Source organism: Mycolicibacterium sichuanense, from assembly GCF_033741125.1.
Classification (GTDB): Bacteria; Actinomycetota; Actinomycetes; order Mycobacteriales; family Mycobacteriaceae; genus Mycobacterium.
Genome location: NZ_JAWQPU010000005.1, coordinates 1 through 57,671, shown reverse-complemented (window position 1 = coordinate 57,671; position 57,671 = coordinate 1). Strand labels below are relative to the sequence as shown.

At 67.7% G+C, this 57,671-nt stretch carries 50 protein-coding genes, 1 tRNA gene and 1 pseudogene (1 of these 52 running past the window's edge); 31 read left to right on the top strand and 21 right to left on the bottom strand.

Features of this window, described 5'->3' with window-relative positions:
* The 11 genes in view from SBI80_RS16200 to SBI80_RS16150 are tightly spaced (at most 36 nt apart) and all read left to right on the top strand, a layout consistent with a single transcriptional unit that may run on beyond the window.
* On the top strand, positions 1-469 hold the end of the coding sequence (locus SBI80_RS16200) for an amidohydrolase family protein (protein ID WP_318975832.1). It extends 1,037 nt beyond the left edge of the window; the window shows 469 of its 1,506 coding nt (coding positions 1,038-1,506); its start codon lies off the left edge, out of view; the stop codon is at positions 467-469.
* Positions 466-1,380 carry a polysaccharide deacetylase family protein gene (locus SBI80_RS16195; RefSeq protein WP_318975831.1) on the top strand — a complete coding sequence of 305 codons (915 nt, stop codon included), beginning with the start codon at positions 466-468 and terminating at the stop codon, positions 1,378-1,380. Before SBI80_RS16200 ends, SBI80_RS16195 begins: the two co-directional genes overlap by 4 nt.
* Positions 1,377-2,936, top strand: a complete 1,560-nt coding sequence (locus SBI80_RS16190) for an ATP-binding cassette domain-containing protein (protein WP_318975830.1) — start codon at positions 1,377-1,379, stop codon at positions 2,934-2,936. Before SBI80_RS16195 ends, SBI80_RS16190 begins: the two co-directional genes overlap by 4 nt.
* Complete coding sequence (locus SBI80_RS16185) at positions 2,933-3,799, top strand: ABC transporter permease (RefSeq protein WP_318975829.1); 867 nt, start codon at positions 2,933-2,935, stop codon at positions 3,797-3,799. Before SBI80_RS16190 ends, SBI80_RS16185 begins: the two co-directional genes overlap by 4 nt.
* Positions 3,800-3,801: 2 nt before the next feature.
* A complete protein-coding gene (locus SBI80_RS16180; protein WP_318975828.1) occupies positions 3,802-4,794 on the top strand; it encodes an ABC transporter permease in 993 nt (330 codons plus the stop codon).
* A 29-nt stretch (positions 4,795-4,823) separates the two neighbouring features.
* The gene (locus SBI80_RS16175) at positions 4,824-6,431 is read left to right on the top strand and encodes an ABC transporter substrate-binding protein (protein ID WP_318975827.1); all 1,608 of its coding nucleotides are present in this window, start codon (positions 4,824-4,826) and stop codon (positions 6,429-6,431) included.
* Positions 6,428-7,090, top strand: a complete 663-nt coding sequence (locus SBI80_RS16170) for a GntR family transcriptional regulator (RefSeq protein ID WP_318975826.1) — start codon at positions 6,428-6,430, stop codon at positions 7,088-7,090. The genes SBI80_RS16175 and SBI80_RS16170 overlap by 4 nt, the downstream gene beginning before the upstream one ends.
* Before the next feature lie 36 nt (positions 7,091-7,126).
* Positions 7,127-8,659: an ABC transporter substrate-binding protein gene (locus SBI80_RS16165; RefSeq protein ID WP_318975825.1), complete on the top strand. Its 1,533-nt coding sequence runs from the start codon at positions 7,127-7,129 to the stop codon at positions 8,657-8,659.
* The gene (locus SBI80_RS16160; RefSeq protein WP_318975824.1) at positions 8,656-9,612 is read left to right on the top strand and encodes an ABC transporter permease; all 957 of its coding nucleotides are present in this window, start codon (positions 8,656-8,658) and stop codon (positions 9,610-9,612) included. Before SBI80_RS16165 ends, SBI80_RS16160 begins: the two co-directional genes overlap by 4 nt.
* Positions 9,609-10,499, top strand: a complete 891-nt coding sequence (locus tag SBI80_RS16155) for an ABC transporter permease (protein ID WP_318975823.1) — start codon at positions 9,609-9,611, stop codon at positions 10,497-10,499. Before SBI80_RS16160 ends, SBI80_RS16155 begins: the two co-directional genes overlap by 4 nt.
* The gene (locus tag SBI80_RS16150) at positions 10,496-12,127 is read left to right on the top strand and encodes an ABC transporter ATP-binding protein (RefSeq protein WP_318975822.1); all 1,632 of its coding nucleotides are present in this window, start codon (positions 10,496-10,498) and stop codon (positions 12,125-12,127) included. The genes SBI80_RS16155 and SBI80_RS16150 overlap by 4 nt, the downstream gene beginning before the upstream one ends.
* Positions 12,128-12,487: 360 nt before the next feature.
* Here the strand turns inward: SBI80_RS16150 and SBI80_RS16145 are convergent, their stop codons facing one another.
* Positions 12,488-12,670, bottom strand: coding sequence for a hypothetical protein (locus SBI80_RS16145; protein ID WP_318975821.1), 183 nt, complete (start codon positions 12,668-12,670; stop codon positions 12,488-12,490).
* 60 nt (positions 12,671-12,730) lie between these two features.
* Positions 12,731-13,009: a hypothetical protein gene (locus SBI80_RS16140; protein WP_318975820.1), complete on the bottom strand. Its 279-nt coding sequence runs from the start codon at positions 13,007-13,009 to the stop codon at positions 12,731-12,733.
* Between the two features lie 7 nt (positions 13,010-13,016).
* Between SBI80_RS16140 and SBI80_RS16135 the strand changes: the two genes are divergently transcribed.
* Both SBI80_RS16135 and SBI80_RS16130 read left to right on the top strand, forming a co-directional pair.
* Positions 13,017-13,943, top strand: coding sequence for a hypothetical protein (locus tag SBI80_RS16135; RefSeq protein ID WP_318975819.1), 927 nt, complete (start codon positions 13,017-13,019; stop codon positions 13,941-13,943).
* A gap of 110 nt (positions 13,944-14,053) precedes the next feature.
* The gene (locus SBI80_RS16130) at positions 14,054-14,914 is read left to right on the top strand and encodes a putative endonuclease domain-containing protein (protein WP_318975818.1); all 861 of its coding nucleotides are present in this window, start codon (positions 14,054-14,056) and stop codon (positions 14,912-14,914) included.
* Positions 14,915-14,957: 43 nt separating this feature from the next.
* Here the strand turns inward: SBI80_RS16130 and SBI80_RS16125 are convergent, their stop codons facing one another.
* Genes SBI80_RS16125 through SBI80_RS16115 form a run of 3 tightly spaced genes read right to left on the bottom strand, consistent with a single transcriptional unit; the run spans position 14,958 to position 18,783 of the window.
* The gene (locus tag SBI80_RS16125; RefSeq protein WP_318976226.1) at positions 14,958-15,410 is read right to left on the bottom strand and encodes a DUF5078 domain-containing protein; all 453 of its coding nucleotides are present in this window, start codon (positions 15,408-15,410) and stop codon (positions 14,958-14,960) included.
* A gap of 32 nt (positions 15,411-15,442) precedes the next feature.
* Positions 15,443-18,358 carry an MMPL/RND family transporter gene (locus SBI80_RS16120; protein WP_318975817.1) on the bottom strand — a complete coding sequence of 972 codons (2,916 nt, stop codon included), beginning with the start codon at positions 18,356-18,358 and terminating at the stop codon, positions 15,443-15,445.
* A complete protein-coding gene (locus tag SBI80_RS16115; protein WP_318975816.1) occupies positions 18,355-18,783 on the bottom strand; it encodes an MmpS family transport accessory protein in 429 nt (142 codons plus the stop codon). Before SBI80_RS16115 ends, SBI80_RS16120 begins: the two co-directional genes overlap by 4 nt.
* Positions 18,784-18,975: 192 nt before the next feature.
* Here SBI80_RS16115 and SBI80_RS16110 point away from each other — a divergent pair, with 192 nt between their 5' ends.
* Positions 18,976-19,371 carry a DUF732 domain-containing protein gene (locus SBI80_RS16110; protein WP_318975815.1) on the top strand — a complete coding sequence of 132 codons (396 nt, stop codon included), beginning with the start codon at positions 18,976-18,978 and terminating at the stop codon, positions 19,369-19,371.
* Positions 19,372-19,441: 70 nt separating this feature from the next.
* On the opposite strand, the gene SBI80_RS16105 is transcribed toward SBI80_RS16110, so the two are convergent.
* The 3 genes from SBI80_RS16105 to SBI80_RS16095 all read right to left on the bottom strand — a co-directional run bounded on the left by SBI80_RS16105 (position 19,442) and on the right by SBI80_RS16095 (position 23,110).
* Positions 19,442-19,717, bottom strand: a complete 276-nt coding sequence (locus tag SBI80_RS16105) for a hypothetical protein (RefSeq protein ID WP_318975814.1) — start codon at positions 19,715-19,717, stop codon at positions 19,442-19,444.
* Positions 19,718-19,790: 73 nt separating this feature from the next.
* A complete protein-coding gene (locus tag SBI80_RS16100; protein WP_318975813.1) occupies positions 19,791-22,280 on the bottom strand; it encodes a glycogen/starch/alpha-glucan phosphorylase in 2,490 nt (829 codons plus the stop codon).
* A gap of 89 nt (positions 22,281-22,369) precedes the next feature.
* A complete protein-coding gene (locus SBI80_RS16095) occupies positions 22,370-23,110 on the bottom strand; it encodes an SDR family NAD(P)-dependent oxidoreductase (protein ID WP_318975812.1) in 741 nt (246 codons plus the stop codon).
* A gap of 81 nt (positions 23,111-23,191) precedes the next feature.
* On the opposite strand from SBI80_RS16095, the gene SBI80_RS16090 reads away from it, so the two are divergent.
* From SBI80_RS16090 to SBI80_RS16075, 4 genes are read left to right on the top strand one after another with little or no spacing between them, the layout of a single operon-like run.
* A complete protein-coding gene (locus tag SBI80_RS16090; RefSeq protein ID WP_318975811.1) occupies positions 23,192-23,722 on the top strand; it encodes a hypothetical protein in 531 nt (176 codons plus the stop codon).
* Position 23,723: 1 nt separating this feature from the next.
* The gene (locus SBI80_RS16085; protein WP_318975810.1) at positions 23,724-24,797 is read left to right on the top strand and encodes an NAD(P)H-dependent amine dehydrogenase family protein; all 1,074 of its coding nucleotides are present in this window, start codon (positions 23,724-23,726) and stop codon (positions 24,795-24,797) included.
* A gap of 1 nt (position 24,798) precedes the next feature.
* Positions 24,799-26,544 (top strand): Hsp70 family protein, encoded by a 1,746-nt coding sequence (locus tag SBI80_RS16080; RefSeq protein ID WP_318975809.1) that lies wholly within the window; start codon positions 24,799-24,801, stop codon positions 26,542-26,544.
* A 10-nt stretch (positions 26,545-26,554) separates the two neighbouring features.
* Positions 26,555-28,318: an acyl-CoA dehydrogenase family protein gene (locus SBI80_RS16075; protein WP_318975808.1), complete on the top strand. Its 1,764-nt coding sequence runs from the start codon at positions 26,555-26,557 to the stop codon at positions 28,316-28,318.
* Between the two features lie 4 nt (positions 28,319-28,322).
* On the opposite strand, the gene SBI80_RS16070 is transcribed toward SBI80_RS16075, so the two are convergent.
* Positions 28,323-29,402 (bottom strand): class I SAM-dependent methyltransferase, encoded by a 1,080-nt coding sequence (locus SBI80_RS16070; RefSeq protein ID WP_318975807.1) that lies wholly within the window; start codon positions 29,400-29,402, stop codon positions 28,323-28,325.
* 49 nt (positions 29,403-29,451) lie between these two features.
* Between SBI80_RS16070 and SBI80_RS16065 the strand changes: the two genes are divergently transcribed.
* A complete protein-coding gene (locus SBI80_RS16065; RefSeq protein WP_318975806.1) occupies positions 29,452-30,171 on the top strand; it encodes an SHOCT domain-containing protein in 720 nt (239 codons plus the stop codon).
* Here SBI80_RS16065 and SBI80_RS16060 read toward each other — a convergent pair.
* Together SBI80_RS16060 and SBI80_RS16055 are read right to left on the bottom strand one after the other, a co-directional pair.
* Complete coding sequence (locus tag SBI80_RS16060) at positions 30,168-30,791, bottom strand: MBL fold metallo-hydrolase (RefSeq protein WP_318975805.1); 624 nt, start codon at positions 30,789-30,791, stop codon at positions 30,168-30,170. The two genes, SBI80_RS16065 and SBI80_RS16060, sit on opposite strands and share 4 nt — an antisense overlap.
* Positions 30,788-31,873 carry an S-(hydroxymethyl)mycothiol dehydrogenase gene (locus SBI80_RS16055; RefSeq protein WP_318975804.1) on the bottom strand — a complete coding sequence of 362 codons (1,086 nt, stop codon included), beginning with the start codon at positions 31,871-31,873 and terminating at the stop codon, positions 30,788-30,790. Before SBI80_RS16055 ends, SBI80_RS16060 begins: the two co-directional genes overlap by 4 nt.
* Positions 31,874-31,971: 98 nt before the next feature.
* On the opposite strand from SBI80_RS16055, the gene SBI80_RS16050 reads away from it, so the two are divergent.
* From SBI80_RS16050 to SBI80_RS16035, 4 genes are all read left to right on the top strand, one after another.
* Positions 31,972-32,871: a hypothetical protein gene (locus SBI80_RS16050; protein WP_318975803.1), complete on the top strand. Its 900-nt coding sequence runs from the start codon at positions 31,972-31,974 to the stop codon at positions 32,869-32,871.
* A 4-nt stretch (positions 32,872-32,875) separates the two neighbouring features.
* Positions 32,876-33,700, top strand: coding sequence for a serine hydrolase domain-containing protein (locus tag SBI80_RS16045; RefSeq protein ID WP_318975802.1), 825 nt, complete (start codon positions 32,876-32,878; stop codon positions 33,698-33,700).
* Between the two features lie 111 nt (positions 33,701-33,811).
* The gene (locus SBI80_RS16040; protein WP_318975801.1) at positions 33,812-34,324 is read left to right on the top strand and encodes a DUF3145 domain-containing protein; all 513 of its coding nucleotides are present in this window, start codon (positions 33,812-33,814) and stop codon (positions 34,322-34,324) included.
* Between the two features lie 92 nt (positions 34,325-34,416).
* Positions 34,417-35,304 (top strand): DUF4344 domain-containing metallopeptidase, encoded by an 888-nt coding sequence (locus SBI80_RS16035; RefSeq protein ID WP_413232744.1) that lies wholly within the window; start codon positions 34,417-34,419, stop codon positions 35,302-35,304.
* A 6-nt stretch (positions 35,305-35,310) separates the two neighbouring features.
* Here SBI80_RS16035 and SBI80_RS16030 read toward each other — a convergent pair whose 3' ends face one another.
* Together SBI80_RS16030 and SBI80_RS16025 are read right to left on the bottom strand one after the other, a co-directional pair.
* Positions 35,311-36,219: a diacylglycerol kinase gene (locus tag SBI80_RS16030; RefSeq protein WP_318975800.1), complete on the bottom strand. Its 909-nt coding sequence runs from the start codon at positions 36,217-36,219 to the stop codon at positions 35,311-35,313.
* Positions 36,216-37,796, bottom strand: a complete 1,581-nt coding sequence (locus SBI80_RS16025; protein WP_318976224.1) for an FAD-binding oxidoreductase — start codon at positions 37,794-37,796, stop codon at positions 36,216-36,218. The genes SBI80_RS16030 and SBI80_RS16025 overlap by 4 nt, the downstream gene beginning before the upstream one ends.
* A gap of 50 nt (positions 37,797-37,846) precedes the next feature.
* On the opposite strand from SBI80_RS16025, the gene SBI80_RS16020 reads away from it, so the two are divergent.
* Positions 37,847-38,431 carry a TetR/AcrR family transcriptional regulator gene (locus tag SBI80_RS16020; protein WP_318976223.1) on the top strand — a complete coding sequence of 195 codons (585 nt, stop codon included), beginning with the start codon at positions 37,847-37,849 and terminating at the stop codon, positions 38,429-38,431.
* Positions 38,428-39,963 carry a glycerol-3-phosphate dehydrogenase/oxidase gene (locus SBI80_RS16015; RefSeq protein WP_318975799.1) on the top strand — a complete coding sequence of 512 codons (1,536 nt, stop codon included), beginning with the start codon at positions 38,428-38,430 and terminating at the stop codon, positions 39,961-39,963. The genes SBI80_RS16020 and SBI80_RS16015 overlap by 4 nt, the downstream gene beginning before the upstream one ends.
* A 4-nt stretch (positions 39,964-39,967) precedes the next feature.
* On the opposite strand, the gene SBI80_RS16010 is transcribed toward SBI80_RS16015, so the two are convergent.
* The 7 genes from SBI80_RS16010 to aceE all read right to left on the bottom strand — a co-directional run bounded on the left by SBI80_RS16010 (position 39,968) and on the right by aceE (position 49,488).
* Entirely contained in the window at positions 39,968-41,389 is a 1,422-nt protein-coding gene (locus SBI80_RS16010; protein ID WP_318975798.1) for an acyl-CoA carboxylase subunit beta, read from the bottom strand.
* A gap of 16 nt (positions 41,390-41,405) precedes the next feature.
* On the bottom strand, positions 41,406-42,668 hold the full coding sequence (kasB, locus tag SBI80_RS16005) for a 3-oxoacyl-ACP synthase KasB (protein WP_318975797.1): 1,263 nt from the start codon (positions 42,666-42,668) through the stop codon (positions 41,406-41,408).
* Positions 42,669-42,686: 18 nt separating this feature from the next.
* On the bottom strand, positions 42,687-43,937 hold the full coding sequence (gene kasA / locus SBI80_RS16000) for a 3-oxoacyl-ACP synthase KasA (RefSeq protein ID WP_318975796.1): 1,251 nt from the start codon (positions 43,935-43,937) through the stop codon (positions 42,687-42,689).
* The gene (acpM, locus tag SBI80_RS15995; RefSeq protein ID WP_163739594.1) at positions 43,934-44,227 is read right to left on the bottom strand and encodes a meromycolate extension acyl carrier protein AcpM; all 294 of its coding nucleotides are present in this window, start codon (positions 44,225-44,227) and stop codon (positions 43,934-43,936) included. Before acpM ends, kasA begins: the two co-directional genes overlap by 4 nt.
* Positions 44,228-44,306: 79 nt before the next feature.
* Positions 44,307-45,215 (bottom strand): ACP S-malonyltransferase, encoded by a 909-nt coding sequence (locus tag SBI80_RS15990; RefSeq protein WP_318976222.1) that lies wholly within the window; start codon positions 45,213-45,215, stop codon positions 44,307-44,309.
* A 142-nt stretch (positions 45,216-45,357) separates the two neighbouring features.
* Positions 45,358-46,647 carry a PucR family transcriptional regulator gene (locus SBI80_RS15985; protein WP_318975795.1) on the bottom strand — a complete coding sequence of 430 codons (1,290 nt, stop codon included), beginning with the start codon at positions 46,645-46,647 and terminating at the stop codon, positions 45,358-45,360.
* 48 nt (positions 46,648-46,695) lie between these two features.
* On the bottom strand, positions 46,696-49,488 hold the full coding sequence (gene aceE, locus SBI80_RS15980; protein WP_318975794.1) for a pyruvate dehydrogenase (acetyl-transferring), homodimeric type: 2,793 nt from the start codon (positions 49,486-49,488) through the stop codon (positions 46,696-46,698).
* Positions 49,489-49,664: 176 nt separating this feature from the next.
* On the opposite strand from aceE, the gene SBI80_RS15975 reads away from it, so the two are divergent.
* The 4 genes from SBI80_RS15975 (at position 49,665) to SBI80_RS15960 (ending at position 51,314) form a co-directional block, all read left to right on the top strand.
* Entirely contained in the window at positions 49,665-50,216 is a 552-nt protein-coding gene (locus tag SBI80_RS15975) for an Rv2240c family protein (RefSeq protein ID WP_318975793.1), read from the top strand.
* Positions 50,217-50,243: 27 nt separating this feature from the next.
* Positions 50,244-50,723 (top strand): DUF3052 domain-containing protein, encoded by a 480-nt coding sequence (locus tag SBI80_RS15970; protein WP_413232734.1) that lies wholly within the window; start codon positions 50,244-50,246, stop codon positions 50,721-50,723.
* Between the two features lie 5 nt (positions 50,724-50,728).
* Positions 50,729-51,193, top strand: a complete 465-nt coding sequence (locus tag SBI80_RS15965; protein WP_318975791.1) for a peroxiredoxin — start codon at positions 50,729-50,731, stop codon at positions 51,191-51,193.
* Positions 51,194-51,239: 46 nt separating this feature from the next.
* Positions 51,240-51,314: transfer RNA gene (locus tag SBI80_RS15960), tRNA-Val, on the top strand.
* Between the two features lie 978 nt (positions 51,315-52,292).
* Here SBI80_RS15960 and SBI80_RS15955 read toward each other — a convergent pair.
* On the bottom strand, positions 52,293-54,059 hold the full coding sequence (locus SBI80_RS15955) for an AAA family ATPase (protein ID WP_318975790.1): 1,767 nt from the start codon (positions 54,057-54,059) through the stop codon (positions 52,293-52,295).
* A gap of 360 nt (positions 54,060-54,419) precedes the next feature.
* On the opposite strand from SBI80_RS15955, the pseudogene SBI80_RS15950 reads away from it, so the two are divergent.
* Both SBI80_RS15950 and SBI80_RS15945 read left to right on the top strand, forming a co-directional pair.
* Positions 54,420-55,643, top strand: a pseudogene (locus SBI80_RS15950) (IS256 family transposase).
* A gap of 919 nt (positions 55,644-56,562) precedes the next feature.
* Positions 56,563-57,579 carry a DUF262 domain-containing protein gene (locus tag SBI80_RS15945; protein WP_318975789.1) on the top strand — a complete coding sequence of 339 codons (1,017 nt, stop codon included), beginning with the start codon at positions 56,563-56,565 and terminating at the stop codon, positions 57,577-57,579.
* The last annotated feature ends 92 nt before the right edge of the window (positions 57,580-57,671 follow it).

Sequence of the window (57,671 nt, the reverse complement as noted above, 5' to 3'; positions counted from 1 at the left end):
CGTCGCCAAGACCGCCGGGCTGATCCACAACGTCTCCGGTTTGGACAGCGACGACTGGCCCACAGCCGCCGAGGTTCTCGACGCGCTGTGGTCGGGGGGCGCCCGTGCCACCCGACGGGCCGATCTCGGTGCGGTCGCTCCGGGGATGCTGGCCGACCTGGCGTTGCTCGATCTACATGCGATCGCGTTCACGCCACTCAACGACCTACGGGAGCAACTGGTGCACTGCGAGGACGGGGGCGACGTCGTGCTGACGATGGTGGCCGGTCGGGTGGTGGCCGAACGTGGCCGCGTCATCAGCGTCGACGAGGCCGCGCTGTTGGACGAGGCCCGAGAAGTGTTCGCCGCCAAGCTTCCTGCGATCCGATCCGCCCGGCGCGGCGCCGACGGGCTGTATCCCGCCTATCGGCACGTCGTCCGCCGGGCCGCCGCGACGGACGTCGGCTTCAGCCGCTGGCTGGCACCATGACCGAGGGCATCGCCAACCCGGCCAACTACCCATACAGGCCGCTGCCGGACCGGCCGCACGGACGCTGGCCCAACGGAGCACGGCTGGCCGTCGTGGTGTGCGTCGGCGTCGAGTCCTACCGGTTCGGTGACGGACATACCGAGGACGTGCTGGCCGACGTGCCCGCCCCGGACGTGGTGAACACCGCCTGGCGCGACTACGGCAACCGGGTCGGTGCCTTCCGGCTGTTCGAACGCCTTGGCCGCCTTGGCATCCCGCCGACCGTGCTGCTGAACACCGACGTCTACGACGAGGCACCCGACGTGCTGGCCGCGGCGCGCACCGTCGCCGCCGAGATCGTCGGGCACGGCCGCTCCAACTCCGACACGCTGTCCGGGCTCACCCCCGCCGCCGAGCGCACCTATTTGAGCGACGTCGCCCAGCGCATCCGCGCCGAGGAGGGCGCGGCGCCGGGCGGCTGGTCGAGCCCATGGCTGAGCCACACCCCGAACACGTTGAGCCTGCTGGCCGCCAGTGGTTACCGCTATCTGCTCGATCTGCGCCTCGACGACCAGCCGGTGTGGCTGAGCACCGAAGCCGGCCTGCTGCTGGCGATCCCGTACGCCGCCGAGCTCAACGACTCGTCGACGATGATCGGCCGCAGCGTGTCACCGCGGGACTTTGCCGCCATGATCGACGACGAGTTCACCGAACTCAGTGCCGCGGCCGCGGACGTGCCCCTGGTGATGAGCGTCGTGCTGCACTCGTTCATCAGCGGCGCGCCCTTCCGGCTGAGGGCGGTCGGTCAGGCGCTGGAACGGATCGCCGCCAGCGAGGGCGTCTGGCTGACGACGCCCGGTGAGATCCACCGCGCCGTCGTCGACTCGCCGCACCTGTTCCCGACCGCCGAGCGTCAGGAGGTGACCCCGTGACCGAACCCGTCGCCGTCGTCGACGGCTTCTCCCTGTCGTTGGTGCGCAACGGCGTCCGCAGCCAAGTGCTCGACCACGTCGACCTCCGGATCCAACCCGGTGAGATTCTAGGTCTGGTCGGTGAATCCGGTTCCGGCAAGAGCGTTCTCGCACTGAGCCTGTTGGGACTGCTACCTCCCGAGTCGCATCCGGTCACCGCGGGCCGGGTCACCGTCGGTGGCGCCGACCTGCTGCACGCCAAGCCGGACGAGCTGCGCAGGGTGCGCCGCGAGGTGCTCGGCGCGATCTTCCAGGATCCGATGACCTCGCTCAACCCGACGATGCGGATCGGCCGGCAGATCGGTGAGGCCACCGGTGACGACGCCGAGTCGGTGCGGCTGTTGGAGACCGTCGGGGTCAGGGACGCCGAACTGCGGCTGCGGGTCTACCCGCACGAACTGTCCGGTGGCCTGCGCCAGCGCGTGATGGCGGCGATCGCGGTGGCGGGCCACCCCAAGCTGGTGGTGGCCGACGAACCGACCACCGCGCTCGACGTCACCGTGCAGGCGCAGCTGCTGGACCTGCTACGCGAGTTGCGCGACGACTTCGGGTGCTCGGTGCTGCTGATCACCCACGACCTCGGCGTCGCCGACCAGATCGCCGACCGCCTCGCGGTGATGCATCGCGGCGAGCTCGTCGAAATCGGTGTCGCCGCCGACGTCGTGCGCAATCCACGGCACGAATACACCCGGTCGCTGCTGGCGTCGCGGCTGACGCTGACGATGCCGCGCGACGAACGGTTCGCCACCGCGGCCGAGGACGACACCGCGCCCGCCGTCGCGATCCGGGACCTGCGCAAGGCATTCCACGTGCGGCGTGGACGTCGCGGCAGGCAGGAGATCGCCGCCGTCGACGGCGTCGACCTGGACGTCGCGGCGGGCGAGGCGGTGGCGATCGTCGGGGAGAGCGGTTCGGGTAAGTCGACGCTGCTGCGGATCGTGGCCGGCCTGGAACGGCCGACCAGCGGATCGGTGACGCTGGCCGGTGACGGTGGACCGCAGATGGTGTTCCAGGACGCCGGTTCGTCACTCACCCCGTGGCTCTCGATCGGCGAGACGCTGGGCGAGCGGTTGCGCCCGCTGAAGCTGTCGCGCACCGCCGTTCGTGACCGGGTCCGCGAGGCGCTGGCCGCGGTCGACCTGCCGCCCGAGGTCCTCGACGCCCGACCCGGTGAACTCTCGGGGGGACAGCGCCAGCGCGTCGGGCTGGCCCGCGCCACCATGATCCCTCCGTCGGTCCTGCTGTGCGATGAACCAACCAGCGCCCTGGACGCCTCGCTGGCCAAGAGCGTGTTGGCGCTGATCCGCGATCTGCGGGCCCGGATTGGCATGACCGTGCTGTTCGTCACCCACGACCTTGCGGTCGCGCGGCTGATGGGCGATCGCATCGCCGTCATGCAGGGCGGCCGGATCGTCGAGCTGGGTCCCGCCGAGCAGGTGGTGTCCGAGCCGCGGGCGGCCTACACGCGCGCCCTGCTCGCGGCGGTACCCGAGATAGCGGAGGGAGCCGCCTCGTGACGACGACGACGGTGATACCCCGTTGGCGACTGCGGCCCGTCAGCGCCGGGGGAGCGCACCTGAGCCGGCCGACGGCGTGGGCGCTGGTCGGCCTGCTGATCGCGGTGACGCTGGTCGCGTCGTTCGCGCGAATGTTGGCTCCCTTCGATCCGATTCAACCCGTGGGGGCGATCAATCTGCCCCCGCTGAGCCCCGGTCATCTACTGGGCACCGACGGCATCGGCCGAGATCTTTTGTCCCGCACGCTGATCGGAATTCAGGTCAGCTGGCTGAGCGCCCTGGCCATCGTGGCCAGCGGGCTGCTCATCGGCGGCACCGTCGGCCTGGTCGCCGGTGCAACCGGAGGCTGGGTCGACTCGCTGTTCCTCATGCGCATCACCGACCTGTTCCTTGCCCTGCCCGGTGCCCTGGTAGCGATCGCCGTCGTTGCTGCGCTCGGTTCCGGCCTAACCAACACGCTGATCGGCGTCGCGCTGGTGTGGTGGCCCTACTACGCACGCATCGTGCGCGGCGAGGTCAAGGCGCTCGCTGCCCGGCCCCACGTCGAGGCCGCCCGGCTGGCCAAGGCCGGGCGGTGGCGGATCCTGACCCGACATCTGCTGCCGGGCGTCGTGCCAACGGCGATCATCACCGCCAGCCTAGACATCGGAAACGTGGTGCTGCTGCTGGCCGCGCTGTCATTCCTGGGGCTCGGTCAGCAGGCGCCGGCACCCGAACTCGGCGCCGATACGGCACGGGCGCTGAGCCAGCTGCTGAGCCAGTGGTGGGTGCCCGGCGTGCCCGGCCTCGCGGTGCTGCTGCTGACGCTGGTGGCCAATCTCGGTGGCGACGCCATCCGCAATCTCATCCCGGTGCGGAGGTAGTCATGACGTCCTTCCTCGTCCGCAGGTTCTCCATCGCGGTGCTCATCCTGCTGATCCTGTCGTTCGTGATCTTCCTGCTGCAGGCGGTCTCACCCGGGGACCCGGCGCGCGCCTACGTCGGCGCCAACGCCTCCAACGAGATGGTGGCCGCCGAGCGTCACCGGCTCGGACTCGACGATCCACTCGCTCAGCAGTTCGTCCGGTTCGTAGGAGGCCTCTTCACCGGCGACCTCGGTCGGTCCCTGCGCACGAGGCAACCGGTGACCGCCGACATCGCCACCTACCTGCCCGCCACTGCCGAACTCGTCGTCGTCGCGTTCCTGCTCGCGCTGGCCCTGGCATCGCTCTACGCGCTGTCCGGTGCGCTGCGCTGGCCGGGCGCGGCGGTGGGACGCGGTGTCCTGCTGCTGCTGGCCACGGCGCCGCCGTTCCTGCTCGCGCTCGTCGGCATCATCGTGTTCTTCGGTCAGCTCGGGTGGTTGCCCGCACGCGGGGTCGGCGACTTCCAGGACCCCGGCCCGTTCGGAATGCAAGTGGTCGACACCCTGGTGCACGGGCAGGCCGACGCCTTCCTCGACGCGCTCCGGCATCTGGTGCTGCCCGCCGTGGTGTTGGCGATCGCGCCCGCGGTCGCCATCGGCCGGGTGTTCCGGTCGTCGCTGCAGGGCGTGCTCGGCGCCGACTACGTCCGGACCGCGCGCTCGAAGGGCTTGTCGGAGACCAGGATCGTGGCCCACCACGTCGTGCGCAACGCGATCGGCCCCGCGCTGTCGATGGCCGGACTACAGCTCGGGTTCATGTTCGCCGGCGTCGTGGTCGTCGAGCAGATCTTCTCCTGGCCGGGCATCGGCAACTACCTCGCGGCGTCCATCCCGGTCGCCGACTTCCCGGCCATCGCCGGGGTGACGCTGGTGCTCGGTGCCATCTACGTCGTATCGAACGCGGTGGTGGACCTGCTGCAGGCCGTCGCCGACCCCCGAATAGCCGCCGAATGAGAAGGAGTACTGCTGTGTCCAATCAAGGCATGCCCACCCAGAGGCTGCGCACCGGCCTCTTCAGTGCCTGCGCCGCAATGACTCTCGTCATCGCCGGCTGCAGTTCCGGCACACCGTCCGGAGGCGGCGGTGGCGGTGGCGGGGCCGCGCCCACCGACGGGACCTTGACCGTCGGCCTGCTCGGTGACATCGGCCAGCCACCCGACCCCGACATCTACTACGCCAACAACGGCACGGCGATCATGATCAACGCCTATGAAGGCCTGGTCCAGTACGAGAACGACACCGACACCGTCCAGATCGCGCCGCGATTGGCGGAGTCGTGGGAGGTCAACCCCACTCACGACGTGTACACCTTCCACCTGCGCAAGGGCGTCACCTTCCACGACGGGACGCCGTTCACCTCCGCTGCGGTCGACGTCGCGTTCAAGCGCCGCATCGCGGTCAAGGGCGGCGCGTCATACATGGTCGAGGCCGTCAAGGGTGTCGCGACGCCCGATGACTACACCGCGGTGATCACGCTGACCAAGCCCAACACCGCCTTCCTGAGCTATCTGGCCTCACCGTTCGGCCCCAAGATGGAATCTCCGCAGGGGCTCAAGGCCAACGCCGGTTCCGACGACGCCCAGACCTACCTGTCGTCCCACGACCTCGGCACCGGGCCCTACCAGCTGACGACGGCCCAGACCGGGGTCAAGTACGAGATGACGCAGTACGACGGCTACTGGGGGCAGAAGTCGCCCTTCAAGAAGATCGAATTGCCGGTCTACACCGATGAATCCGCGCTCGAGCTGGCGTTCGACAACGGCACCGTCGACACCATCGTCGCGGCGCTGCCGTCGTCGAGCCTGGACAAGTACTCCAAGGCGGCGGGAGTGTCGAACTACTTCCTGCCCACGCTGCAGGGTGCCCTGGTGACGGTGAACCCGAGCCACGAATTCTTCAAGACCGCCGACGCCCGCGTCGCATTCCTCAAGTCGATCGACCAGGCCGCCCTGGTGAACCAGGTGCTCGGAAAGCGTTCCGACGTGGCGACCACCATGTACGCGAAGGGCATGATCCCCGGCGGGTCCGGTGTCCAAGACAAGCAGGCGATCAGTTTCGACGCTGCGGCGCTGAAGAACTACGTCGCGGCACTGCCCGCCAATGCCCCGAAGAACCTGGTGATCGGCTACGCCAATGGCAACGTCAACGCCCAGTCGATGGCCAACATCGTCGTCGCGAACCTGCAGACCGACGGCCTGACCGCCTCGGCCCAGGGATACGACACGTCGACGGTCTTCGGTTGGATCAACAACCCGCCGACCGGACCCGACGCGTTCATCGACGGCAACAACGGCCCCGACGGTGGCGACCCGTACATGTGGGGTCACGTGTTCTGGGACGCCTCCGGTGGCATCAACTACTTCGGTTGCGAGTCAAAGGAAGTCAACGCTCTGCTGGACCAGGCGCTCGGCACGGGGGACACCGCGACGTACGTCGAGGCCGGAGATCTCTACGGCCAGACCGGATGCTTCCTGAACCTGTCCTACAACAAGGACTGGGTCGTCGCGCAGAAGTGGCTGACCGGGGTGCCGCAGAGCCAGAACATCGGCGCCAACGAGCTGAACTTCTCGTTGCTCGGTATCGCGGGGTGACCAGCGACCTCCCGCCGCAGTCGCTGTCGCGGCTGGTCTACTCCACGGTCAGGGAGCGCATCATCCTCGGCCAGTATCCGCAGGGTAGCCGACTCCCGGAGCAGCGCATCGGTGAGGAGCTGGACGTCTCTCGGGTTCCGCTGCGGGAGGCGGTGCCCTGGCTGGAACGCGACGGCTTCGTGCAGTCGCGACCGCGGCGGGGGGCGGTGGTGGCCAGCTGGACCGCCAAGGCCATCGACGAGCTGTTCGACGTGCGCTTGTCCCTGGAGGTGGGCGCGGCGCGCTACGCGGCACGCCAGGTCGGCCTCGGTGGCGGGATGGACGCGTTGGACGACGCCCTTGCCGAGGCGCAGCACACCGTGGCCGGTGGGGATGCGTACTCGATCGCCAAGACCAGCACCGCGTTTCACGAGGCCGTCATCCGCACGTCGGGCAACGAGCTGATGGTCGGGTTGATGCAGTCGATCTCGGGCCGCATCACCTGGCTGTTCTACCTCACCAGCGGATTGCCCGCCGACGAGGCATTCCACGACCACGTGCTGCTGCGGGACGCGATCGCCTCCGCCAACGAGCGGGTGGCCGAGTCGGTGGCCTACGCCCACATCGAACGAGATCGACAGCCGACGCACGAGGCCATGCGGGACAAGATGCAATCCTAGGGTGTGCAATCGCGACCTAGCGGGTAGACGTGGCTGATGCGACAACCACCGGCCGTCGTGAGCATCGTCGTGGCCGTCGCCGTGCTCCTCGCGTCGGTGTCGTGCGCTCCGGCGCAGCGCGTCGACCTGGGGGCTTCGTCGGGCAACCTGATCGCCGCGATCGCCGGTGAACCCGACCAGTTGGACCCGCAGAAGACCAGTGCCTACTTCTCGTTCGAGGTGCTGGAGAACGTCTTCGACACGCTGGTCGAACCCGACGCGAACCTCGAGATGCGTCCGGCGCTGGCTCAGACGTGGGAGGTCTCACCCGATCAGCTCACCTGGACCTTCCACCTGCGCACGGGCGTGACCTTCCACGATGGCAGTCCCTTCGGTGCCGACGACGTCGTCTACTCCTACCGTCGGATCATCGACCAGAAGCTGGCCAACGTCGACAAGTTCAGCTCCGTGACCGACGTCCGCGCGATCGGGCCGGACACCGTCGTGATTCGGGTCAAGCAGCCAACGCCCAACCTGCTGACCAACATCGGCGGATTCAAGGGCATGGCCATCGTGTCGCGCAAGAACGTCGAGAGCGGTCAGATCGCGACGCACCCGATTGGCACCGGACCGTTCGCCTTCGTCTCGCGCAAGAGTGGCGACTTGATCGTGTTGCGGGCCAACCCAACCTACTGGGGTGGCCCCCCGAAGGTTCCGGGGGTGACGTTCGAATTCATCACCGAGCCGTCGACCGCGATCTCGGCCCTGCAGGCCGGTGAGATCGACTGGACAGATTCCGTACCGACGCAGCGCATCTCGCAGCTACGGGGCGACGACTCCCTGAAACTGGCCGTCACGCCGAGCAACGACTACTGGTACTTGGCGCTCAACGAGGCGAAGGCGCCATGGAACGACCCTCGGGTGCGCCAGGCCATCGCGTACGGCATCGACCGCCAATCCATCGTGGCTGCAACGAGTTACGGTAGCGCCACCGCGAACCAGCTGGCCATCCCCGAGGGCAACCCGTGGTACACACCGTATGACCGGTACCGCTACGACACCGGGGAGGCCAAGCGGCTGCTCGACGAGGCGGGCGCGCACCCCGACCGGATGGACATGCTGGTCACCAGCGAATATCCCGAGACGGTCACCGCCGCCCAGGTGATCGCCGACAACCTGGCGCCGCTGGGGATCACCGTCGACATCCGCACCGTCGACTTCGCCACGTGGCTCGACGAACAGAACTCCGGGCACTTCGACATGCTGATGATGGGCTGGCTGGGCAACATCGACCCCGATGACTTCTACTACGCCCAGCACCACACCAACGGGACGAGCAATGCTCAGAAGTTCTCCGATCCCGAGGTCGACCGGCTGCTCGACGCCGGGCGCGTCGAGACCGATCGGCAAGCCCGCCAACAGGATTACGCCAAGGCGGCGACGATCATCGCCGATCAGGTCAGCTACGTCTACCTCTACAATCCTGCGGTCGTGCAGGCCTGGACCACCAACCTGTCCGGCTACGACGCCCGCCGCGACGGAGCGGTGCGCTTTCGGACCGCCAGCCTGAACGGGGGACAGGCCCGATGAGCCATCCCGTCCTTCGGTTCCTGGCCCGGCGCCTCGCGTATTCGGCGATCGTGCTCGTCGGCGTGCTGATCGTCGTGTTCGCGCTCGTCCAACTGGTGCCAGGTGACCCGGTGCGCATCGCGCTCGGCACCAGGTACACGCCGCAGGCCTACGACGCACTGCGCGCCGCGAGTGGTTTGGACCGGCCGCTGGTCCAACAGTTCTTCAGCTACGTCGGTTCGGCGTTGACCGGGGATCTCGGCGTCAGCTTCCGCAACGGAGATCCCGTCACCGAGATACTGCTGGACAGGCTGCCCGCCACCGTGTCGCTGGCCGGGTTCGGCATCGTCGTCGCGCTGCTAATCGCGCTGCCCGCGGGGATCTGGTCGGCACTGCACCAGGGTCGAGTCAGCGACGCGATCGTCCGGGTCACGAGCCAATTCGGCGTGTCGATTCCCGACTTCTGGATGGGCATCCTGCTGATTGCGCTGTTCGCCACGACGCTGGGCTGGCTGCCCACCTCCGGCTACCGGCCGCTGTCGCAGGACCCGGGAGGATGGCTGAGCCACCTGGTGCTGCCGGGCTTGACGGTCGGTCTGGTGGCCGCGGCCATCCTGACCCGCTACGTCCGATCCGCCGTTCTCGAGGTGGCCTCGATGGGTTACGTGCGAACCGCCCGCTCCAAGGGGCTCTCCCCGCGGGTGGTCACGTTCCGCCACACCGTGCGCAATGCGCTGGTGCCGATCCTGACCATCACCGGCATTCAGCTCGCCACCATCCTGGGCGGCGTGATCGTCGTCGAGGTGGTCTTCGCCTGGCCGGGACTCGGCCGACTGGTCTACAACTCCGTGGCCGCCCGCGACTATCCGGTGATCCAGGGGGCAGTGCTGCTGATGGCGGTGCTGTTCCTGCTGATCAACCTGATCGTGGATCTGTTGTACGCCGTCGTCGACCCGAGGATCCGGCTGTCATGACCGAGGAGACGATCGAGGCCGTCGACACCGCCAGGGTCAGCTCGTGGCGGTTGCTCGCGGGCAATCCCGTCACCGTCGTCAGCGCCGTCCTGCTGCTGGCGGTGCTGATCATCGCCGTTGGCGCGAAATGGATTGCCCCGCAGGGTGTCAACGACGTCGACGTGCCGAGCGCGTTGCGCGGTCCCAGCGGGGCGCACTGGTTCGGCACCGACGAGCTCGGCCGCGACGTGTTCTCCCGGGTGCTGGTCGCCGTGCAGGCCTCGATGCAGGTCGCGCTGGTCAGCGTCGCGTTCGCCGTCGTCGTCGGGGTCACCATCGGGGTCGTCGCGGGCTACCGCGGAGGCTGGGTGGACACCGTGTTCATGAGGGTGGTCGACGTGATGTTCGCCTTCCCGGTGCTGCTGCTGGCGCTCGCGATCGTCGCCATCCTCGGCCCCGGCGTGACGACCACGATGCTGGCCATCGGCGTGGTCTACACGCCGATCTTCGCCCGCGTCGCGCGTGCCAGCACCCTCGGCGTCCGGGTCGAGCCGTTCGTCGCGGTGTCGCGCACCATGGGCACCGGGCACGCCTACATCCTGTTTCGCCACGTCTTGCCGAACATCGCGGGCCCGCTGATCGTGCAGACCTCGCTGTCGCTTGCCTTCGCGATCCTCTCCGAGGCGGCGCTGTCGTTCCTCGGGCTCGGCATCCAGCCGCCGGAGCCGTCGCTGGGCCGGATGATCTTCGACTCCCAGGGTTTCGTCACGCTGGCCTGGTGGATGGCCGTGTTCCCCGGTGCCGCGATCTTCGTGATCGTGTTGGCGTTCAACCTCTTCGGTGACGGGATGCGCGACGTGCTCGACCCCAAGCAGCGCACGGTGGCCGAATCCCGGAGGACGCGATGACCGCCCCCGCCCTCGAGGTCGCCGACCTGAACGTGCGGATCGGCAACCGGCACATCGTGCGCGGCGTCTCGCTGACGGTGCCGCGCGAGGCCACCCACGGCATCGTGGGGGAGTCGGGCTCGGGCAAGTCGATGACCGTGCTCGCCGCGACTGGATTGCTCGATGCGCCCGGGGCCGTCGTCAGCGGATCGAGCATCCTTGCCGGACAGGGTGATTCGGTGCAGCTCGTCGGGGCGTCCGCCCGTGCGCTGCGCGGTGTGCACGGCGGCCGGATCGGCTTCGTCTTCCAGGATCCGGGGACGTCGCTGAACCCGCTGCTCACCCTGGAACGCCAGATCACCGAGTCGCTCGAGGCCCACCGCCAGCCGACCCGCCGGGAGGGCAAGGCGCGGGCACTGGAGTTGCTCGACGCCGTCGGCCTTCCGGATCCGCAGGCGCGGTTGGAGTCCTATCCGCATCAGCTCTCGGGGGGGCAGCGCCAGCGCGTGATGATCGCGATCGCGCTGGCGTGCGACCCCGAACTGCTGGTCGCCGACGAGCCGACCACGTCACTGGACGTGACCACCCAGGCACAGATCATCGACCTGGTGCGCGACTTGCAGCGCGACTTCGGCACGGCGGTGGTGTGGATCAGCCACGACCTCGGCGTGATCGGTCAGGTCGCCGACGACGTCACCGTGCTGCACGACGGCGAGGTCGTCGAGCAGGCCGGCGTCCTCGACGTCTTCGACCGGCCCCGGCAGCCCTACACCCGCCAGCTGCTCGAGGCCCGTCCGCTGGTGGGTTCGGCAGGCCCGCCGCCGGTGGCCGACGATGCCGCGGTGCTCCTCGACGTGTCGGGTCTGGACGTCCGATTCTCGGTGACCACGCCGACGGGACGCTCGACCGTGCACGCGGTGAAGGACCTGTCGTTCACCATCCGCCGCGGCGCGACGCTGGGACTGGTCGGAGAATCGGGGTCGGGCAAGTCCACGGTCGCCGCCGCGCTGACCGGGTTGGTGCGACCCGACGCCGGGACCGTGCGCCTCGACGACGTGGACGTGCTGGCGGCCGGGCGACGCGGCGGCCGGCGCGCGGAGAAGGCCCTTCGCCGGCGCATCGGCCTGGTGCTGCAGGACCCCTTCTCGTCGCTGAACCCGCGGATGCCGGTCGGGAGGTCGGTCGGCGAGCCGCTCGTCGTGCACGGCCTGGCGCCGGACGAGGCGCGGCGGCGCAGTCGCATCGGTGAGCTGCTGGAGCTGGTCGGGCTGCCGCCCGCCTTCGCCGACCGCTACCCCCACGAGCTGTCAGGAGGCCAGCGGCAACGGGTCAGCATCGCCAGGGCGCTGGCGCTGGAGCCCGAGCTGCTGATCCTCGACGAATCCACGGCCTCGCTGGACGTGTCGGTGCAGGCGCAGGTCCTCGAGCTGCTCGCGGACCTGCAGGATCGGCTCGCGCTGACCTATCTGTTCATCGGCCACGACCTCGCTGTCATCCAGCAGATCAGCCACGACGTGTTGGTCATGCGGGCCGGCGCCGCGGTCGAACACGGCCCGGCCGCCGAGCTGTTCGCGGCGCCGCGCGACGAGTACACCAGGGCCCTGCTGGCCGCCGTCCCACCGGCTCGTCCGCGGGTGCCCGGGGTGTAACGATCTCGGCCCTGAGCCGATGTTCCTGGCAAGGATGAAAGTTCGTCAGCCGCGCGGTCGCTGGTCCGCGAACCAGTGTCGGGGGAAACGAGATCGAAGGAGGCGCTCCACGATGGGTGCACCGTTGGAGATTTGTCGCAAACGAACGGTGTGCGCCGTGCTGGCGTCCGGAGTGGTGATCTCCCTGGCGGCGATGACGGGGGGCATCACGCCCGCCCTCGCCGCACCGGGAGGGCCGGGCGGACCGGGTGGACCCAGCGGCCCGACGACGACGATCGTGCCCGAGCCGCCAGCCGCGGTGACGCAAGCTCCCGTCGAGCGGACCGCCCCCACCGAGCCCACGGCGCAGCAGACCACCCCTCAGACGGTCGAGGCACCGGCACCGGCAGCGACCAGGGCACCCGAGCCCGTCGCACCGACCACCGAGCCCACCCAGGAGCCCGTCACCACGCCGACCAGGCAGGCGCCGTCGACCCCGCCGCCGGTGACCTCGGTGACCAAGAGCCCCACCACCGAGAGCCCCACCACCGAGAGCCCCGCCACCCAGAGCCCCACCAGCCAGGGCCCGGCCAGTCAGAGCCCGGCCAGCCAGAGTCCCACTGCTCAGAGCCCCACCAGCCAGAGCCCGGCCAGCCCGAGCAGCACCGCGCCGAGCAGCGAGAGGCTCGCGCCGAGCAGTGGCAGTACGCCGTCCTCGGCCAGCCCGTCGTCGAGCACCGCGGCATCGACGGGTTCGGCAGCGTCGAGCACGGCGCCCTCGGCGTCCTCCTCGTCGTCGGCGGCGTCCTCCTCGGAGACGTCGACGAGCGCGGAGACGTCGACTTCGAGCACCGAGGGCAGCACCTCGGCGAGCACGAGCACCACGACGACCGGATCGAGCACGCAACGGGTGCTCGCGAAGATCGCGCCGGAGACCCTGCAGGCGCCCGACACCGATGTCCAGATCGCCAAGACCGCGCAGGTCGTCGAGGCCAAGCCGGTCGAGGCCCCCAAGGAGGAGATCCTCGACGTCGCCCGCATCGTCGACCTGCCCAATCGCGAGCGCAATCCGTTCGACGCGCGCAACGACGGCCGCAACGACGACAGAGTGCAACTGGCCGGCGGGTGGGACCGCAACGTGCGGCAGTGGCGCCCGGACTGGGTGGACTACGACGAGTACTACCGCCCGGTGCTGAGCAACCCGTACCGCGATCCCGTGCGGATCGTGTACGTCTACGACAATGCACCCCGGGTGGCGTTCATCCCGCCGCTGGGCCGCATCGTCCTGGAGGTCGCGCAGTACGCCGCGTACAGCTTCACCGCGGTGGTCACCAACGCCGTCAACCAGGCGGTCAACGTCGCGGTCGGCAGCTTCTTCGGCGGCGGGTTCTTCCCGGGTGTCGGGTTGCCGCTGCCGCCGCCTCCGCCGCCGCTGGTGAACTTCGCCAACGTGCCGGTGCAGGTGCGCTACCCGAACGCCACCTACCAGCCCTTCCGGGTGAACAAGATCGTCGACGTCGGCCCCGACCGTCAGTACGGCGAGCAGAAGGTGCTGCTGGACGGCGTGACGCCCGCCTGGGGCGAGTGGAAGCAGACCCCGTCGGGCGAGCGCAGCTTCGAGGTGCACAAGACCCAGCAGTTCCCCGGCCTCGACGATCCGCAGCCGGGACCGCTGCCCGGTGACTACCAGCTGACCCTGGCCTCGGACGAGTCGCCGTCGGGCATGAACAAGCGCGACGTCTACCTGATCGCGGTCGCGGTGGCGTGCGGTGCGCTAAGCATCGGCGCGGTGATCCTGGCCGTGCTGATGGGCCGCAGGCGGCGCCCCCAGCACTAGTCGCGTCACGCGATTGCACCCAGGGTCGCGGATCGTCGTCATCCACAGCCCTGGGTGCAATCTCGGTGCTGGCGGGCGAATTCGTCGGGGTGGCCGGTCATCATCCAGCCATGGTGGAGGTCTTCGTCGGCAGCGAGGCCTTGGCGCGCGGCGGCCTGACCCGCGGTCGATTGAGGTGGAACTACACCCAAATCCTGCCCGATGTCTACGTGCCGAAGCACGCGGATCCGACGCTGCGGACCCGCACCGTCGGTGCCTGGCTGTGGTCGGGTCGGCGGTTCGTCATCGCCGGGCGCGCGGCAGCGGCACTGCACGGCGCGGCCTGGGTCGACGCCACGACCCCGATCGAACTCATCGGGCGCTGCGCTCGTCCGCCGAGCGGGGTCGTCGTGCGCAACGAACGCATCGACGCCGACGAGATCGTCGACATCGGCGGGATACTCGCGACGAGCGTGCCGCGCACCGCTTTGGATCTGGGCCGCCACCTGGTCCGCGACGAAGCCGTGCGGAATCTCGATGCGCTGGCCCACGCGACCGGCGTGCACGCCGCGGACGCACTTTCCCTGGCGAGTCGACGTCCTGGAGCTAGGGGACTTCGGCGCGCCGCACGAGCTCTGCACCTCATGGACGCCGGCGGACAGTCACCGAAGGAGACGTGGTTGCGGCTGCTGCTCATCGACGCCGGCTTCCCGCGCCCACGAACACAGATCCGGCTCAGCCACGACGGCTTCGCGGCTTTCATCGACATGGGCTGGGACGACGCGATGATCGGCGTGGACTACGACGGTGAGCGGCACCTGACCGACCGCCGGCGCTATGTCCACGACATCGGTCGAAACGAGTTCATCGCACGCCGTGGCTGGCTGAACCTCCACGTGGTGGCCGAGCACTCGCGGGCATTCATCGTGCACCGGGTGAGGGAGGCGTTCACCGGCCGCGGCTGGACGCCGAGATTGCAGTCAGGGTCGTGATCTCGGTTGGTCGACGACCCTCAGTGCAATCTCGGCGTTGGTTCTAAGGGGTGACGGGCCAGTCCCAGACCGACATGTCGCCGCGCGGGTAGTTCATGCAGACGTCGGTGGCCTTGGCCACGACGCCCTTGTTGTTGAAGAACAACTTGGCCCAGTTGCCCCAGTGGGTGGCCACGTTCTCGTAGTAGACGTTGGTGGCGGTGTCCTCGGAATACTGCCGGCGGGCGACGGGGTCCAGGGAGAAGAACCAGTGGATGCGGTCCTCGGCCTGCTGCTGGACGTCGGCGGGGCGGTTGCTGCGGTCGATCATGTAGCGCTCGAAGTACACCGGGCTGGTGTCGCGGGCGGCGGCCATGTACTGCTCGGTGTCACAGGTCGTGACGATCATCCGGTGCGGGATCGGGAAGTCATCGGTGGCGTCGGCCGCCGCCGGACCAGCCAACGCCGTTGCGGCAACGCCACATACGGCTACCGCCAGACCGCCACGCGCTGCCATGCTGCGCAAGTTCTTCATCATGTCGTGCCTCCTCAGGCGGTTGGAGCCGGTTCGGTTTGCTTCGGTGGATTCGGCCATGGGGCGGGCAGCGGTCGCTGACGCACGTGCGTCGGCCACCAGAACCACTTGCCGAGCATCGCCGCGATGGCGGGGGTCATGAACGAGCGCACCACCAGGGTGTCGAAGAGCAGACCCATGCCGATCGTGGTGCCAACCTGGCCGATGATGGTCAAGCTGCTCACCGCCATCGACATCATGGTGAAGGCGAACACCAGTCCGGCCGACGTCACCACCGAGCCGGTACCACCCATGGATCTGATGATGCCCGTGTTGAGACCGGCGTGTATCTCTTCCTTGAATCGCGACACCAGCAGCAGGTTGTAGTCCGCGCCGACCGCCAACAGGATGATGACCGACATGGCCAGCACCATCCAGTGCAGTTCGGCCCCCAGGAAGTGCTGCCAGATGAGCACCGACAACCCGAATGAGGCGCCGAGCGACAGCACCACCGTGCCCACGATCACCGCCGAGGCCACGACGGCCCTAGTGATGAGCAGCATGATGATGAAGATCAGAGCCAGCGAGGCGATCCCCGCGATCAGCAGGTCATACATGTTGCCGTCGGCCATGTCCTTGAACGTCGCCGCGGTGCCCGCGAGGTAGATCTTCGACCCCTCCAGCGGCGTGCCCTTGATGGCTTCCTTGGCGGCCTGCTTGATCGCCTCGATGTGTGCGATGCCCTCCTGGGTCATCGGATCGCCCTCGTGGCTGATGATGAACCGCACCGAGTGCCCGTCGGGCGAGATGAAGTTCTTCATGCCCTTCTTGAACTCGGTGTTGTCGAAGATCTCCGGCGGCAGGTAGAACGAGTCGTCGTTCTTCGACGCGTCGAACGCCTCACCCATGGCGGACGAGTTCTCCTGCATGGCGGCCATCTGGTCCGACATGCCCTTCTGGGTCTGATACATCGTCAGCATCATGGTCTTCATCGACTTCATGGTGGCGAGCATCGGCGGGATCGACGCCATCAGCTGCGGCATCAACCGGTCGAGCTGGTCCATGTTCACGACGAGTCCGCCCAGCTGATCGCTCAGCGCGTCGATGCCGTCCAGGGTGTCGAAGACCGATCGCGTGGCCCAGCACAGCGGGATGTCGTAGCAGTGCGGTTCCCAGTAGAGATACGCGCGGATGGGGCGGAAGAAGTCGTCGAAGTTGGCGATGTTGTCGCGCAGCTCGTTGGTGGTCGCCACCATGTCCTTGGTCTTGCCGACCAGATCGTGGGTGACGGCGTTGAGCTGCTGCATCAGCGAGTACATGTGCTCGAGGTTCTCGATCATGCCCTGCATCTCGTCGGCCTGCTTGAGCATGCTGGCGAACGTGTCCTGCTGATACTTGAGGTTCATCTGCTGCGTGGTGCCCTGCATGCTGATCTGGAACGGGATCGAGGTGTGCTCGATCGGCGTGCCCAGCGGCCGGGTGATGGTCTGCACGCGGCCGATGCCGGGGGTCTTGAAGACGGCCTTGGCGATCTTGTCGATCACCAGGAAGTCCGCCGAGTTGCGCAGATCGTGATCGCTTTCGATCATCAACAGCTCGGGGTTCATCCTGGCCTGCGAGAAGTGCCGGTCCGCGGCGGCGTAGCCCTCGTTGGCGGGCAGGGTCTGCGGCAGATAGTTCCGGTCGTTGTAGTTCGTCCGGTATCCCGGCAGGGTCAGCAGGCCGACCAGGGCCAGGGCGATCGACGCCACCAGGATCGGTCCCGGCCAGCGGACTACCAGCGCGCCGATCTTGCGCCAACCGCGGGTGCGCAGCGCCCGCTTGGGTTCGAGCAGTCCGAAACGGCTGGCGACGGTGACCACGGCCGGCCCCAGCGTGAGGGCGCAGACCACGACGATGACCATGCCGATGGCCAGCGGTACGCCGAGGGTCTGAAAGTAGGGGAGTCGGGTGAAGTGCAGGCAGAACGTCGCACCCGCGATGGTCAGACCGGAGCCGAGCACGACGTGCGCGGTGCCGTTGAACATCGTGTAGTAGGCGTCCTCCCTCTGCTCGCCCAGACTTCGTGCCTCCTGATATCGGCCGATCAGGAAGATGGCGTAGTCGGTGGCCGCGGCGATCGCCAGCGTCACCAAGAGGTTGGTGGCGAAGGTCGAGAGACCGATGATGTCGTGATAGCCGAGGAACGCGACGATGCCGCGGGCGGCCGCGAGCTCGAGTACCACCATCACCAGCACGATCAGCACGGTGACGAGGGAGCGGTAGACCAGCAGCAGCATCACGATGATGACGGTGAACGTCACCATCTCGATCAGCTCCATGCTGTCGTTGCCGGCGACCTGCTGATCGGCGGCCAGGGCCGCGGGGCCGGTGACGTAGGCCTTGACGCCGGCCGGCGGCTTGAGGTCGGCGACGACCTTCTCCACCGCCTTGACCGACTCGTTGGCCAGCGCCTCACCCTGGTTGCCCGCCAGGTACACCTGGACGTACATGGCCTTGCCGTCGTTGCTTTGGGAACCCGCGGCGGTGAGCGGATCACTCCACATGTCCTGGACGTGCTCGACGTGCTTGGTGTCGGCCTCGAGCCTGCGCACCATCTCGTCGTAGAAGTCGTGTGCGTCCTGGCCGAGCTTGTCCTGTCCCTCCAGCACGATCATCGCCGAGCTGTTGGACTTGAACTCCTTGAAGGTGTCGCCGATGTGCTGCATGGCGATCACCGATGGCGCGTCGTTGGGGCTCATCGACACCGAACGCAGCTCGCCGACCTTCTCCAGCTGCGGAACGATGGTGTTGCCGATCGCGATGATGACGATCCACGCCAGGATCACCGGCAGCGCCAGGGTCCTGATCAGCCGCGGGATGCGGTGCCGAGTCGGATCGACCGCGGGCCCCGACGTCGGGATGGCGTCGGTGGTGGGCTCCTCGTGAGTGCCGTCGTGGGGCGAGCTCATGCGTTCTTCACCAGGCAGAAGGTCTGGGCGGAGACGCCGGTCGTCGTCTTCTCGTCCTTGACCACGTCGTCGACGGTGATGCGGCACGAGATGGAGTCCCCGTCACCCTGGGCGACGATGTTGGGCAGCACCGACGGCGCCGTCGTCTTGAGCGTCAGTGACCAGGGCAGCGTGGCACCGTCGACCCGCACGGGCTTGGAGTCCAGGTCGAGGTAGTTGATGTCGGCGTAGCTGCCGTTGCCGAAGATCTCGTACTTGACGACCTTGGGGTTGAAGGGCTCGGCGTCGTCGGCGAAGTTCTTCGGCGTGACCAGGATGGGATTCATGCCGAAGAAGGTGCGCACGCGGTGCACCGTGAAACCAGCGATCACCACGACGATGACGATGACGATCGGCAACCACGCTCTTCGCAAAACCTTGGTCATAACCCCTGCCCGCGCCGATTACCTGAGATTGAAGTGAGAGATTAGCCTATATAACTGTATTGTGGACAACTGCGACGACCCGTCTACCCGGCCGATCGGCGTGACGTCCGGCACATACACCCCTCGTCGTGATTTGGTCGAATCGGATCACGCACTGCCGCAATGCAATTGAACTGGAGATAGGATCCCGCCATGAAGGGTTTCACGCGGACCGGAATCGCTGCTGCCATCGTCGCCCTCTCGCTGGCTGCGGCCGCGACGGCGCCGGCGAATGCCGACCCAGACACCGACTTCGCCAACGAACTCCACGTCTACGGCATCTACGGCCCGAAGGACTACAACGCCTGGATCGGCAAGATCGAGTGCAAGCGTCTGCGCACCGGGTTGGACGCGAACGCGACCGAGGCCGCGGTGTTCCTCAAGACGAACCTTCCCAGGGGCACGTCCGAGCAGTCGATCTACCAGTTCCTCTCCGCGGGCATCAACTACTACTGCCCCGATCAGCGCCCCGTGGTGGATAGCCTCGCCGGGCGGCCCCAGGTCTCGCCGGCGCCCGTGGGTGCGCCGCTCCCGGCCGAACAGGGCTGACATACGACAGCCGGGCGTCCAGTGGACGCCCGGCTGTCGCGGCAAGAGCGGGGTTTGGCGGTCGCTGGGCCTAGCCGCCTCCGGTGTTGATGTTCGACGACAGGGTCAGGAACTGACCGTTCTTCCAGATCCCCCATCGTCCGCCCCACATGGAGGTCCACACCACGGGCTCGCCGTCCCAGAACTCGGCGGTCTTGCGCGGCGCGTTGGGCGGCGGGATCTCGCCCTGTGCCGGCGGCGGGGGAGGCGGATCGGCCAGCGCGGCAGTGGTGCCGAGGCCGAGCGCGGCGGCGGACAGGCCGGCCGCCACCGCAACGGCGGACAGCGTGGTCTTGATCAAGGTCATCGGGACGACTCCAGCGTTGGCGAAGGTGAATGCTTAGCAGGCATAACCACATTACTCGATCGCCAACGCCATGTCAGACCTCGACGTGCACCGGGCCGACGTTCCAGATGTCGTCGCAGTACTCGGCGATGGCGCGATCGGACGAGAACTTGCCGCTGCGTGCGGTGTTCAGGATCGACATCCGCGACCACGCGTCGCGATCCTGCCACGCCGCGGCCACCCGGTCCTGGCAGTCGACGTAGGACGCGTAGTCGGCCATGACGAGGAACGGGTCGTCGTGCAGCAGGTTGTCCACCAGCGGGCGGAACACCTCGGTGTCACCGTGGGAGAACTGGCCGGATGAGATGAGGCCGAGAACGGCCTTGAGTTCCTCGTTGCCTTCGATGTAGTCCGACGGGTGGTAACCGTCGCGCTTGACCTGTTCCACCTCGGTCTCGGTCAGACCGAACAGGAAGAAGTTCTCCGGCCCAGCCTCCTCGCGGATCTCGACGTTCGCGCCGTCGAGTGTGCCGATGGTCAGCGCGCCGTTGAGCATGAACTTCATGTTGCCGGTGCCCGAGGCCTCCTTTCCGGCGGTCGAGATCTGTTCGGACAGATTGGCCGCGGGATAGATCAGGTGGGCGTTCTGGACGTTGAAGTTCGGCACGAAGACGACCTTCATCAACCGGTTCACGTCGGGATCGCCGTTGATCGTCTCGCCGACCGCGTTGATCAGCTTGATGATGCGCTTGGCCATGAAGTAGCCAGGCGCGGCCTTGCCGCCGAAGACGTAGGCGCGCGGCGCGAGATCGGCAGTCGGATCCGTCTTCAGCCGGAAGTACTGCCGGATGATGTGCAGCACGGACAGGTGCTGACGCTTGTACTCGTGGATGCGCTTGACCTGGATGTCGAACATCCAGGTCGGGTCCAACTGCACGCCCGTCGTCGTCAGCAGGAAGTCGGACAATCGGGACTTGTTGGCGCGCTTGACGTCTCGCCACTGCTGCCGGAAGGCGGGATCGTCGACATAGGCTTCCAGCCCACGCAACCGGTCGAGGTCGGTGAGCCAGCCATCGCCGATCGTGCTGTCGAGCAACTCGCGCAGGCCGGGGTTGGACAGCGCAAGGAACCGGCGCGGCGTCACGCCGTTGGTCTTGTTGGAGAACCGCTCCGGCCACAGCTCGTAGAAGTCCTTGAGCACGCTGGCCTTCAGCAGGTCCGAGTGCAGGGCCGCCACGCCGTTGATCGCGTGGCTGCCGACGGTGGCGAGGTAGGCCATCCGGACGGTCTGGCCGCCATCCTCGCCAATCAGCGACATCCGGCGCACCCGATCGACGTCGCCGGGGAACTTGGCCCGCACCTCGTCGAGGAAGCGTCTGTTGATCTCGTAGATGATCTCCAGGTGCCGCGGCAGCGACTCGCCGAACAGGCTCAGCGACCACTTCTCCAGGGCCTCGGGAAGCAGGGTGTGGTTGGTGTAGCCGAACGTCGCCACCGTGATGTTCCAGGCTTCGTCCCAGTCCAGCCGGCGCTCGTCGACGAGGATGCGCATCAGCTCGGCCACGCCGATCGATGGATGGGTGTCGTTGAGCTGCAACGCGAATCGCTGCGGCAGCTCGTGCAGGGAGACGTCGGCGAGGTCGTCCATGATGTGCACGACGTGTTGCAGCGAGCACGACACGAAGAAGTACTGCTGCAGCAGGCGCAGGCGCTTTCCCGCCTCCGGCTCGTCGTTGGGGTAGAGCACCTTGGTGACGGTCTCGGAGGTCACCTCCGATTCGACGGCCCTGTAGTAGTCACCGGTGTTGAACGCATCCAGCGCGAAGGACTCGACGGCGCGGGCGCTCCAGAGTGTCAGCACGTTGCACGTGTGCACGCCGTACCCCTGGATCGGGGTGTCGTAGGCGACGCCCTTGATGACCTGCTTGGGCACCCAGCGGATGCGATCGAGGCCGGAGTCGTCGATGTAGTGCTCGGTGTGACCACCCCAGTTGACGAGGTAGTTGACGTCGGGCTTGGCGATCTCCCAGGGGTTTCCGTTCGCCAACCAGTTGTCGGTCAGCTCGACCTGCCAGCCGTCGGAGAAGTCCTGCCTGAAGATGCCGAACTCGTAGCGGATGCCATAGCCGATCGCCGGCCGCTCGAGGGTGGCCAGCGAGTCGAGGTAGCACGCCGCCAGGCGGCCGAGCCCGCCGTTGCCCAGACCCGGTTCTTGTTCGCAGGCCAGCACCTCGTCGTAGTCCTGTCCGAGGTCGGCCAGCGCCGTGCGCGCCGCATCCTCGATCTGCAGGTTGAGCAGGTTGTTGCCCAGCTGCGGGCCCATCAGGAATTCGGCCGACAGGTAGCAGGTCACCTTGCTGCGCAGGTCGAGCGAGGTCTGCGTGGACGCGACCCGGTTGTCCTGCATGCGGTCGCGCACCGCCAGCGCGAGCGCCCGGTAGTAGTGGTCGGGACGCAACGCGGCGGCAGGTCGCCCGATGGAGTAGCGCAGGTGGTCGGCGATCGCCTCTCGAAGATCGGCGGCGTCCAATCCGGAGCGGAGGTGGGAGGCTTCTGCTGCCGCTGAGGGCACGAGGTCGGTCACCGCGCGATTGTGGCAGCTAGCCGTGCACGGCGCACTCGCAGCGGCCGTCGCCGCGGTGAACGCCCGACCACGGGTGCGTGACGGCGCCGCTACCCGGCTCCCTTGCCGTTGTCGACGCGGTACACCGCACCGTGAATGGCCGCCGCGTCGTCGCTGGCCAGGAAGGCGATCGCCTTGGCGACGTCGGCGGTCTCCATGAACCCGCGGGGCGCGGCGATTCGCATGATCAGATCCCAATCCGCGTCCTGGGGCGCCTGGAACTCGGTGGTCTGGGCCGTCGGCATACCACCGGGGCACACCACGTTCACCCGCAGCTGGGACTTGGTGAATTCCACGGCCAGCGCCTTGGTGAGCCCCACCAGGCCGTGCTTGGCTGCGCAATAACCCGCCGAGTACACCTCGCCCTCCACCCCGGCGATGGACGACACGTTGACGATGTTGCCGCCGGCCTCCAGCAGGTGCGGCAGCGCGGCCCGGCACAGGTAGAACGGCCCATTGAGATTGACGGCCAGGTCGCGCGCCCAATCCTCGTCGGACGTCGTCGCGGTGTGGCGCATCTGGTGAAAGCCCGCGACGTTGACCAGGACGTCGAGCCGGCCGAACGCGGCGATGCAGTCGGCGACGGCCTGCCGGCATGCGGCGGGCGTGGTGACGTCGACCGAGGCGAACGTCGCCCGCGGTACGTCGGCGAACACCTCGGCCATCCGGTCACCGTCACGGGCGATGCCGAACACCGAGGCGCCGCGCTCGGCGAATAGTCGTGCCGTGGCGGCGCCCAGACCCGCCGACGCCCCCGTGATCAACGCAACCTTGCCGTCCAGTGCACCCATCGTCGAACCTTCTCACGACGCAGTTCGCCAGCGCGGGCAAAGCCGTCACGCCACCCCGCCGGCGCTGCGATACTCGTCGGCATGACGCTCGCCCGGATGCTCGCCGTCGCCACCGTCCTCGTCGGCGCCACCCTCGGGTTCGCCGTCCCGGCCAGCGCAGACCAGGTGATGCAGGGCGTGTACTCCTACGACCAGGGCGACATCCACGCCGAGTGGACCATCTACCCCAGCTGCGTCCCCACCGTCGGCGACCTGCGGGACAACCTAGAGCTGCCGGTGGCGTGCCGGCTGCACGTCGCTCCGACGCCCTCGACCCAGGTGGCTGGCGGCGACGCCCGCCTCACCGGCGGGGTGTGGGAGTTCCAGAACCGGATCCTGGACGGCATCATCTGCGCGGACGGCAGCCGGGCCCTGGTGCTGGAGACCTACCAGTTCGACGACCTGACGATGACTGGCACGCGCACGGTGTCCAACAGCAACGTCTGTGGCAATCAGGTGCCCGCGAAGCTGGCCAAGTATCCGTTCACGCTGAAGTTCGAACACGAGCTCCCCATCCCGGTCGACCAATATCCGCTGTACTGCGAGCCCGGTGGCCTGAAGCGCTGCTTCTGACATGGCCAAACGAATCGTGGTGTGGGGCACCGGTTTCGTCGGTCGGATGGTGATCGCCGAGATCGTCGGCCACCCGGGCTTCGACCTCGTCGGCGTCGGCGTGAGCAATCTCGAGAAGGTGGGCCGCGACGTCGGGGAGATCTGCGGGCTCGGTGCGCCGATCGGGCTGACCGCGACCGACGACGTCGAGGCGCTCATCGCGCTGGCGCCCGACGCGGTGGTGCACTACGGCCCGACCGCCGCGCACGCCGAGGACAACGTCACGCTCATCACCCGCTTCCTGCGGGCGGGCATCGACGTCTGCTCCACTTCGATGACGCCGTGGGTCTGGCCCGCGATGCACCTCAACCCACCGAACTGGATCCAGCCGGTCACCGAGGCGTGCGAGGTGGGCGGGTCGTCGTGCTTCACCACCGGCATCGACCCCGGGTTCGCCAACGACCTCTTCCCGATGACGCTGATGGGGCTGTGCTCGCAGATCCGCATGGTGCGTGCGTCGGAGCTGCTCGACTACACCAACTACGAAGGTGACTACGAGCAGGAGATGGGCATCGGCATGCCGCCGGAGCACCGGCCCCTGCTACAGACCCCCGAGATCCTCGTCTTCGCCTGGGGTGCAACGGTTCCCATGATCGCGCATGCGGCGGGCATCGAACTCGACGAGATCACCACGACCTGGGACACGTGGGTGACCGACCACGAGATCGAGACCGCCAAGGGGGTGATCCAGCCCGGCAACGTCGCAGCCGTGCGCTTCACCATCAACGGGGTCTACCGCGGCGCGACCCGGATCCAGCTCGAGCACGTCAACCGCGTCGGCGAGGGGTCGGCCCCGGACTGGCCGACGGGCACCCAGAACGACGTCTACCGGGTCGACATCGAGGGCACCCCGAGCATCTTTCAGGAGACCGCCTTCCGGTTCACCGACGGTTCGGGGCGCGACGCCGCGGCCGCGGGCTGTCTGGCCACCGGCCTGCGGGCGCTCAACGCCGTGCCGGCCGTCAACGCCCTGCCGCCGGGGTGGGTGACCCCACTGGATCTACCGCTGATTGCTGGGCAGGGCACAATTCGATGACGTGGCTGACGGAATAGGACTCTCGATCGGCGCCACCGCTTTGCGGGCGGTGGCGATCGGACGGGCCGCGGTGACGCGCTCACCGGTGCTGACGCGCTATCCGCACCGGCCCGCGGAGGTCGGTCTGCCCAGTGAGAACCCCAATGTGGGCGAGCCGGGGCTGGTCATCACCGACTTCGTGGATCGCGTCGGCGACCCCGTGCCGATCGTCGCCTCCGACGGTTCCTCACACCGCCCCGAAGCGCTCGTCACCGAGGCGCTGACCTCGCTGCTGTTCGCGCTGACCGGAGGCCGGCCCCCAGCCGAGCCGGTCGGCGTGACCTACCCCGCGCACTGGCGACCCGCTGCGGTGGACGCGCTGCGGCGTGCGCTGGCCGGCCGACCCGAACTCGCCGGCTCGCTCACCCCGGACGCCGCGGCGGCGCTGACCGCACTGCGGGATGATCCCGGATTGCCGACGCGGGGACTCGTCGCGCTCTGCGACGTCGGCGGGACGGGGTCAGGCATCACGCTGGCCGATGCCGCCAACGGGTTCCAGCCGATCGGTCCTAGCGTCAGGTACCCGGATTTCTCCGGTGACCTCGTCGACCAGGCGCTGCTCACCCGGGTGGTCGCCGACCTGACCGCCTCGGGTGCGGTCGACCTGTCGAGTACGTCGGCGATCGGCAACCTCAGCCGGTTGCGGGGTCAGTGCCGCGGTGCCAAGGAACGGCTCTCCACCTCGGCCGTCACGTCGTTGACCGTCGACCTGCCCGGACGTCGCACCGAGGTGCGGCTCACCCGTACCGAGCTCGACGACGCGGTCCGCGAACCGCTCGGTGGCTTCGTCGATGCGCTGCACGACGTCGTCCGGCGCAGCGGGGCCCGCCCCGGAGACCTCGCCGCGGTGGCGCTGGTCGGTGGCAGCGCGCACCTTCCGATCCTCGTGACGACGCTGTCCGAGCGGCTGCGGGTCCCGGTCGTCACCTCGCCTCGACCGGAGCTGGCGGCGGCCATCGGCGGTGGCCTGACGGCGGTGCGCGGGGTGGTGCCCGAGGGCGCGACGGCGATGGCACCGGTGCCCGTCCCCGTGCCTCCGGTCGATCCGGGAGCGCCGCAATCGTCGACCTTCCGTGCCTTGGCGTGGTCCGACGCGGACGACATCCCCGAACCAGCGCCTGCGGAGTTCGTGACACCCGAGGAGGCCTACGAGCCCGACGAGCGCTTTGAGCCCCGGCCCCGGCTCGCGTTCACCGAACCAGAGGGCCCCGATGCCGTCGCCGCCGCCGCACCGCCGTGGTACCGCCGCCCGCTGGGAATGGCGCTCATCGGTGTGCTCGCGCTGCTGGTGCTGATCGCCGCGGCCGTCTACTACCTGATGCGCGACGACTCGGCGACCTCGCCCGCGCCGTCGACCCCCTCGACCTCCTCGACCTCCCCGGCAGCGCCGGTCAACTCGGAGGCGCCACCGCCGAGCACCGAGGCACCCGCGCCGGAGCGGACCGTCTACGAGCAGGCGCCGCCACAGACGGTCACCCAGGCGCCGCCGTCCGAGGCGCCGCCCCCCGCAGCGCCGCCGCCCACCACGACCGAGGCACCGCCCACCACCACGGAGGCGCCGCCCACCACGACGGCCGCGCCCTCGACGGTGACGGTGACCGAGTCGCCGTCCAGCTCGACCCAGCAGCCGTTGATCCCGTCGCTGCCGTACCAGACCATTCCCGGTCTGCCGTTCGTTCCCGCGCCCATCCAACCCGCGTCGCCCTAGGAGGCACCCCATGAGTGATGGCTTGTTGTTCGACCCCAACACCTACGACCCGGTGGAGTTCGACGCCGAGACCCGCAGACTGCTGCGCGCGACCATCGACTTCTTCGAGGGCCAGGGCAAGAAGCGGATCCTCGACGAGGACCTCAATGCGCAGTGGCCCGCGGACTTCGTCGACTTCGTCAAGCGCGAGAAGCTGTTCGCCACGTTCCTAACGCCGTCGGAGTTCGCCGGTGCGGACGAAAGGAGCGGAAGGAAGGCGAATCCCGACAAGCGCTGGGACGGCGCCCGCAATGCCGCGCTGGCCGAGATCCTCGGCTTCTACGGGCTGACGTACTGGTACACCGAGCAGGTCACCATCCTGGGTCTCGGGCCGGTGTGGCAGAGCGAGAACAAGGACGCCAAGCTGCGGGCGGCCGACGACCTCGAAGCCGGCGAGGTGATGGCGTTCGGGCTGTCCGAGCGCGAGCATGGTGCCGACGTCTACAGCACCGACATGATCCTCACCCCGGCCAGCGGGGAGGACCAAGCCGACGGCATCCTCTACCGAGCCACGGGCGAGAAGTACTACATCGGCAACGGCAACGTCGCGAGCCTGGTGTCGGTGTTCGGTCGACGCGGCGACGTGGAGGGCCAGGAGGGGTATGTCTTCTTCGCCGCCGACAGCCGGCACCAGGACTACCACCTCATCGACAACGTCGTGCACATGCAGATCTACGTGAGCACCTTCCGGCTGGAGAACTATCCGGTGCGAGCCGAGGACATCCTGCACACCGGCGTCGAGGCCTTCGCCGCGGCGCTGAACACGGTCAACGTTGGCAAGTTCAACCTGTGCTCGTCGTCGATCGGCATGTGCGAGCACGCCTTCTACGAGGCGATCACTCACGCGCACAACCGCATCCTGTACGGCAAGCCGGTCACCGACTTCAGTCACGTGCGCGCCAACTTCGTCGACGCCTACGCCCGGATGATCGCGATGAAGGCGTTCAGCCGCCGCGCGGTCGACTACTTCCGCAGTGCGAGCCTGCAGGACCGGCGCTATCTGCTGTTCAACCCGATGACCAAGGCCAAGGTGACGATGGAGGGCGAGACGGTCATGCGCGCTCTGCACGACGTGATCGCCGCCAAGGGCTACGAGAAGAACACCATGTTTCGCGAGGTCGCCCAGCTGATCGGCTGCCTGCCGCGCCTGGAGGGCACGGTGCACGTCAACGTCGGACTGGTGCTCAAGTTCATGCCCAACTACATGCTCGATCCCAAGGAGTACCCGGATATTCCGACCCGCAACGACCCGGCCGACGACACGTTCTTCTGGCAGCAGGGACCGACTCGGGGGGCGGGTCGGATTCAATTCGCCGACTGGACCCGCGCGTACGAGCAGCACGCGCACGTGGCCAACGTCGGCGCATTCTACGAGCAGGCGCAGGCGTTCCGGGAGCTGCTGCTGACGGCCGCGCCCGATGCCGCGCAGGCCAAGGACCTCGACTTCCTGCTCAACGTCGGGCACCTGTTCTCGTTGATCGTCTACGGCCAGTTGATCCTGGAACAGGCCGCGCTCACCGGACTCGACGACGACGTCGTCGACCAGATCTTCGCCTTCCAGATCAACGACTTCAACACCTACGCCGTTGCGCTGCAAGGCAAGCCGACGACGACCTCCGCACAACGACAGTGGGCGCTCGGGGCCATCCGTCAGCCGGTGCCCGATGCCGACCGGTTCGACCGGATGTGGCAGCGGGTCGAGTCCTACGACGGCGCCTACGAGATGGCGCCCTGACGACTCAGCCCTGGGGGCGCTGCTTCTTCTCGATGACGACCAGCGCCAACGGAATTCGGACCTCCGAGGGGGATGCGGCCACCCGTTGTGCGATGCCAGAATGCAACGCGTCGAGCACGCCGGCGCGGCGGTCGGCGGGCAGGTCCGCGACCATGTGCGGCAATGCCGAGGCGCCCAGGAAGCCTGCCCACTTGGCGCCGAGCGCGTCGGCCTTGCGGTCGGTGCGGTACTGCGCCCAGAATCGGTCCTCGGCGTCGAAGACCTCGAGGTGCTCGACGGTCAGTTTCTCGAAGGTGCCCGACGGGGCGAACGGCGAGAGGAAGTCGCGAGCCCGGCGACCGACGATGGGGATCGTCATGGCGTCCGCCTCCTCACCGGTGAGCAGCTGCCGGGCGACCAGGTCGGTCAGCGTCGCGGAGATGGCCTCGAGTAGCGGGCGATAGCCGAAGTCGCCGTCATCGCCGATTGCCATCGTCATCACCACCAGCCGGCCACCGGGACTGAGCTCGCGGCCGCGAAACGCCACGAACTCGTGCCAGTCGTGCGCGGCCTGCCTGGCATAGGCGGTGCGCACCGCCTCGTCCTTGCCGAGAGCGACCACGACGTGGTCTCCGACGGGCGACGGCGTGCGCGCCAGCCACTGGATGGACCATGCCGACCAGGCCAGATTGACGCTGTTGGACGGCACGATCTGGGTGTAGAAGGAGCGGCCGACCGCGGAACCGAACACGGCCGCGTCCTTCTTCAGGTAGCTGTCGGGATCCTCGTTCAGGGTGCGGAAGAGCTGGGTGAAGTCATTCTCGGGGACGTCGGTGTGGGTGACCAGCACCGAATGCTCGGGTCGGGTCCGCTTGCGCAACACCGCGACCGCGGCGCTGATCGCCGACAGCGAGTTGTGGCCGGTGGCCGCGCCGTAGTCGGCGATGACGATCGGCCGCGGTGACCGGGGGATGGGCACCACCTCGGCCGCCTGCTCGAAAAGCGTTATCGCCCGCCGCAATCCGGCGGCCTGCAGCCGCGAGGAGGCGGTATAGGAGCCGCTGTCCATCGGCTCCGGGCGCACCACGACACTGGATTCGGGCATAACCCAAACCGTAACCCGGTGCGGGCCGGGACGTGACACACTGCGGATCATGACGAACCGGACTGCACCCCGGATTCTGACCATCGTCGCGGTGTCGACGATGGTGGTGACCGCCATCGGGTTCGCCGTGACGTTGATGCTCAACACCTTCGTGCTCGACGAGTACGACGCCTACGGCAAGGTGCCGATCCCCGGGTCGGGCAGTGTGCAGTTGCCGGCCGGCGACGTCACCGTGACGTTCCACACGATCCTCGTCGGGGGTAGCGGCAGCGGGCTTCCGGTGCCGCCGCTGAAGTACCGCATCACCGGACCGGGCGGCATCGACGCGCAACTGCGCGAGGACTACGGCAGCACGACGACGGTGAACAACGATGCCCGCGTGCGCATCGGCTACCTGTCGGTCCCGGAGGCGGGAACCTACGACGTCCGGCTCGACGGTAACGTCACCGCCTACCTCGAGCCCGCACTGGCGTTCGGCCACCCCAGCAGCTACGGACGTGTGCCGTGGATCCTCGCCGCGATCTTCGGGTTCGCGCTCGTCGACCTGATCATCGCGCGGGTCTGGGCGGCCCGGGTCAGGCGCCGCGAGGTGGCCGGCCCGCCCGTGCCGACGCCCGCCACGCCGTGGACGCCGACCGTGGTGCCGGTGTCCTCCGACGAGAGCATCCGGGTGCAGACGCTGGAAACGCTTGCCCGACTACGTGATTCGGGCGCGCTGAGCCAGGCCGAGTACGAGGCCGAGAAGAAGAGGGTGCTCGAGGGGCATTAGTGGCCCCTGGCGACCCACTCGTCATAGTTGACGATCTCGCCGCCGACGGTGGTGGTGTCGCCGTGACCGGTGTAGACCACCGTGTCGGGCGGCAGTGTGCCCAGCCGCCCGGAGATGGACTGCAGGATGGTCGGGAAGTCGGAGTAGGACCGGCCCGTCGCGCCGGGTCCACCGCTGAACAGGGTGTCGCCGCTGAACACCGCGCCCAGGTCGGGGGCGTACCAGCAGACCGAGCCAGGGGAGTGTCCCGGGGTGTGCAGCGCGCGCAGCTCGACACCACCCACGGTGAGCACCAGTCCGTCGTCGACGGCGCGGAACTCGTCGTCGGGATGGGTCATCCGCCAGAGCACGTCATCGGCGGGGTGCAGCAGCACCGGGGCGTCGAGGGTCTTGCCCAGTTCGGGGGCGACGGTGACGTGGTCGTTGTGCCCGTGGGTGCACACCACGGCGACGACGTTGCGGCCCGCGACGGCCTCGACGATGGGCGCCGCGGAGTGGGCGGCGTCGAAGACGATGACCTCGGAGTCGTCCCCGACGAGCCAGATGTTGTTGTCGACGTCCCAGCTGCCGCCGTCGAGTTCGAACGTGCCGCTGGTGACCAGGCGCTCGATGGCGGTCACAGGATCACCACGGACCGCAGGACCTCGCCGGCGTGCATGCGATGGAATGCCGCCTCCACGTCCCCCAAGCCGATGCGTTCGGAGACGAAGCGCTCCAGCGGCAGCCGGCCCTGGCGGTAGAGGCTGATCAGGGTGGGGAAGTCGCGTTCGGGCAGGCAGTCGCCGTACCAGGAGGACTTCAACGAGCCACCGCGGGAGAAGAAGTCGACCAGCGGCATCTCCAGCGTCATGTCCGGGGTGGGCACGCCGACCAGGACGACGGTGCCCGCCAGGTCGCGGGCGTAGAAGGCCTGCTTCCAGGTCTGCGGGCGGCCGACCGCGTCGATGACGACGTCGGCGCCGTTGCCGCCGGTGAGGTCCTGGATGGTCTGCACGACGTCGAATTCGCCGGCGTTGATCGTGTGGGTGGCCCCGAAGCCGCGCGCCCAGTTCAGCTTCTTGTCGTCCATGTCGACGGCGATGATCATCTTGGCGCCGACCAGGGCGGCCCCGGCGATCGCGGCATCGCCGACGCCGCCGCACCCGATGACCGCGACGGTGTCGTCACGGTTGACGTTGCCGGTGTTGATCGCCGCGCCGATGCCCGCCATCACCCCACAGCCGATCAGCCCCGCGACGGCGGGGTCGGCCTCGGGGTCGACCTTGGTGCACTGCCCTTCGTGGACGAGGGTCTTGTCGGCGAAGGCGCCGATCCCGAGGGCGGGGGTGAGCTCGGTGCCGTCGGTCAGGGTCATCTTCTGGGCGGCGTTGTGGGTGTCGAAGCAGTACTGCGGGCGACCGCGCTTGCATGCTCGGCACCGTCCGCACACCGCGCGCCAGTTGAGGACGACGAAGTCGCCCACCTCGACGTTGGTCACGCCCTCGCCGATCGATTCGACCGTGCCGGCAGCCTCGTGGCCGAGTAGGAAGGGGTACTCGTCGTTGATGCCGCCCTCGCGGTAGGTCAGGTCGGTGTGACACACCCCGCAGGCGATGACGTCGACCACCACCTCGCCGGGGCCGGGGTCGGGGATCACGATGTCCACCAACTCGACAGGCTGCTTCTTGGACCGGGAAATGACACCGCGCACCGTCTGACTCATGGCCTACAACTTAGCGGTCCGAACCGCGACTCCTCCGGTTTCCCCGGCCTCTGGCGCAGTGGTCCGCTCAGTGATGTGATGAAGCCTCAGGAGGTGTCATGGATCTGTTGACGGACCACCTCGCCGAGGCGCGGCGCGCCTACCGACGCGGGGACTGGAGCGCGAGCCACGCGGCGTTCAGCCGTGCCGACGGCATGGGTCCGCTGGCCCTCGACGATGCCGAAGTGTTCGCGACCGTCGCCTGGCGGCTGGGTCACGCCGCTGAGGCCGTGCGACTCGCCGAGCGGGTGTACGGGCGGATGGTGCGTACCGATCCGGCCGCGGCGTCGATGGAGGCGGTGAACCTGGCCCGGCTGTGGCTGACTCGCGGTGACGTCAACGTCGGGCGCAGCTGGCTGGACCGGGCACGGCGGTCGCTGGCCGGGACCGCGGTGGGGCCCGCCAACGGTTATCTCGGTTACCTCGAGGCGGTCGTCGCGCTGCGGGAGGGTGATGCCGAGCGACTCGAGGGCCAGGCGGCAGCGGTGCGGGACGTCGCCGACCGTTTCGCCGACGCGACGCTGGTGCCGCTGGCGGCCGTGATCGCGGCGGTCGACGCATTTCGCGGCGGTCGGATCGAGCAAGGGCATGCGCTGGTCGAGCGGGTCCTGCCGACGGTGGAGTCGGGCGCGCTGAGCGTGGAGTGGGCCGGTGACGCCTACGGTTTGCTGCTGCACGTGTCCCGCGGGTTGGGCGATCCGTCGCGGACCTCGCCGTGGATGTCGTCGATGCAACGCTGGTGCGAGCGGCACGACGCGCCGCTATATCACCGGGTGCTTGCCGTCTACCGCGGTGGAACCGAGGGCGAGCTGCTGGCCACGAGTTCGGCGCTGCAGGACGTGCACGGCCTGGCCGCCGGGGAGGGCTTCTACCGGCTTGGTGAGCTGCGACGGTTGCGCGGTGACGCCGCAGGCGCGGCCGCGGCCTTCGCGACGGCCCGCCGGCTCGGCGTCGGCTGACGGGATGGGTGCTCTCGACGTCATGGGGGACTGGCCGGTACCGACCGCCGCCGCCGCGGTGGTCGGCCCGTCGGGCGTCCTGGCGGAGTTCGGTGACTCCGACCGCCGGTTCGCGCTGGCGTCGGTGACCAAACCGCTGGTGGCCCGCGCCGTGCAGGTCGCCGTGGAGGAGGGCGTCGTCGAGCTCGACACCCCTGCGGGGCCGCCCGGCGCCACGGTGCGCCACCTGCTCGCCCACACCTCTGGGCTCGCCATGCGCTCGGCCGACGTCATCGCAGAGCCTGGCACCCGGCGGATCTACTCCAACGAGGGATTCAGGGTGTTGGCCGAGGTTGTGCAGCAGGCCTCCGAGATCCCCTTCGCGCAATATCTGACCGAGGCGGTGTTCGAGCCCCTGGCCATGGGTGCGTCGTCGTTGGCGGGAGGTGCCGACACCGCGGGGTACGGCGCCGAGTCCACGGTGGCCGACCTCGCGCGGTTCGCGGGGGAGCTGCTGCGGCCCGCGCTGGTGTCCGGTGAGATGCACGCCGAGGCCACCTCGGTGCAGTTTCCCGGCCTGTCGGGAGTGCTGCCGGGGTACGGGACGCAGCGGCCCAACGACTGGGGGCTCGGCTTCGAGCTCCGCGATGGCAAGTCGCCGCACTGGACCGGCGCCGGCAACAGCGGCGCGACGTTCGGTCACTTCGGCCAGTCGGGCACGTTCGTGTGGGTCGACCCCACGGCCGACCTGGCCCTGGTAGCCCTCACCGACCGGGACTTCGGGGACTGGGCGCACCCGCTGTGGCCCGCTCTCTCTGATGGAGTACTGAGAGAATTCGGCACAGACTAGCGCAACACTGGTCCCACAAGGCACAATAGACACGCACGAAACAACTGCATCTTCTGGGCATTCACCAGGTCGTCGGGGAAGACGTCCCTTTTGGAGCCGAAGGAGCAGATGATGCGTGCGTCGAACCAGTTCGCCGACACGGCCACCGGTGTGGTGTACATCCATGCCTCGCCGGCGGCGGTATGTCCACACGTCGAGTGGGCGCTTTCGTCGACCCTGTCGGCGAGGGCCAACCTCAAGTGGACGCCGCAGCCTGCGATGCCTGGGCAGCTTCGTGCTGTCACCAACTGGGTGGGTCCCGTAGGGACCGGTGCCGCGCTGGCGAACGCGTTGCGGTCCTGGTCCGTGCTCCGGTTCGAGGTCACCGAGGATCCCAGCGAGGGTGTGGACGGACACCGCTGGTGCCACACCCCGCAACTCGGGCTGTGGAGTGGCGTGATGAGCGCCAACGGCGACGTGATGGTCGGCGAGCTGCGGCTACGCGGTCTGATGGCCTCCGGTGCCGACGCGCTGGCCGCTGAACTGGACACCGTGCTCGGCACCGCGTGGGACGAGGCGCTCGAGGCCTACCGCGGTGGCGGTGACACCGGCGAGGTCACCTGGCTCAACCGGGGTGTCGGCTAACCACTAAGCCCCCGCCGAGGCCGCACATCGGATAAATTGTGGCTCGCGTCAATTTCGGGCGCGCATTCGGTGTGAGGGGGCCCGTGGTCGTGGTGAAGCTCGGTGCAGTTCTGACGGCGGCGGTGGTCGTCCTGGCGGGGTGTGGGGGAGGTGGACAGCCGTCGTCGACCCCGGTCAAGTCGAAGAACGCCGGTCAGGGAACCGCCGAGGCGGCGGTGACGACGACCGCGGTCGAAGCGGCGGATCCATCGCCGTCGGCCGAGGCGGACGGATCTGGCCGGATGATCGTCACCTACGACGACGCGACCACACCCGAGGCCATCCGCGGCCGCGCCCTGATGGAGAAGACCAAGGTGATGGACGGTCTGGCGCAGGACGTCAACGAGTCGCTGAAGCTTCCGTACGACGTCCCCCTGGTCGGACAGCAATGCGGCGAGGCCAACGACTTCTGGGATCCCAGCGAGAAGAAGATGATCCTCTGCTACGAGGACGTCGACAACAGCCTGCAGATCTTCGGCGACGCCCACGACGCCGATCCCAATGACGCCGCCCGGCGGGTCGTCATCGCGTCGTTCTACCACGAACTCGGCCACATGGTGATCGACCTGTACGACCTGCCTGCGACGGGTCGTGAAGAGGACGTCGCCGACCAGCTCTCGGCATTCGTCCTGTTGCAACCCGACGATCAGGGCAACGCCAACCCCGACTACGTCGAGGCGGCCAAGGATCAGGCCAGGGCCTATCAGATCGCGGCCAAGGAGGACGACGCGGCGTCCGACGACCTGCTCGCCGACCCGCACACGCTCAACCAGGCCCGCATGTACAACTTCGAGTGCTGGATCTACGGTTCGAACCCCGACGCCAACGCCGACATCGTCGCCGACGGCATGCTGCCCGAGGCCCGGGCCGACGGGTGCGAGGACGAGTACAACAAGCTCTCCCGGGCGTGGAGCACGCTGCTCGAACCGCACATGAAGTAGTGGGGTTCAGGGCCGCAGGATGCGCAATGCACCCGGCACCGCGGACACCTCGACGGGTAGGGGGCAGACGAACTCGCCGTCGGCGTAGGCCGTGATCCTCGGCGAGGCCACGCACTCGACGGTGATCACCCCGGCCCGCGCGGTGCGGACCTCGTCGAGCTCCACGTGCGTGCCCTTGAACACGGTGGGAAACAGCCGGATCAGTCTGGCGCGCGACGCCGAGGCCAACATGGTGACGTCGAGTAGGCCGTCGGTCGGGTCGGCGTCCGGACAGATGAGCATGCCGCCGCCGTAGCTCCTGGTGTTCCCGAACGCCGCCAGGGTGAGGTCGGTGTCGACGTCGCCGCCACCGTCGAAGGTCAGCCGGAAGGGCAGTAGCCGCAGCTTGGACAGCTCGGCAACCATCGCGACGTTGTACCGCATCCGGCCGTGTGGCCAGCGCATCCGGTTGGTGCGGTCGGTGACCAGCGAGTCGAAGCCGGCGGCCATCACGGTGCCGAACCAGCGGTCGGTACCGTCGGCGCCGCGGATGCGGCCCAGGTCGACGGTGGTGGTGCGGCCGTCGGCGATCACGTCCGCGGCCGCCTCGGGATCCTTGGTGGGAACCCCGAATTCGCGAGCGTGGTCGTTTCCGGTGCCCGCTGGGATGATGCCGAGTGGGACGTCGGTCCGAGCCAGCACCTGCAGCGCGAGCGCGACGATACCGTCACCGCCCACGACGACGAGGGCGTCCATGCCACGCTCGAGGGCCCCCTCGACCAGCTGTCGGGCGTGTTGCGGATCGGTGCCCGCGACCGCGACGACGTCGAGGCCCCGGCGCTGGAACTGGGCGATCGCCCGCTCGGCCGCATGCGGTGCGCTGCCGTGGCCCGACGCCGGGTTGGTCAGGACTGTGATGCGTCCCGTCGTGCTCACGGAATCAGCTTGCCGGGGTTGAGGATTCCCGTGGGATCGAGCACCGCCTTCACCGCGCGGAGCACCTCGACGCCCAGGTCGCCGATCTCGTCGCGCATCCACGGTCGGTGGTCGGCGCCGACGGCGTGGTGGTGGGTGATGGTGCCACCGGCACGCACGATCGCATCCGAGGCGGCGGTCTTGGCCCGGCGCCACTGCTCGATCGGGTTGCCCCGCTGCGCGGCCACCACCGTGAAGTACAGCGAGGCGCCGGTCGGATACACGTGGGAAATGTGGCACATCACCAGCGCCGCAGTGCCGGTTTCGGCGAGGCTGGCGGTCAGCGCCTTGGTCACCGCCGCCTTCAGGGCCGCGACGTTGGACCAGTTGGTCGCCGTCTCGAGGGTCTCGCACAGTGCACCGGCCGCCAGCAGCGAGTCGCGAAGGTACGGCGCGCCGAAGCGGCCGTGCTCCCAGGCCCTGGCGGGTTCCTCGCCGAGCGACGTGCCGCCGTGCGCCTGCAGCACCGACCGCGTCTCGGCGTGCCTGCTGTCGGCATGCGCGGCGGTGCCCTCGAACGCGGTGATCGCCAGGCATCCACCGGTGACGCTGCGTTCCCCGATGGTCTCGGTGGTGGCCAGGTTGACGCCGGTCTCCACCTCGTCGGACAGCCGGATCACGGTGGGGCCGGTGCCGGTCTGGACGACGGCCCTCAGCGCAGCGGCACCCGTGGTGAAGTCGGGGAACGTCCACGCCTCGTAACGGGTGGTCTCCGGCACGGGGTGCACTCGCACCCGCACCCTGGTGATCACGCCGAACACACCCTCCGAACCGACGATGAGCTGCCGCAGGTCGGGTCCGGCAGCCGACGCCGGCGCCCGACCCAGGTCGAGGACGCCGGCCGGGGTCACCACGCGCAGGCCGCGGACCATGTCGTCGAAGCGGCCATACCCGGCGGAGTCCTGACCCGAGGAGCGCGTCGCCGCGAAGCCGCCGATGGTGGCGAACTGAAAGCTCTGCGGGAAGTGGCCCAGCGAGAAGCCCTGCGCTCCAAGCATTCTCTCGGCCTCTGGTCCGGTGACCCCGGCGCCCAGCTCGGCCTCACCGGAGACCTGGTCGACGCCGTGCAGTTCGTCGAGGCAACGCAGGTCCAGCGACACGACGGCCTTGAAGTCACCGCGAATTGGGTCCAGGCCACCGACCACGCTGGTCCCGCCGCCGAAGGGGACCACCGCGATGCTCTGCCACGCGCAGAAACCCAACACCTCGACCACGGCATCCTCGTCGGCAGGTAGCAGCACGGCGTCGGGGGCGTCCTGGACGCCAGCATCCCTGCGCCGCAGCAGATCCAGGGTCGACTTACCGCCGGAGTGGAGCAGTCTGCCCCGGTCGTCGGTGATGCAGTGGGCCTCGCCGACTATCGCGGCCAAGGCGGCGCGGTCGGCGCTGGACAGCGCCGACGGTCGCAACCGGACGTCGGCGGCGTCGGGCTCGGCAGCGGGGGTGGCCTCGACGCCGAGCGCCTGGACCAGCAGGGTGCGGATGCCGTCGGAGAGCGGTTTGGCCGCGGCGGGATCACCCCACGCGTTCCACTTCATCGGCGGCAGAAGTTGGTCGTCGGGTCGCGTCATGCGTTACAGTATTACAGATCATGTCAATCCGTAACGATGAACGGCCCTTGCCGGTACGGGAACGCATCTTGGCTGCCACCGCCGACTGCGTCCTGGCCTACGGCGTCGACCGGGTGACCCTGGCCGAGATCGCCCGTCGCGCCGCCGTCAGCCGTCCGACCGTGTATCGCCACTTCCCGGACGTCCGGTCGATCCTGGCGGCGCTGCTGACCAACCGCATCACCAGCGCACTGGGCGCGGTGCCGAGCGAGGGTGTCGGCCGCGAACCGCTGGTCCGTCGGATCGTCGGGCTGGCCCAGGTGGTGCGCGACGACGAGGTCGTCATGTCGGTGCTGCACCAGGCGCCCGGCCTGGCCATGTTCTATCTGTCCGAGCGGCTGGGCACCAGCCAGCAGATCCTGCTCGACACGGTCGTCGGGGAGATCGAAGCCGCCCAGCGCGAGGGCAGCGTGCGCTCCGGGGTGGCCAGGGAACTGGCCGCGATGAGCATGCTGATCACGCAGTCGACGATCCTGTCGGCCCAGCTCGTCGAACCCATCCTGCCCACCGAGCGCCTGGTCGCCGAGTTGGCAATCGCACTGAACGGATACCTCGCGCCATGACCAACCTCGGTTCGTCCACCGCCCTGAACGCCGCCCGCCGCGCCGCCGACCTGACCGCTCTCGGGGACGACGACGCGGTCGACGTCGTCGTGATCGGAGGCGGCATCACCGGTGCGGGGATCGCGCTCGACGCCGCCGCCCGCGGACTCTTGGTGGTGCTCGTCGAGAAGCACGACCTCGCCTTCGGGACCAGCCGGTGGAGCTCGAAGCTGGTGCACGGCGGGCTGCGGTACCTGGCGACGGGCAACGTCGGGATCGCCCGCCGCAGCGCCGTCGAACGCGGAATCCTGATGACGCGCAACGCCCCTCACCTGGTCACGGCGATGCCCCAGCTGGTGCCGCTGCTGCCGTCGATGAGCGGGCCGTCGCGGGCGCTGGTCCGAATTGGCTTCGCCGCCGGCGACGGCCTGCGCGCGCTGGCGGGCACCCCGGCGACGACCCTGCCCCGATCGCGGCGCATCGACGCGGCCCGGGCCATCGCGCTGGCGCCGACCGTCCGCCGGGCCGGGCTCGACGGCGCGTTGCTCGCCCACGACGGTCAGCTGATCGACGACGCCCGGCTGGTCGTCGCCGTCGCGCGTACCGCGGCCCAGCACGGTGCGCGGATCCTCACCCGAGTCGCGGCATCGGCGGCCACCGGGACCTCGGTGCGCCTCACCGATCAGCTCACCGGTGAGTCCTTCGAGCTGTCCGCCCGCGCAGTGATCAACGCCTCCGGGGTCTGGGCCGGGGACGTCGATCCCTCACTGCGACTGCGGCCCAGCCGCGGTACGCACCTGGTGTTCGATGCCGCCGCCTTCGGAAATCCAACTGCGGCCCTTACGGTTCCGATTCCCGGGGAGACCAACCGATTCGTCTTCGCCATGCCGCAGCAGCTCGGCCGGGTGTACCTCGGGCTGACCGACGAGGAGGCGCCAGGGCCGATCCCCGACGTCCCCGAGCCGACACCGGAGGAGGTGGCGTTCTTGCTGGACACCGTCAACACCGCGCTGGCGATCGAGCTGACGACCGCCGACGTGATCGGCGCCTACGCCGGGCTGCGGCCGCTGATCGACACTGGCGCCGGCCGCACCGCCGACGTGTCCCGCGAGCACGCGGTCGTCGAGTCGGACCGCGGCGTGCTGAGCGTGATCGGCGGCAAGCTCACCGAGTACCGCTTCATGGCCGAGGACGCCCTCGATCGCGCGGTGGCATTGCGTGGCCTGTCGGCCGGGCCGTGCCGCACCCACGACCTGCCGCTGGTTGGCGCCCCGGCCAACCCGGCGTCCACCCTGCGCGCGCCGGCCGACCTGCCGTCGTCCCTGGTCGCCCGCTACGGGGCCGAGGCCCCCGAGGTCGTTGGCCGGGCGACGTGCGCGCGCCCGAACGCCGCGGTGGCCGACGGAATCGACGTCATTCGAGCGGAATTCGAGTACGCCGTCACCCATGAGGGCGCGCTGACCGCCGACGACGTGCTGGACCGGCGGACCCGCATCGGCCTGGTGGCGACCGATCGCGCGCGCGTCGAGGCCGTCGCCGCAGAATTCCTCTAGCGGGTCACAGCGGGATGTTCTTGTGGCGGCCGCGGCGAGCGGGCGCCTGGGCCAGCGCCTGGGTCAGCACGCTGCGGGTGTGGGCGGGATCGATCTTGGCGTCGACGACGCCGATCTCGATGGCGCTGTCCACCCCGCCGGCGATCCGCTCGTGCTCGGCGGCGAGCTCCTCGTGCAGCGCCTCGCGGTCCTCGGGCGCGGCGGCGGCGAGCTTGCGCTTGTGCAGGATGCCGACCGCGGCCTTCGCGCCCATCACTGCGACCTCGGCGTCCGGCCACGCGAACACCTTGGTGGCGTTCAGCGAACGCGAGTTCATCGCGATGTAGGCGCCGCCGTAGATCTTGCGGGTCACCAGCGTCACGCGGGGGACCGAGGACTCGCCGAAGGCGTGCAGCAGCTTGGCGCCACGGCGCACGACCCCGCCCCATTCCTGGTCGACGCCGGGAAGGTAACCGGGCACGTCGACGATGACGACGATCGGGATGCCGAACGCATCGCACAGCCGCACGAAACGTGCTGCCTTCTCCGCACTCTCGGAGTTCAGGCAGCCGCCGAGGCGCAGCGGGTTGTTGGCGAGCACGCCGACCGAACGCCCGGCCAGCCGGCCCAGACCCACCACCATCGAGGGTGCCCACTTGGACTGGAACTCGTCGAAGGGCGACTCGTCGTCCAGCAGTGCGGAGATCAGCGGATGCACGTCGTAGGCGCGACGCGCCGAGTCCGGCAGCAGCGCGCGCAGGTCGGTGTCCCCGGCCTCGGCCTTGCTGCGGTCGAAATGGCCCTGCTGGCAGAACAATCCGACCAGCCGGCGGCCGCGCTCGTAGGCATCGTTCTCGTCGTCGGCCACGATGTGGCAGACACCCGACTTCTTGTGGTGGGTGTCGGGCCCGCCGAGGGAGGCCATGTCGACGTCCTCACCGGTGACACTGCGGACCACGTCGGGTCCGGTGACGAAGACCCGGCCCTCGGGCGCCATGATGACGACGTCGGTCAGCGCGGGACCGTAGGCCGCACCGCCGGCGGCGAATCCGACGACCACCGAGATCTGCGGGATGTACCCGGACGCCCGGATCATCGCCTCGAAGACGAGACCGACGGCATGCAGCGCCTTGACGCCCTCGGCCAGACGGGCACCACCGGAGTGCCAGATGCCGATGATGGGGCTCTGCTCGTCGATGGCGGTGTCGTAGGCGTTGACGATGTGGCGGCAACCCTCGACGCCCATCGCACCGCCCATGACGGTGCCGTCGGTGCAGAACGCGACGGTGCGGACGCCGTTGACGGTGCCCGTGGCGGCCAGCACGCCGGACTTGTCGCGCTCGTGCAGCAGCTCCACGCTGCCGTCGTCGAAGAACGTGCGCAGGCGCAGCAGGGGATCGCGGGGATCGAGCGACTCGTCGACCGTCTCGGGTGCCATCGTCGTCATCTAATTCTCCTGTGTCTCAGTACTTCCCGAAGGCGATCGCTACGTTGTGCCCGCCAAAGCCGAAAGAGTTGTTGATCGCGTACTCGTAATTGCCCCGCCGCGGTTCACCCGAGACCACGTCCAGGTCGATCTCGGGATCGAGGTTGGCCAGGTTCAGCGTCGGGGGCACCACGCCGTCCCGCAGCGCCATCACGGTCAGGATCGCCTCGACCGCACCGACCGCGCCGACGGAGTGCCCCAGCGCCGACTTCGGTGCGTACACCGCGGGCCGGTTGCCGCCGAGTGCGTTGTTGATGGCCTTGCCCTCGGCGACGTCGCCGACCGAGGTGCCCGTGGCGTGGGCGTTGACGTGGTCGATGTCGCCCGGCTCGAGGCCGGCCAGCTGGATGGCCCTGGTGATCGCCTGACCCGCCTGGTCACCGGTCGGGTCGGGCGCCACGATGTGGTACCCATCGGAGGTGACCCCGGCGCCCATCAGTCGCGCGAGGATGTTCGCCCCGCGCGCCTTGGCGTGCTCCTCGGTCTCCAGCACCAGCAACCCGGCGCCTTCGCCGAACACGAAGCCGTTGCGGTCCTTGTCGAACGGCTTGCACGCGCCGGCCGGGTCGTCGTTGGTGGTGGACAAGACGATTCGCATCTGGGCGAAGCCGGCGATCGGCACCGCCTCGATCCTCGTCTCGACGCCACCACAGATCGCGACGTCGGCCTCACCGAGCACGATGTTGCGCCACGCATTGGCGATGGCCTCGCTGCCGGAGGCACACGCCGACACCGGGGTGACGATGCCTGCCTTGGCTCCCCGCTCCAACCCGACCGCCGCGGCGGGTGAATTGGGCATGTACATCTGCACGGCGAGCGGTGAGACGGCTTCCAGGCCCTTCTCCCGCATGCCGTCATAGGCATATAGCAGCTCCTCGCTGCTGCCCATGCCGGTGCCGATCGACACCATCAACCGCCGGCCGTCCACCTCGGGAGAGCCGGCGTGTTCCCAGGCCCGCCTGCCGACGACGGTCGCCATCTTCTGCAGATAGGACAGTCGCCGAAGTTCGTCCTGGGTGAGCTCGCCGTCGAAGTCCTCGAGCAGGTGCCCGCCAATGCGCACGGGCAGGTCGTACAGCTCGATGAACGGATCGTCGAGCGTGCGGATGCCGCTCTCACCGTCGAGCAGACGCTTCCAGGTTCCCTCGGCGTCGGTCGCCAACGCGGTCGTCATGGCAAAACCCGTGACGACCACGTTGGGGAGACCGTTCCCCGTTGAAGGCCTAGTAGAACCCGTCAACGCTGCATTCCTGCCTGCTCAGTAGCGCCCGAAGGCTAGGGCGACATTGTGTCCACCGAAACCGAACGAGTTGTTGATGGCGTACTGGTACTCGCCGTATCGAGGCTCACCCGCAACGACATCGAGATCGATCTCGGGGTCGGGCGTCTCGTAGTTGAGCGTCGGCGGGATGACGCCGTCGCGCAGCGACAGCACCGTCAGGATGGACTCGAGGGCGCCGACGGCACCGATCGAGTGGCCCAGTGCCGACTTCGGCGCGTACACCGCGGCGTGTTCCACACCGGCGGACCGGATGGCGTTGGCCTCGGCGACGTCGCCGATCGAGGTGGACGTGGCGTGTGCGTTGATGTGATTGATGTCCTTGGGGGACAACCCCGCGGTCTCGATCGCACGCTTCATCGCATGGCCGGCCCGAAGACCGTCCGGTGCAGGTGCCACCATGTGGAAGGCATCCGACGAGATGCCTGCGCCCATGAGCCGGGCCAATGGCTTGGCGCCACGGGCCTTGGCGTGTTCTTCCGTCTCGATGATCATCATCGCGCCGGCTTCACCGAAGACGAAGCCGTCACGGTTCTTGTCGAACGGCCGTGAGGCAGCTTCTGGATCGTCGTTGCGGGTGGACATCGCCCGCATCATCGAGAACCCGGCGATGGGCAGTGCCTCGATGACACCCTCGACACCGCCGCAGACGGCGAAGTCGGCGTCACCCATGACGATCTGCCGCCACGCGTGGGCGATGGCCTCCGAACCGGACGAACACGCCGAGACCGGGGTGATGACCCCGGCGCGAGCGCCCAGCTCGAGCCCGACGACGGCGGCCGCACCATTGGGCATGACCATCTGAACGGCGAGCGGGGACACCTTGCGGGGCCCGCCCTCGTTCATCGCGTCGTACATCTCGACGATCTTCTCGCCGCCGCCCAGACCGGTCCCGATCACGACCGAGAAACGGTCTGGGTCGACCTCGGGCTTGCCCGCGTTCTCCCACAACTGGTTACCGACGTACTTCGCCATCCGCTGGACATACGACATCCGTCGCATCTCCAGCCGGGACATCAGGGGATCGAGCGGCTCCTTGAGGTGGCCGCCGATCTTGACTGCCAGATCCCACTTGCCGACGAAGTCGTCTTCGAGGACGCGGATACCGCTCTCTCCTGCCAGCAGTCCCTTCCACGTGCTCTCGATATCCGGTGCAATCGACGTGGTCGCCGTGACGGCGGTCACGACGACGCTGGGGAAACCGCCGTTAGCAGTGGAAGGGCGCGTCACGAGGTGAACTTGTCGCGCAGCGCTGCGGCAGCTTCGGGGTTCTCTTCCTCGAGCTTCTGGATGTAGGCGACGACGTCACCGACGGTGCGCAGGCCCGCGAGGTCCTCGTCGGGGATCTTCACGCCGTACTTGTCCTCGGTCTGGACCGCGATCTCGACCATGGAGAGCGAGTCGATGTCCAGGTCGTCGACGAAGGACTTCTCGGGGGTGACCTCGGACGGCTCGATGCCGGTGACCTCTTCGATGATCTCGGCGAGGCCGGCGATGATTTCTTCCTGCGTGGCAGCCACGTTGGCTCCTTCTATTTCTTGGTGTTTCTTCGGGCACCGGTGCCCCCTGTTGGAACACCGGCATGGAGTTGTTCTGGCTTTAGAGCTCGGCGAGCCCGTCCAGGTCCGCGGGGGTCTTGACGGCGTACGTCGGTACTCCCCGAAGTTCTCGTTTGGCGATGCCCACCAGCGTGCCCGCGGGCGGGAACTCGACGATGGCGGTGACCTGACGGTCGCCCATGGTCCTCGAGCAGAGGTCCCACCGCACCGGTCGGGTCAGCTGCGCCACCAGCTTGGTCATCGCGTCGGCGGCCGAGGCGACGGGCTGGCCGTCGGCGTTGGACAGCAGGCTGGTGATCGGTTCGGCCACCGTGACGGCGTTCGCGGCGGCGGAGTACGCCTCCAGCGCCGAGGACATGAAGTGCGTGTGGAAGGCGCCGGCGGTGGCGAGCTTGCGCACGCGCGCCTTCTCCGGCGGATCCTCGACCAGCTTGTCCAGCGCGGACACGGCGCCGGCGGCGACGATCTGTCCGGCGGCGTTGCGGTTGGCCGGCACCAGGTCAAGGGCCTCGAGGCGGGCCAGCACCTCGGCTTCGTCGCCACCCAGCACGGCGGCCATGCCGGTGGGCTCGACGGCACAGGCCTTGGCCATCTCCGAGCCGCGGGTGGCGGCCAGCGCGACGGCGTCGTCGGCAGACAGCACGCCGGCGATGGCGTATGCGGCGATCTCGCCGACGGAGTGGCCGGCCACGACGGTGTCCGCCTCGGCGAACAGGCCGCGGTTGGTCAGTTCACGGTGGGCCAGCAGGGTGGTGGCCACGACCAGGGGTTGGGTAACCGCAGTGTCGGTGATCTCGTCGGCGGTCGCGGTGGTGCCCAGGCGGGCCAGGTCCAGTCCGATGGCTTCGGACCACGCGGCGACGCGCTCATCGGCACCGGGCAGTTCGAGCCACGGGGAGAGCATGCCGGGAGTCTGCGATCCCTGTCCGGGAGCAAGCAGCGCAAGCACGGGTGTTTGGGGCACGAATTAAGAGAACACTGTGAAACCGGTTTTGCGTGGTGTAAGAGATTATGAACCTGGTCTTATGTTTTTGTGAAGAACCTACAAAAGCGCATGTGATGGGACTGCAATGAGACCTCGCCGCAACCTGTTACATCACGTGACGTCCGTCAGGACCGGTGGCGACGCCCGTCGCTAGCTGTGCCGTCGTGGCGTTCGTCGTGATCACGTGAGAGGTCTGGCGGGCCAGTCTGCCGACCGTCGATGCCACCCGCAGGACGTAGGCGTCGCGCGGCAGGGTGGGATCGCGGCCGGTGAAGTCGGCGATGCGTTTGAGCCGGTAGCGGACCGTGTTTGGATGAACGAACAATTTGCGTGCGCAAGCCTCGATGGCCCCCCCGGAGTCGAGGTACGCGTCGAGCGTCTCGGTCAGCGCGGGACCGGCATCGGCCAGCGGACGCATGACGTCGGAGTCGAGCGCGGCGATCGCCGATGGGTCCCCGAGTAGCGCCCGCTCCGGCAGCAGTTCCCGGGCCGACACCGGTCGCGGCGCGCCGCTCCAGCCCGCGACCGCGTTCATGCCCGCGATGGCCTCGCCGGCGCTGTAGTGCGCGGCCACCAGCGACGAGGCGAAGGGGCCGATGACCACCGGTTCGTCGGAGAAGGCCTGCAACAGCTCGGCGAGGATCCGGTCGGTGGGGGACAGGTGGCCCGAGACGATGACGACCAGCCACGTGCCGTGGACGTCGGAGAGCGCCGCGCGGCCGTTGCGGTTGACGATCTCGTGGACGTCCTCGCTGGCGAACTCGACGCGATCGGGTCTTGGGAAGCCGACGAGCACCGTCGCCGGCGCCGTCGCATCCCAGTTCAGCGCCGCGGCCTGGGATTGCAGCTGAGGACCGATGTCGCCGCGGACCACGGCGTCGACCACGTTGGCCTCCATCCGGGTGTCCCACGCACCGCGCGCCTCGGCGGCGTCGGCGTATCCCGAAGCCGCCGCGAACGCGAGGTTGCGGCTGTACCGCAGGATGCCGACGGTCAGCGCGGTCCGCTGGCCGTCGTTGCGGGCCAGCATCGGCACCGCCTCTTCGAAGTGCTCCATGGTGACCCGCACCATGTCGACGGTCTGGGCTAGCGCGATCCGCCGCGTCAGTTCCTGCGGTACCAGCGCGAACGCCTCGGCGGTGTAGCCGACGTCTCCGCGTGGATTGCGCATCCACTCCGCGAAGTTCACCAGCGCCGTCTGCACGACGAGCTGGACGCTCGCGCGCTGGGAGGCCTCGAGGTCGGCGAAGAAGGGCAGACGCTCACCCATCACGTGCACGGCCTCGGTGGCCAGCCGCCCCGAGTACTGCTTGATACGGCGCAGCAGTGACTCGGGGACGGCGTCCAGCAAGACGAGCGCCGAGGAGGCCTCCGCCGACGACTGGTTGTCGGTCACTCCTAAAAGGTACCCCTCATTTCTGGGGGAAACCTCCAATTGGAGCCGTCAGGCGCCCGGCCCGGGGTCCGACGTCTGCACGGGGGCGGCCATCACGTCGTCGATCCGGTACTCCTTGGCCGCGGCGATCGCGACGGACGGGTCGATCTCCCCGTCGCGGGCCAGCGCTTCGAGCACGGCCACGACGATGGACTCGGCGTCGGTGTTGAAGTACCGCCGCGCGGCGGGTCGGGTGTCGGAGAATCCGAAGCCGTCGGTGCCCAGGGTGACGTAGGAGTTGGGCACCCACGGCCGGATCTGCTCGGGCACCGCGCGCATCCAGTCCGAGACCGCGACGACAGGGCCGGCGGTGGCCTCGAGCGCCTTGGTCACGTACGGGGTCACCGCGGGCTTGTCCGGGTGCCGCAGCGCCTCCTTGTCGGCGGCCATGCCGTCGCGGTTGAGCTCGCCCCAGCTGGTCACCGACCACACGTCGGCGGCGACGTCCCAGTCGGCGGCCAGCAGATCGGCTGCCCGGAGTGCCTCGGGCATCGCCACGCCCGAGGTCAGGATCTGCGCGACGTTGGTGCGCTTGTCCTTGGCTACGCGGTAGCGGTACATCCCGCGCAGCAGGCCCTCGGGGTCGAAGTTCTCCGGCTCCGGCGGCTGGGGGTAGGGCTCGTTGTAGATGGTGATGTAGAAGAAGAGGTTCTCGGCGTCCTCGCCATACATCCGGGCCAGGCCGCTCTCCACGATGTAGGCGATCTCGTAGGCGAACGCCGGGTCGTAGGCGACCACCGCGGGGTTGGTGGCGGCCAGCAGCATGGAGTGTCCGTCGGCGTGCTGCAGGCCCTCGCCGGTCAGCGTCGTACGCCCGGCGGTGGCGCCAAGTACGAAGCCGCGGGCCATCTGATCCGTCGCCGCCCACAGGCCGTCGCCCGTGCGCTGGAACCCGAACATCGAATAGAAGATGTAGATCGGGATCATCGGCACGTCATGAGTCGAGTACGACGTGCCGACGGCGGTGAACGACGCGGTCGAGCCCGCCTCGTTGATGCCCTCGTGCAGGATCTGGCCGACTTCGCTCTCCTTGTAGGCCAGCATCAGCTCGGCGTCCACGGAGGTGTACAGCTGGCCGTTGCGGTTGTAGATCTTCAGGCTCGGGAACCAGGAGTCCATGCCGAAGGTGCGGGCCTCGTCCGGGATGATCGGCACGATCCGCTTGCCGATCTCCTTGTCGCGCAACAACTCCTTGAAGGTCCGCACGATGGCCATGGTGGTGGCCACCGGCTGCTTGCCCGAGCCCTTCTTCAGCGACTGGTAGACCTCGCGGCCCGGCAGGGCCAGCGCCTTGGTCTTGTTGCGTCGGGCGGGGACGAAGCCGCCGAGGGTGCGGCGCCGGTCAAGCAGATAGCGAATCTCAGGCGAATCCGGTCCCGGGTGGTAGTACGGCGGGAGGTAGGGGTTCTCCTCGAGCTGGGCGTCGGTGATCGGGATGCGCTGGGCCTCGCGGAAGTCCTTGAGGTCCTGCAGGGCCAGCTTCTTCATCTGGTGGGTCGCGTTGCGGCCCTCGAAGTGCTTGCCCAGCGTGTAGCCCTTGATGGTGTGAGCCAGGATGACCGTCGGCTGACCCTTGTGCTCCATCGCCGCGCGGTAGGCGGCGTACACCTTGCGGTAGTCGTGGCCGCCACGCTTGAGGTTCCAGATCTCGGCGTCAGTCATCGGTTCGACGAGGGCCTTGGTACGCGGGTCGCGGCCGAAGAAGTGGTCGCGGACGTAGGCGCCGTCGTTGGCCTTGTAGGTCTGGAAGTCGCCGTCGGGGGTGGTGTTCATCAGGTTGACCAGGGCGCCGTCCTTGTCGGCATGCAGCAGTGCGTCCCATTCGCGGCCCCACACCACCTTGATGACGTTCCAGCCGGCCCCGCGGAAGAACGACTCCAGCTCCTGGATGATCTTGCCGTTGCCACGCACCGGGCCGTCGAGGCGCTGCAGGTTGCAGTTGATGACGAAGGTGAGGTTGTCCAGGCCCTCCAGGGCTGCGACGTGGGCCAGCCCGCGGCTCTCCGGCTCGTCGGTCTCACCGTCGCCGAGGAACGCCCACACGTGCTGATCGGAGGTGTCCTTGAGGCCGCGGTCGTGCAGATAGTGGTTGAACCGGGCCTGGTAGATGGCGTTCATCGGGCCCAGCCCCATCGACACCGTGGGGAACTCCCAGAAGTCGGGCATCAAGCGTGGGTGCGGGTAGGACGGGATGCCGCCGCCGGGGTGACTGTGCTCCTGGCGGAACCCGTCGAGCTTGTCCGCCGTTAGCCGGCCCTCGAGGAAGGCGCGGGCGTAGATGCCCGGCGAGGCGTGCCCCTGGATGAAGACCTGGTCGCCACCGCCGGGGTGGCTCTTGCCGCGGAAGAAGTGGTTGAACCCGACCTCGTAGAGCGCCGCTGACGATGCGTACGTCGAAATGTGGCCGCCCACACCGACTCCCGGGCGCTGCGCGCGGTGCACCATGATGGCGGCGTTCCACCGGATCCAGGCGCGGTAGCGGCGTTCGACGTCCTCGTCACCGGGAAACCAGGGCTCGAGTTCGGTGGGAATGGTGTTGACGTAGTCGGTCGACGTCAGCGCCGGAATGGCGACGCGTTGTTCGCCAGCACGTTCCAGCAGGCGCAACATCAGGTAACGCGCACGGGCCGGTCCGGACCGCTCCAGCAGGGCGTCGAACGACTCCAGCCACTCGCCGGTCTCCTCCGGATCGATGTCTGGCAAGTAGGACGCAACGCCTTCGCGGATGACTCGCACCCGGTCGTGTTCGCCTGCGGCGCCAGAGTTTTGGGCCAGGTCCTGGCGCGCGAACTCGGTGGTCAACTTCCGCTCCTCAGTTGTGGTGATCCGGGGCTCGTGACCCCGTCAAACGTGACGTCCATCGTGGTATTCGGCGTCGCGTCCATCGTGCCCCCATCGTGCCGTAGATCGGCGGCCGGGGTTGGGATAGGGGAGATGAACCGGCGATGAATCCGGCCAGACGGTACGGTCTGAAGACTGTGACCACTTGGGGGCGAGCAGGGGGGCTTCGCGTCGCGGGCCGCGCCGCCGGCAGTCTCGCCGGCCTGGCGATGGTCGTCGTGGGCTGCACCTCGGTCACCAAGGGCACGGCCACCTTCGATGCCGCCGAGGCGCCCGATTACCGGGCGTCGGTGTCGTCGTCGGCCGCGGTGGCATCCTCCCAGCGGCAGGCCGCGATGACCAAGGCCGCGGTGCACACCTCCTGCGACGCCTTCGGCTCGAGCAGTGCGGCGTCGGTGAGCGCGGTCAACGACTACGTGCAGGCCTACAACGACGACGCGCCCGACGCGGCGAGCAAGGTCGGGCCCGCGGTCGACGCCCTCAACGGCAGCGCCGACCAGGTGGCGGGCAGCCTGTCGCCGCAGCTGTCACCCGCGCTGACCGATGCCCTCAACGGCTGGGTCGATGCCGCCCACCAGCTGGCGACCACGCTGGGGGGCAACCCGGGACCCGACGAGTTCAACGACAAGATCCAGCGCCTCAACGACGCCAAGACGGCGGCGGGGACGGCCTGCGAGGCGGCATATTGATGGTTCGGAGCGCCGGGCGAGGGGTAAATGCCCAAGCCATGCGACGATAGGGCAAAGCTGACACGCTGGCTGAAGGAGGCAACGGTGGTTGCGGCGGACTCGCCGAACTACGCCCGCAAGCTGGGCATCGAGAAGAATCAGCTCGTCCAGGAGCTGGGCTGGGACGAGGACACCGACGACGAGATCCGGTTCGACATCGAGGACGCATGCGGTGCCGAGCTTCTGGACGAAGACGCCGACGAGGTCGTCGACGTGGTGCTGCTGTGGTGGCGCGACGACGACGGAGACCTGGTCGACAGGCTGATGGACGCCATCACTCCGCTGGCGGAGGACGGCGTGGTTTGGGTGGTGACACCCAAGACGGGTCATCCCGGGCACGTGCGCCCGGCCGACATCGCCGAATCGGCGCCGACGGCGGGTCTGATGCAGACGTCGTCGGCCAACCTCGGCGACTGGATCGCGAGCAGGCTGGTCCAGCCGAAGTCAGGGCCTGCGGGGCGGCGCTGACGAGCGTGCTCGACGTTGGTGCCGAGGCACCGGACTTCACGCTGAAGGACCAGGACGGACGTCCGGTCACACTGCGCGGGTTCCGCGACGCCAAGGACGTTCTCCTGGTGTTCTTCCCGCTGGCCTTCACCGGCATCTGTCAGCGCGAGCTGGACGGGATCCGCGACCACCTCGGCGACTTCGTCGACGACGAGACCCAGACGCTGGCCATCTCGGTGGGTCCGCCACCGACGCACAAGGTCTGGGCCAAGCAGAGCGAGTTCACCTTCCCGGTGCTATCGGACTTCTGGCCCCATGGCGAGGTGACCCGGGCCTACGGCGTCTTCAACGCCGACGCCGGCTTCCCCAATCGCGGCACGTTCGCGATCGACCGCGGCGGAATCATCCGCTTCGCGGAGATGAAGGGCCCGGGGGAAGTCCGCGACCGGGCGGTGTGGACCGCCGCGCTGGCCGCGCTGCGGAAGCGCTGACGGGATTTCCCGTCGCACCCCGTGTCCGTGTAGCCTGCCCGAGCACGGGCGTGTAGCTCAGTGGTAGAGCTCTGGTTTTACACACCAGCGGTCGTGGGTTCGATCCCCTCCGCGCCCACCAAGATTTTTGCAGGTCAGTGCCATACTCGGAAGCTATCGCGCACCGATCGGGCGACCGTTGGCGGTTCAGTGTCCCGAGAGTGTCCCGAGCGCCAATCGCGCTGCATATGCGGCCGCCCAAAGTTGTCGGACCCGGCAGATAGCCTCCACGACATGGATTGGATTGATCCCAATGGTTGGCCGCGCAATCGGTATACAGGCGTGGGCGGTGGTCTGTACACGGGTGTCGGGGGCGGTCTGTACACCGGCGTTGGCGGTGGTGCTTACACGGGTGTTGGTGGCGGTGCCTACACCGGGGTTGGCGGTGGCGCGTACACCGGCGTCGGTGGCGGTCTGTATACCGGCGTTGGCGGCGGTTGCTACACGGGTGTTGGTGGCGGTTTGTATACCGGCGTTGGCGGCGGTCTATACAGCGGGCCGGGGGGCGGGCTATTCAGTGGACCAGGCGGCGGTACCTATTCTGGCGTCGAGTCACGGCCACCCCTGCGGAACTGGCCGCCGATCCCGGTGTTGCTTCGATACTTGAATCAGATCGGATATCGGCGTGAAGCTGCGTTGATTCGTGAGGCTTACGGCATGTGAGCCGGGGGTGTTCGGCTGGGATTTGCCCTGTTTGATAACAGCAAAACCCGGCGTCTGAACAGCCCAACTGCCTGTTTATAGCTCACCCTGAGTCCGCCAGATAGAAATTGTGCGAGCACCAAAGTTTGTTTGAATGTGCAGGGCCCTGTGAAATTGGTCATTGACACAGGTCAGAGCGTGCCGGACCCTAGTATGACCCGCAAGGAACCGAGGAGGCGGCTGTGTCGATCCGTACGCATGTCCGTCACAGACAGGCACCGGTCCCCAACGGCTGTCGATGGTGTGGCCGCGAGGCGCGGTCGCATGGCCTTGAGTGGGCAGCCTCGGTCCGATACCACAACTGGAGCGCGCCGACTAACGCTCAACGTCGCGCCCGAATGATTGCCCGACGCGTTCGCTAATACTCGGCGCGCGCAATCAACTCGTCAAACAATCCCCGTAGCTTTTCGGGAACCTCGTCGGGGGTGCGAAGTCCGACGGCGAGAGTGGTCATAATTTCGGGTTTGCCGCTTATTTCGACAGTGCTATTTTCGCGGATCATTCGCTCTACCTGCGAACTGAATTTGCCTTCCCGGTGAGGAGTGAAGTGTGATGGTTCCCACGGATGACCATCCGTTCTGGGCCATGCGCCATTCGCGCAGGATGCCCACTGCTCGTCGGTGAAAGTGTCTTCGAACTCGCGAAGGCCTACGGTCAGCACGTGGGTGTTGAGGCTGAGTCCGTTAGCCGCCAAACGCGGTTCCGAGAATATCTTGAGATCCCGTGAGTCCTCATCGACAACGATCAAGACATCTCTTCCGTGTGTGTGCAAATACTTCGCGAAACGAAGGGCACCGTCGTTGTTGTCGCACGGCCATATGGCGATTCCGCACGCCTGTAGATGCCGACCGGTTGCGAGCTTGAAAAGCACGGGGAGCGCTCTGCTCTCGGTTGGCCCCTCGACGCCCACAAACAAACGCTCATGCAACAGGACGGTGTTTCGGAGACCGAGTGAAGCAGCAATTGCTCCCAGATGGACACCGACTTCGGAGTCATCGGTGATTTGATCGGCGGTCGTTCGGCTGTCCACGTGCCGCAGGTGCACGACGTTGGAGATATCAACTCCATCAATGAGATTCATCGAGTGAGTTGCGACAACCGTGCGGACATTCGGAAGCCTTGCCTGCTCATCGAGCAGCTTCATAAAGCCGCGTTGGTTTCGGTAATCGAGATGAGTATCGGGCTCATCGTAGAGAAGCACGGTGTCCTCGCCCGATCCGCTAAGAAGATCGGCATTGAACTCCCACACGGCCAGGGCGATTCGGCGCGACCTCCCCGTTCCAGACTGACCGAGGTGCACTTGTTCGCCACGTTCGTTGACTGCGCTCACTTCGAGCGATTTGAGTCCGCTGTCGAGTCGCACGACAGGGTGAATGTGAATTTCGCCTATGTCCCCACATTTCTGTTTGATGTGCTCGCGCAATGCTTCGGCATCCGACACCACTCGATCTTGAAGCTCGACAGTCAAATTGTTCAGATCGCCCTTGATCGTTTCGTCCTCGGTATGAGCAGCGTAGGACGTTTTGAGGGTGGCGAGAATTGCTTCCTCGGGGTTCTGTGTCGACGTCGCATCGAAGCGTTGAACTCGCGGCAATGCCCTTTTCAATTCGGTGCTTGCTGGCATCCACATGTCGGACTTCTCGGCGTCGATCACCAACTCTTCAAGCCGCGCCACCAACTCTGGTTTGTTACCGGTCTGGGGCAGGCCGAGGCTGCTTAGCCTGAACTTCAAGGCTTTTATGTCCTGTGCGCCAATATCCCGCAGTGCATCGTTAACCGGGACGGCCGCGAGAACTTCGAGGGCTGTGCCGCTTTCTCGGTAGACGCGGCGTATCCGGACCGGTGAAAGCAGTGACAGCTGCTCTCGCTCGTCGGGGCGAAGCTGGAATGTGCCTTCAACCACCGTCTCGGTTACACGCGTCGGGGAGCCGTCTGGACCCGGCGCACCGTAGGTGCGATCACGGTCCGTGAGCTTTAACCCATCGAGTAGGAAAGCGACGGCGTCGATGACCGCACTCTTCCCCGAATCATTGTGTCCCGCCAAGATAGTAGGTGATCCAATACTGATGTTGAGATTCTCTTGAATCGAACGGAATCCGTGAATGGCAACTGAGTCCAGAAGCACGCAATTTCCCCCATCTCCACGTCGCGACCTTGGGCGAAGGCTCATTGTGCCTGAGCAGTCGGCGCGCCTCGCGATGCAGCGCCAGGTGAGTCTGGAAGGGCGCGCTGCGCTATTGCGGCCGGGAGCGACCGGGCGCGTGGGACGACGGCCTGGGACGGGGTGGTGTGGTCGTCGCTGTTGCTTGCCCGCGTCGGTGGCAAGAATTCGAAATCGCGGACGGTCGGGTTGCGTCCAGCAGAGTGGTGTACGAGTCGGACCTGATCAGTGGTACCGGCGTGTCGTAGCCGAGTGATTGAAGGTCATCGCGTGATTCTTCGAGGGACCGTCCAAAGTCACTCGAGCAAAGAAGGAACACACGCGATGACCGCTGCCCACAATATCGACCTGCCCACCGTGCTGGCCGAACGACTCACCACCACCCACCCCGACGTGCTGCGCGAGCTGCTGGCCACGTTCATCCACACCCTGATGGGCGCGGAGGCCCACGCCCTGCGGCGCCGGTTACGGCGAGCGCTCGACGCAGCGGACCAACTCCCGCAACGGCTACCGTCACCGCGAATTCGACACCCGCGCAGGCACACTGGATCTCGCGATCCCGAAGCTGCGGCACGGCTCCTACTTCCCGGACTGGCTGCTGGAACGCCGCAAACGCGCCGAACGCGCACTGACCACGGTGGTCGCGACCTGCTACCTGCTGGGCGTCTCCACGCGGCGGATGGGAAAGCTCGTCGAAACCCTCGGCATCACCAGCCTGTCGAAGTCTCAGGTCTCGGTGATGGCCAAGGAACTCGACACCGCCGTCGAGGCCTTCCGCACCCGACCCCTGGACGCCGGGCCGTACACGTTCGTCGCGGCCGACGCCCTGGTCCTCAAAGTCCGCGAGGGCGGGCGGGTGGTCAACGTCCACGCCCTGATCGCGGTCGGGGTCAACAAAGAGGGCTACCGCGAGATCCTGGGCATCGACGTCACCACCGCCGAGGACGGCGCCGGCTGGGTGACGTTCTGGCGGTCGCTGACCGCCCGCGGCCTGTCCGGGGTCAAACTGGTCACCAGCGACGCCCACGCCGGCCTGGTGGCCGCGATCGGCGCCACCCTGCCCGGCGCGGCGTGGCAGCGCTGCAGAACCCATTACACGACCAACTTGATGGCGCTGACCCCGAAGTCGTCGTGGCCGTGGGTACGCACGCTGCTGCATTCGGTGTTTGATCAATCCGATACGGAATCCGTTGCTGCACAATATGACCGGATCATCGACGCACTGGCCGACAAGCTGCCGAAGGTGGCCGCCCATCTCGAGGCCGCCCGACCCGACTTGCTGGCGTTCACCGCGTTCCCCAAACAGATCTGGCACCAGATCTGGTCCAACAACCCCAGGAGCGGCTTAACAAGGAGATACGGCGACGCACCGACGTGGTGGGCATCTTCCCCGACCGCGACGCCCTGATCCGTCTCGTCGGAGCCGTTCTGGCCGAGCAACACGACGAATGGGCCGAATCCCGCCGCTACCTCGGGCTCGACGTCCTGAGCAAATCACGCACCATCAACGACACCCCGACCGAACAGGAGGCCACCCCGCGGCACTGACCGCCTGAACCATCACATCGAAGAATCACACGACGACGTCGTACACCACGTCCCTGGACTTGACCCCGAGATCGTCAGGTCGCCGAAGAACGCGACATCGCGGGCCGCAGCACGGGCTACCGGGCCCTCACAGCCCTGACCGAGATCGGTAACAAGCTGGTAAAGGTGTCTGGCACACAGAGACTCGCAGCGCGTCATCTGACTGACGGCGTTCCGGACACCAGAGTGCCGTCACTGCCGTCGGTTCACGGAACTACACCGGGGCGGTGGACACCATCATCACGAACCTGTCGGCGCGCAAAGCCGAGGGGCGAATCACCGACGGCATGGCCAGAGACAGACGCGCACAAGCTGGTGGGCGGTCACGTCGTGCCATTCGCCGAGGCATGGGCGCGGTGGACCGCTGCCGGGCGATCAACCGACCCCATCTTGGTGGACGAGCTGACGGATACGGCGACGCCCTGAGCGTCGTCGGGGGAGTCCGGAAAGCCTTGCTGACCTGGGTTTTCCCACCGCTTCCTTACGCCTGAAGGAGTAGTGAGACACACGGTGGGACAGGCTAGAGAAACCCCAGGTCAGGCGGGTTTCGGGCCGGTGGGGCGGCGGTGAGGCACCGTTCGTCTCACGCATCCCACTCCGTCCCCCCAACGCCGGCGCAAAAAGTACCAAGCCTGGAAGAACCAGACGAAAGAGCAGCACCGCAACAGGTACCAGACCCAAGACCAACACATCAGTACAAGTCGAGGCCGCAGCGGCTTTCGAGTTGAGCTCTGACTTTGAGTAACGACTGCGTTTTGCAGGGAATTCAACGGCCGCACTACGACAGAGTGAAAAATCCCGCTTTCGGCGGGGGACGTATTACTTTCGGCGGGGGACGTATTAACGGTACCGCTAGATTCGAGTCCGCTAGATTCAACGAATGCCGGACCAGCGTTACGATGCCACTCGCCAAACCATAGGGACTTTGCTCAGTACCACCAGTCCGCGTATGGCGGTTCCCGAGTGGCAGAGGTCGTACTCATGGGGGCTGGAGGAAATAGAGGCTTTCTGGCTGGACCTGCTGCAATTCGATGCGGCCTACCCCGACAAGAACATCGACAACGAAGAGTACTTCTTGGGATCGGCCGTGCTTGTGACCGGTGGTGCCGAGAATCTCGTGCTCGACGGTCAGCAGCGTCTTGCCACAGCAACAATTTTGTTGTCGGCACTTCGCGATGCGCGAAGAACGTACAAGGCGGACGCTGCGACACGTTTGCAGAATAAGTACATCGCTGACCTGGATGACGCCACTGGAAACACCACGCCTGTACTGACTTTGAACCTCTACGACCAAGACTACTTCCGCGCAGAGGTTCAGGATGAGCGCCTCGCGGGCCAGCCGCGCCCGAAGCCGGCCCTGAAATCGCATGGGCTCGTGCGTAACGCGCGCGACTACTTCGCCCAGAAGGTCAGCCAGGAGGAGAACGCTGCCGGAGGCGGCGAGAAGGGCTTCCAACGAAACTTGCGATTGTCCGGCGTCCTCTGCAATCACATGTCGTTAGTCATCGTGCATTCGAGTGACGAGGACAACGCGGCCTCGGTCTTCGAGACACTCAATGACCGCGGGATCGGCCTCTCGACTCCCGATCTCTTGCGTAATCTGCTCCTGCGGCGAGCATCAGGAGCAGACGCGCGAAGCCGCGTCGTGTCGTTCTGGCAGGACATTCTTGGCATCGCAGATGAAGCTTCGATTGATGAATTTCTGCGCCACTTCTGGGTGAGCAAGAGAGGAGATGTCAAGGCACGCAAGCTATACCGAGAAATCAAGGAAACAATTCAGGCCGAGGACATCGATTCTGTTGAGTTCTCTAAAGAGCTGGCCGAGGCGGCTGTCGTCTATCGCGATCTGGCCCGTGGCCGGGACAGCGATAAAGAGCTGCAGCGGTTGCTGGAGTGAAACGCCCTGGAAATCCCGGAGGCTCCTGACCTTGGAAACGAGGATGCAGGTATGCCGAAGGAACAGTCGCCGGGGAAACCCACGGCGCGTCG

Excerpts from the sequence above, each read along its gene's own strand:
- SBI80_RS15945 (WP_318975789.1), top strand. The coding sequence starts at position 56,563 with ATGCCGGACCAGCGTTACGATGCCACTCGCCAAACCATAGGGACTTTG.
- SBI80_RS16105 (WP_318975814.1), bottom strand. The coding sequence starts at position 19,717 with ATGACCTTGATCAAGACCACGCTGTCCGCCGTTGCGGTGGCGGCCGGC.
- SBI80_RS16195 (WP_318975831.1), top strand. The coding sequence starts at position 466 with ATGACCGAGGGCATCGCCAACCCGGCCAACTACCCATACAGGCCGCTG.
- SBI80_RS16070 (WP_318975807.1), bottom strand. The coding sequence starts at position 29,402 with ATGCCCGAATCCAGTGTCGTGGTGCGCCCGGAGCCGATGGACAGCGGC.
- SBI80_RS16055 (WP_318975804.1), bottom strand. The coding sequence starts at position 31,873 with ATGAGTCAGACGGTGCGCGGTGTCATTTCCCGGTCCAAGAAGCAGCCT.
- SBI80_RS16155 (WP_318975823.1), top strand. The coding sequence starts at position 9,609 with ATGACCGAGGAGACGATCGAGGCCGTCGACACCGCCAGGGTCAGCTCG.
- SBI80_RS16150 (WP_318975822.1), top strand. The coding sequence starts at position 10,496 with ATGACCGCCCCCGCCCTCGAGGTCGCCGACCTGAACGTGCGGATCGGC.
- SBI80_RS16045 (WP_318975802.1), top strand. The coding sequence starts at position 32,876 with ATGGGTGCTCTCGACGTCATGGGGGACTGGCCGGTACCGACCGCCGCC.
- SBI80_RS16110 (WP_318975815.1), top strand. The coding sequence starts at position 18,976 with ATGAAGGGTTTCACGCGGACCGGAATCGCTGCTGCCATCGTCGCCCTC.
- SBI80_RS16130 (WP_318975818.1), top strand. The coding sequence starts at position 14,054 with ATGGTGGAGGTCTTCGTCGGCAGCGAGGCCTTGGCGCGCGGCGGCCTG.
- SBI80_RS16115 (WP_318975816.1), bottom strand. The coding sequence starts at position 18,783 with ATGACCAAGGTTTTGCGAAGAGCGTGGTTGCCGATCGTCATCGTCATC.
- SBI80_RS16175 (WP_318975827.1), top strand. The coding sequence starts at position 4,824 with ATGCCCACCCAGAGGCTGCGCACCGGCCTCTTCAGTGCCTGCGCCGCA.
- SBI80_RS16025 (WP_318976224.1), bottom strand. The coding sequence starts at position 37,796 with ATGAAGTGGAACGCGTGGGGTGATCCCGCCGCGGCCAAACCGCTCTCC.
- SBI80_RS16095 (WP_318975812.1), bottom strand. The coding sequence starts at position 23,110 with ATGGGTGCACTGGACGGCAAGGTTGCGTTGATCACGGGGGCGTCGGCG.
- SBI80_RS16160 (WP_318975824.1), top strand. The coding sequence starts at position 8,656 with ATGAGCCATCCCGTCCTTCGGTTCCTGGCCCGGCGCCTCGCGTATTCG.
- SBI80_RS16075 (WP_318975808.1), top strand. The coding sequence starts at position 26,555 with ATGAGTGATGGCTTGTTGTTCGACCCCAACACCTACGACCCGGTGGAG.
- SBI80_RS16040 (WP_318975801.1), top strand. The coding sequence starts at position 33,812 with ATGCGTGCGTCGAACCAGTTCGCCGACACGGCCACCGGTGTGGTGTAC.
- SBI80_RS16090 (WP_318975811.1), top strand. The coding sequence starts at position 23,192 with ATGACGCTCGCCCGGATGCTCGCCGTCGCCACCGTCCTCGTCGGCGCC.
- SBI80_RS16015 (WP_318975799.1), top strand. The coding sequence starts at position 38,428 with ATGACCAACCTCGGTTCGTCCACCGCCCTGAACGCCGCCCGCCGCGCC.
- SBI80_RS16165 (WP_318975825.1), top strand. The coding sequence starts at position 7,127 with ATGCGACAACCACCGGCCGTCGTGAGCATCGTCGTGGCCGTCGCCGTG.
- SBI80_RS16065 (WP_318975806.1), top strand. The coding sequence starts at position 29,452 with ATGACGAACCGGACTGCACCCCGGATTCTGACCATCGTCGCGGTGTCG.
- SBI80_RS15970 (WP_413232734.1), top strand. The coding sequence starts at position 50,244 with ATGCCCAAGCCATGCGACGATAGGGCAAAGCTGACACGCTGGCTGAAG.
- SBI80_RS16125 (WP_318976226.1), bottom strand. The coding sequence starts at position 15,410 with ATGGCAGCGCGTGGCGGTCTGGCGGTAGCCGTATGTGGCGTTGCCGCA.
- SBI80_RS16010 (WP_318975798.1), bottom strand. The coding sequence starts at position 41,389 with ATGACGACGATGGCACCCGAGACGGTCGACGAGTCGCTCGATCCCCGC.
- SBI80_RS16050 (WP_318975803.1), top strand. The coding sequence starts at position 31,972 with ATGGATCTGTTGACGGACCACCTCGCCGAGGCGCGGCGCGCCTACCGA.
- SBI80_RS16120 (WP_318975817.1), bottom strand. The coding sequence starts at position 18,358 with ATGAGCTCGCCCCACGACGGCACTCACGAGGAGCCCACCACCGACGCC.
- SBI80_RS16180 (WP_318975828.1), top strand. The coding sequence starts at position 3,802 with ATGACGTCCTTCCTCGTCCGCAGGTTCTCCATCGCGGTGCTCATCCTG.
- SBI80_RS16085 (WP_318975810.1), top strand. The coding sequence starts at position 23,724 with ATGGCCAAACGAATCGTGGTGTGGGGCACCGGTTTCGTCGGTCGGATG.